The sequence below is a fragment of the Mycoplana sp. 10N416 genome (genome assembly GCF_056394765.1).
Window position 1 is genome coordinate 1 of sequence record NZ_JBFTIM010000021.1, and the last position, 45,215, is coordinate 45,215.

The 45,215-nt window shown below is 57.7% G+C and carries 38 protein-coding genes and 2 pseudogenes; 23 read left to right on the forward strand and 17 right to left on the reverse strand.

Going from position 1 to position 45,215, the window contains the following annotated elements; translation table 11 throughout:
* Positions 1-13: 13 nt before the first annotated feature.
* The 7 genes from AC1DDS_RS23785 to lysA all read right to left on the reverse strand — a co-directional run bounded on the left by AC1DDS_RS23785 (position 14) and on the right by lysA (position 7,524).
* Entirely contained in the window at positions 14-526 is a 513-nt protein-coding gene (locus tag AC1DDS_RS23785; RefSeq protein ID WP_477481114.1) for a L,D-transpeptidase family protein, read from the reverse strand.
* A gap of 34 nt (positions 527-560) precedes the next feature.
* Complete coding sequence (locus tag AC1DDS_RS23790) at positions 561-1,535, reverse strand: ABC transporter ATP-binding protein (RefSeq protein WP_477481115.1); 975 nt, start codon at positions 1,533-1,535, stop codon at positions 561-563.
* Positions 1,532-2,530 carry an ABC transporter ATP-binding protein gene (locus AC1DDS_RS23795; RefSeq protein ID WP_477481116.1) on the reverse strand — a complete coding sequence of 333 codons (999 nt, stop codon included), beginning with the start codon at positions 2,528-2,530 and terminating at the stop codon, positions 1,532-1,534. Before AC1DDS_RS23795 ends, AC1DDS_RS23790 begins: the two co-directional genes overlap by 4 nt.
* An 11-nt stretch (positions 2,531-2,541) precedes the next feature.
* Positions 2,542-3,432 (reverse strand): ABC transporter permease, encoded by an 891-nt coding sequence (locus tag AC1DDS_RS23800; protein WP_477481117.1) that lies wholly within the window; start codon positions 3,430-3,432, stop codon positions 2,542-2,544.
* Positions 3,429-4,367: an ABC transporter permease gene (locus tag AC1DDS_RS23805; RefSeq protein ID WP_477481118.1), complete on the reverse strand. Its 939-nt coding sequence runs from the start codon at positions 4,365-4,367 to the stop codon at positions 3,429-3,431. Before AC1DDS_RS23805 ends, AC1DDS_RS23800 begins: the two co-directional genes overlap by 4 nt.
* Before the next feature lie 114 nt (positions 4,368-4,481).
* Positions 4,482-6,068 carry an ABC transporter substrate-binding protein gene (locus AC1DDS_RS23810; protein WP_477481119.1) on the reverse strand — a complete coding sequence of 529 codons (1,587 nt, stop codon included), beginning with the start codon at positions 6,066-6,068 and terminating at the stop codon, positions 4,482-4,484.
* Between the two features lie 94 nt (positions 6,069-6,162).
* A complete protein-coding gene (gene lysA, locus AC1DDS_RS23815) occupies positions 6,163-7,524 on the reverse strand; it encodes a diaminopimelate decarboxylase (RefSeq protein ID WP_477481120.1) in 1,362 nt (453 codons plus the stop codon).
* A gap of 163 nt (positions 7,525-7,687) precedes the next feature.
* Between lysA and AC1DDS_RS23820 the strand changes: the two genes are divergently transcribed.
* The 3 genes from AC1DDS_RS23820 to AC1DDS_RS23830 are packed head-to-tail and all read left to right on the forward strand — an operon-like array spanning position 7,688 to position 10,099.
* Positions 7,688-8,614 (forward strand): LysR family transcriptional regulator, encoded by a 927-nt coding sequence (locus tag AC1DDS_RS23820; protein WP_477481121.1) that lies wholly within the window; start codon positions 7,688-7,690, stop codon positions 8,612-8,614.
* Positions 8,497-9,792, forward strand: a complete 1,296-nt coding sequence (locus AC1DDS_RS23825) for a molybdopterin-dependent oxidoreductase (RefSeq protein ID WP_477481122.1) — start codon at positions 8,497-8,499, stop codon at positions 9,790-9,792. Before AC1DDS_RS23820 ends, AC1DDS_RS23825 begins: the two co-directional genes overlap by 118 nt.
* A gap of 10 nt (positions 9,793-9,802) precedes the next feature.
* Complete coding sequence (locus tag AC1DDS_RS23830; RefSeq protein WP_477481123.1) at positions 9,803-10,099, forward strand: cytochrome c; 297 nt, start codon at positions 9,803-9,805, stop codon at positions 10,097-10,099.
* A gap of 944 nt (positions 10,100-11,043) precedes the next feature.
* Here the strand turns inward: AC1DDS_RS23830 and zwf are convergent.
* From zwf to AC1DDS_RS23860, 6 genes and pseudogenes are all read right to left on the reverse strand, one after another.
* Entirely contained in the window at positions 11,044-12,450 is a 1,407-nt protein-coding gene (zwf, locus tag AC1DDS_RS23835; RefSeq protein ID WP_477481124.1) for a glucose-6-phosphate dehydrogenase, read from the reverse strand.
* Between the two features lie 18 nt (positions 12,451-12,468).
* Complete coding sequence (gene gnd / locus AC1DDS_RS23840; protein ID WP_477481125.1) at positions 12,469-13,491, reverse strand: phosphogluconate dehydrogenase (NAD(+)-dependent, decarboxylating); 1,023 nt, start codon at positions 13,489-13,491, stop codon at positions 12,469-12,471.
* Positions 13,492-13,716: 225 nt separating this feature from the next.
* Positions 13,717-14,313 carry a histidine phosphatase family protein gene (locus tag AC1DDS_RS23845; RefSeq protein ID WP_477481126.1) on the reverse strand — a complete coding sequence of 199 codons (597 nt, stop codon included), beginning with the start codon at positions 14,311-14,313 and terminating at the stop codon, positions 13,717-13,719.
* A gap of 415 nt (positions 14,314-14,728) precedes the next feature.
* Positions 14,729-15,103 carry an ATP-binding cassette domain-containing protein gene (locus AC1DDS_RS23850; RefSeq protein WP_477481127.1) on the reverse strand — a complete coding sequence of 125 codons (375 nt, stop codon included), beginning with the start codon at positions 15,101-15,103 and terminating at the stop codon, positions 14,729-14,731.
* Between the two features lie 453 nt (positions 15,104-15,556).
* Positions 15,557-16,543, reverse strand: a pseudogene (locus AC1DDS_RS23855) (tetratricopeptide repeat protein); the annotation flags it as partial.
* Positions 16,543-16,728, reverse strand: coding sequence for a sigma factor (locus AC1DDS_RS23860; protein ID WP_477481128.1), 186 nt, complete (start codon positions 16,726-16,728; stop codon positions 16,543-16,545). The pseudogene AC1DDS_RS23855 and the gene AC1DDS_RS23860, both read right to left, overlap by 1 nt.
* Before the next feature lie 352 nt (positions 16,729-17,080).
* On the opposite strand from AC1DDS_RS23860, the gene AC1DDS_RS23865 reads away from it, so the two are divergent.
* The 18 genes and pseudogenes from AC1DDS_RS23865 (at position 17,081) to repC (ending at position 38,633) form a co-directional block, all read left to right on the forward strand.
* Positions 17,081-18,178, forward strand: a complete 1,098-nt coding sequence (locus tag AC1DDS_RS23865; protein ID WP_477481129.1) for an ABC transporter ATP-binding protein — start codon at positions 17,081-17,083, stop codon at positions 18,176-18,178.
* A 34-nt stretch (positions 18,179-18,212) separates the two neighbouring features.
* On the forward strand, positions 18,213-19,274 hold the full coding sequence (locus tag AC1DDS_RS23870; protein ID WP_477481130.1) for an ABC transporter substrate-binding protein: 1,062 nt from the start codon (positions 18,213-18,215) through the stop codon (positions 19,272-19,274).
* Positions 19,275-19,332: 58 nt separating this feature from the next.
* Positions 19,333-20,586 carry an ABC transporter permease gene (locus AC1DDS_RS23875; protein ID WP_477481131.1) on the forward strand — a complete coding sequence of 418 codons (1,254 nt, stop codon included), beginning with the start codon at positions 19,333-19,335 and terminating at the stop codon, positions 20,584-20,586.
* 22 nt (positions 20,587-20,608) lie between these two features.
* Complete coding sequence (locus AC1DDS_RS23880; protein ID WP_477481132.1) at positions 20,609-21,448, forward strand: ABC transporter permease; 840 nt, start codon at positions 20,609-20,611, stop codon at positions 21,446-21,448.
* A 281-nt stretch (positions 21,449-21,729) separates the two neighbouring features.
* Positions 21,730-23,121 carry an amidase gene (locus AC1DDS_RS23885; protein ID WP_477481133.1) on the forward strand — a complete coding sequence of 464 codons (1,392 nt, stop codon included), beginning with the start codon at positions 21,730-21,732 and terminating at the stop codon, positions 23,119-23,121.
* Positions 23,118-24,443 (forward strand): aspartate aminotransferase family protein, encoded by a 1,326-nt coding sequence (locus tag AC1DDS_RS23890; RefSeq protein ID WP_477481134.1) that lies wholly within the window; start codon positions 23,118-23,120, stop codon positions 24,441-24,443. The genes AC1DDS_RS23885 and AC1DDS_RS23890 overlap by 4 nt, the downstream gene beginning before the upstream one ends.
* The gene (locus tag AC1DDS_RS23895) at positions 24,436-24,894 is read left to right on the forward strand and encodes a lipocalin-like domain-containing protein (protein WP_477481135.1); all 459 of its coding nucleotides are present in this window, start codon (positions 24,436-24,438) and stop codon (positions 24,892-24,894) included. The genes AC1DDS_RS23890 and AC1DDS_RS23895 overlap by 8 nt, the downstream gene beginning before the upstream one ends.
* Positions 24,895-25,289: 395 nt before the next feature.
* A complete protein-coding gene (locus tag AC1DDS_RS23900) occupies positions 25,290-26,084 on the forward strand; it encodes an enoyl-CoA hydratase/isomerase family protein (RefSeq protein ID WP_477481136.1) in 795 nt (264 codons plus the stop codon).
* A gap of 34 nt (positions 26,085-26,118) precedes the next feature.
* Positions 26,119-27,282 carry an acyl-CoA dehydrogenase family protein gene (locus AC1DDS_RS23905; RefSeq protein ID WP_477481137.1) on the forward strand — a complete coding sequence of 388 codons (1,164 nt, stop codon included), beginning with the start codon at positions 26,119-26,121 and terminating at the stop codon, positions 27,280-27,282.
* A complete protein-coding gene (locus tag AC1DDS_RS23910; RefSeq protein ID WP_477481138.1) occupies positions 27,279-29,114 on the forward strand; it encodes a class I adenylate-forming enzyme family protein in 1,836 nt (611 codons plus the stop codon). Before AC1DDS_RS23905 ends, AC1DDS_RS23910 begins: the two co-directional genes overlap by 4 nt.
* A gap of 185 nt (positions 29,115-29,299) precedes the next feature.
* Positions 29,300-29,971 carry a TetR/AcrR family transcriptional regulator gene (locus AC1DDS_RS23915; RefSeq protein WP_477481139.1) on the forward strand — a complete coding sequence of 224 codons (672 nt, stop codon included), beginning with the start codon at positions 29,300-29,302 and terminating at the stop codon, positions 29,969-29,971.
* A gap of 150 nt (positions 29,972-30,121) precedes the next feature.
* Positions 30,122-30,868: an electron transfer flavoprotein subunit beta/FixA family protein gene (locus AC1DDS_RS23920; protein ID WP_477481140.1), complete on the forward strand. Its 747-nt coding sequence runs from the start codon at positions 30,122-30,124 to the stop codon at positions 30,866-30,868.
* Positions 30,869-30,891: 23 nt separating this feature from the next.
* Complete coding sequence (locus tag AC1DDS_RS23925; RefSeq protein ID WP_477481141.1) at positions 30,892-31,821, forward strand: electron transfer flavoprotein subunit alpha/FixB family protein; 930 nt, start codon at positions 30,892-30,894, stop codon at positions 31,819-31,821.
* 90 nt (positions 31,822-31,911) lie between these two features.
* Positions 31,912-33,096: a beta-ketothiolase BktB gene (gene bktB, locus AC1DDS_RS23930; RefSeq protein ID WP_477481142.1), complete on the forward strand. Its 1,185-nt coding sequence runs from the start codon at positions 31,912-31,914 to the stop codon at positions 33,094-33,096.
* Positions 33,093-35,354, forward strand: a complete 2,262-nt coding sequence (locus tag AC1DDS_RS23935) for a 3-hydroxyacyl-CoA dehydrogenase/enoyl-CoA hydratase family protein (RefSeq protein ID WP_477481143.1) — start codon at positions 33,093-33,095, stop codon at positions 35,352-35,354. Before bktB ends, AC1DDS_RS23935 begins: the two co-directional genes overlap by 4 nt.
* Positions 35,355-35,370: 16 nt before the next feature.
* Entirely contained in the window at positions 35,371-36,162 is a 792-nt protein-coding gene (locus AC1DDS_RS23940; RefSeq protein WP_477481144.1) for an enoyl-CoA hydratase/isomerase family protein, read from the forward strand.
* Positions 36,163-36,611: 449 nt separating this feature from the next.
* Positions 36,612-37,181, forward strand: a complete 570-nt coding sequence (locus AC1DDS_RS23945) for a ParB/RepB/Spo0J family partition protein (RefSeq protein WP_477481145.1) — start codon at positions 36,612-36,614, stop codon at positions 37,179-37,181.
* Between the two features lie 281 nt (positions 37,182-37,462).
* Positions 37,463-38,633, forward strand: a pseudogene (gene repC, locus AC1DDS_RS23950) (plasmid replication protein RepC).
* A gap of 92 nt (positions 38,634-38,725) precedes the next feature.
* On the opposite strand, the gene AC1DDS_RS23955 reads toward repC, so the two are convergent.
* The 3 genes from AC1DDS_RS23955 to AC1DDS_RS23965 form a co-directional block, all read right to left on the reverse strand.
* Positions 38,726-39,382 carry a nucleotidyl transferase AbiEii/AbiGii toxin family protein gene (locus tag AC1DDS_RS23955; protein ID WP_477481146.1) on the reverse strand — a complete coding sequence of 219 codons (657 nt, stop codon included), beginning with the start codon at positions 39,380-39,382 and terminating at the stop codon, positions 38,726-38,728.
* Between the two features lie 23 nt (positions 39,383-39,405).
* Positions 39,406-39,675 carry a hypothetical protein gene (locus tag AC1DDS_RS23960; RefSeq protein WP_477481147.1) on the reverse strand — a complete coding sequence of 90 codons (270 nt, stop codon included), beginning with the start codon at positions 39,673-39,675 and terminating at the stop codon, positions 39,406-39,408.
* A 492-nt stretch (positions 39,676-40,167) separates the two neighbouring features.
* Positions 40,168-41,103, reverse strand: a complete 936-nt coding sequence (locus AC1DDS_RS23965) for a HEPN domain-containing protein (RefSeq protein WP_477481148.1) — start codon at positions 41,101-41,103, stop codon at positions 40,168-40,170.
* Between the two features lie 432 nt (positions 41,104-41,535).
* Between AC1DDS_RS23965 and AC1DDS_RS23970 the strand changes: the two genes are divergently transcribed.
* Complete coding sequence (locus AC1DDS_RS23970; protein WP_477481149.1) at positions 41,536-42,039, forward strand: hypothetical protein; 504 nt, start codon at positions 41,536-41,538, stop codon at positions 42,037-42,039.
* 488 nt (positions 42,040-42,527) lie between these two features.
* Entirely contained in the window at positions 42,528-43,070 is a 543-nt protein-coding gene (locus tag AC1DDS_RS23975) for a TetR-like C-terminal domain-containing protein (RefSeq protein WP_477481150.1), read from the forward strand.
* On the opposite strand, the gene AC1DDS_RS23980 is transcribed toward AC1DDS_RS23975, so the two are convergent.
* Complete coding sequence (locus tag AC1DDS_RS23980; RefSeq protein ID WP_477481151.1) at positions 43,064-44,812, reverse strand: peptidoglycan D,D-transpeptidase FtsI family protein; 1,749 nt, start codon at positions 44,810-44,812, stop codon at positions 43,064-43,066. The genes AC1DDS_RS23975 and AC1DDS_RS23980 overlap by 7 nt on opposite strands.
* Between the last annotated feature and the right edge of the window lie 403 nt (positions 44,813-45,215).

Genomic DNA, 45,215 nt, shown 5'->3' on the forward strand with positions numbered 1-45,215 from the left:
CGCGCGACTTTCGTCAGGCTGCGTCGGAAAAGACGAGGTGGGTGGAGGGCTCGGCCAGCGCCAGGAAAGCCAAGAGATCCTCGCGCGAGAGCGCAGCGCAGCCCGCCGTGGGCGTGTAGTCGGGCCGGGCGATATGCAGGAAGATCGCACTGCCCGCACCTGCGACCGGCGGATCGTCGTTGTGCCCCAAGACGACGACGACGTCATAGACATCGTCTTCCATCCAGAGTTCTTCGTGGCTCGCGGCGAAGGGCAGCTTTASATGGCGATTGTAGTCCGGATGCGAAGGGTCGTCGCACCAGCCGTCCAGGCGGTCGATGGCACGTGAGGGAAAGGGCGAGGCCGGCCTGGGCAGCCGGTCGGGACGATAGAAAAGCTGACGGATCGGCCAACGCCCGACCGGGCTGACCCCGTCGCCCTCGACCTTCTCGACRTGTATGCCGCCGCGGCCGACGGCGCAGCGCCAGCGCTTGTCTCCATAGGCGGCCTGCCAGCCATCGCCGTTACGAGATACGATTAGATCCAAGCCCAAGCTCCTTCCTTGAAGTGAAACGCCCCGATCATTGATTCAGGGGGAAATGGCATGCGACCGCCCGGCCGCCGCTGTCGGACAGCGCCGGTTCCTCGCTCCGACAGATCGCCTGCGCGAACGGGCAACGCGTGTGAAAGCGGCATCCGGACGGCAGGTTCATCGGGCTCGGTATGTCGCCGACCAGCATCGGCCTTTCGCGGTTCCTCTGATGCGGATCGGGGCGCGGGACGGCCGAAATCAGGAACATCGTATAGGGATGTCGGGGGTTGGAGAAAATATCCTCGGTCGTCCCGACCTCCACCATCCGCCCGAGGAACATCACCCCCACTCGATCGGCGAACTGGCGCACGACGCTCAGATCGTGGGTGATGAACAGGTAGGTCAGCTTCAACTGCTCCTGCAGGTCACGCAGGAGGTTGAGGACCTGTGCCTGGATCGAGACGTCGAGTGCGGAGACGGCCTCGTCGCAGACGACGAATTCCGGGCTGTTGGCAAGCGCGCGGGCAATGCCGATGCGCTGCCGCTGCCCGCCGCTGAACTGGTGGGGATAGCGGCGCAAGAGCTGGCGGCGCAGGCCGACCATGTCGAGCAACTCGCCGCAGCGTTCCTCGATCTCGGCCGCGGTCCCGAAGCCGTGGGCGCGCAGCGGCTCCGCCAGGATGTCCTTGACGCGCATGCGCGGGTTCAGCGAGGCGTACGGATCCTGGAAGACGATCTGCAGCTTCTTACGCAACGCCCGCATCGCCGATTCGTCGAGTTCATGAAGGTCCTGGCCGCGATAGCGCACGGTGCCATCGGTCCGTTCGATGAGACGCAGGATCACGCGGCCCAACGTTGTCTTGCCGCAGCCCGACTCGCCCACCAGCGCGAAGGTCTCCCTCTCGCGGATTTCGAGATCGATGCCGTCCACGGCGCGCACCACCCGGCGCTGCGAGCGGAAGAAACCGGAGCCGACGGGGTAGTGCTTGCTCAGCCCCTCGGTGGAAATGAGGACTTCGCTCACACGCTTGCTCCCTGTTTGTCGTGCAGCCAGCAGCGGGCCTTGTGGCCATTGCCGAGATCGGTCAGTTCGGGCTGTTTCAGCTTGCAGATCGGCATCGCGTCGGCACAGCGTGGATGGAAACGACAGCCCGTAGAGAGCTTCGCAAGGTTGGGCACCACGCCCGGAATGCTGTTCAGGCGCTCTGTCGTGCGCTTCTCCGTCGCCTTCGGGATCGATGCGAGCAGTCCCCTCGTATAGGGATGGGAAGGCCGATCAAATAGGTCGAAGACATTGGCCTGTTCGACGATCTGGCCGGCATACATGACGTTCACCTCGTCGCACATCTCGGCGATGATGCCGAGGTCGTGGGTGATCATGATGATCGCGGTGCCGACCCGGTCGCGCAGCGCCATCATCAGCCGCAGGATCTGTGCCTGGGTCGTCACGTCGAGGGCCGTCGTCGGCTCGTCTGCGATCAGGAGCTTCGGCTCGCAGATCAGCCCCATGGCGATCATCGCCCGCTGTCGCAGCCCGCCCGACAGCTGATGCGGGTAGACGTCGAGGCGCGCCGCCGGCTCCGGAATGCCGACGGTCTCGAACATGCGCAAAACTTTCTCGCGGATGGCGCGCTTGCCAAGATCGGAGTGGATGGCGAGCGGCTCGCCGACCTGCTGGACCATGGTCTTCACCGGGTTCAGCGATGTCATCGGCTCCTGGAACACCATGGCGACCTCGCGGCCGCGCCGGCGCCGCATTTCGTCGCTGTCCAGCCGCGCCAGGTCGGTGCCGTTGAGCACGACGCTGTCGGCGCTCACGGTTCCCGGCGGAGAGGGGACGAGCCCCATCAGTGACAGCGCCGTCATGCTCTTGCCCGAGCCGGACTCGCCGACCAGGCCGACGATCCGGCCGCGGCCGACGTCGAACGAAACGTCGTCGACGATCCGGACAGGCCCGTTCTGCGTCTTGAATTCCGTGCGAAGGTTGCGCACGCTCAGCAGGTTTGTCTGATCTGACATTGCCACGCCCCTCAATCTTTCATGTAGGGGTCGAGCGCGTCGCGCAGCCCGTCGCCGACAAAATTGAAAGCCAGCACCGCGATCAGGATCGCCACGCCCGGCATGATGGCGACCAGCGGGGCCGAGAATATGTATTCCTTGCCCTTCGCCACCAGCAGACCCCAGCTCGCCTCCGGCGGCTGGACGCCGACGCCGAGAAAGCTGAGGCTCGATTCCCACATGATCGCCTCGGGAATGCTGAGCGAAAATAGCACGATCAAGGTCGGGACGACATTGGGGAAGAGGTGGCCGATCATGATCGTGGTCTTCTTCGTGCCGTTCGCGCGCGCGGCCTCGATGAACTCCTTTTCCTTGATGGCGAGCGTCTGGGCGCGAACGACCCGCGCGACACCGGCCCAGCCGACGAGGCTCAAGGCGATGAAAATGTTGAAGAGGTTCGCGCCCAGCGTGTACATCACCACCATTGCCAGCAGCAACGACGGGAAGGCGATCATCACATCGGCGAGCCGCATGATGATGAAGTCGGTCCGACCGCCGAAATAGCCGCTGATGATGCCCATGACGGCCCCGATCATCAGCGAGATGAAGCTCGGGACGATGCCGACAACCAGGGAAATCCGCGCGCCGTAGAGGATGCGGGTCAGAAGGTCCCGGCCAAAGTTATCGGTTCCCAGCCAGAAGGTGGAGGAGGGTGGCAGGAACTGTTCGTCCATGGCCACGCGGTAGGGGTCGTGAGGGCTCAGGAACGGAATGAAAAGCGCCACGAAGACCAGAAGGCCGACCAGGATCAGTCCGGCCATGGCCATGCGGTTCCTGGCAAAGATCCTGATGCCATCGCGCAGGAAGCTGTCGTTGCCGGCATCGTCGATCAGGTTTTCGCTGGTATCGATGAGCTGTGTCATTTCGAGCCTCCCTTCATCTCATTGCGAATGCGGGGGTCGAGGACGGAATAGAGAATATCGGCGACGAGATTGCCCAGGATGACGAGCACGGTGGCGAAGAGTACCGAGCCCTGCAGCAGGGGCATGTCGCGCGCCTGAATGGCGTTGACCGAGATGCGGCCCACTCCGGGGATGCCGAAGATCGCCTCGGTGATGACCGCGCCGGACAGAAGCCCCGCGACCTGGATCGCCATGATGGTGACGACGGGGATGAGCGCGTTCTTGAGCGCGTGCCGGCGGATCACCAGAAGCTCGCGAAGACCCTTGGCGCGCGCGGTGCGGATGTAGTCGTGGCGCATCACTTCCAGAAGGCTGGAACGGGTGAGACGGGCGATGACCCCCGCCGAGCTCCAACCGAGCACGATGGCCGGCATGATCACGTACTGGTAGCCGTAGAAACCCGATACGGGCAGCCATTTCAGCTTCAGGGCGAAGACATACTGCATCAGCAGCGCCGACCAGAAGATCGGCATGGAGACGCCCACGAGCGAGAACCCCATGAAGAGATGGTCAACCAGCGTGTCGCGCCGCACCGCCGACAGCACGCCGACGGGGATGCCGATCACCCAGGAAACGAGTGCGGCGCAGACCGTGAGGATGAGCGTGTTGGGGAAGGCGTTGAGGATCAGCGTCGTCACATCGCGATTGAGCTTGATCGACACACCGAGATCGCCCTGGAGGGCTGCGAACAGGAACCTGAAATACCGGGTGATGAGCGGATCATCGAGATGCATCTGGGCACGGACGCGTTCGATGACGTCGGCGCTGGCATGTTCCTTCATCATCAGCGCGATCGGGTCGCCGGGGATCACGTTGAGCATGACGAAGAGCAGCGCCGTGATGCCGATCAGAACAGGGATCGAGATCACGATGCGCTTTATCACGAAAGTCAGCATCGAAAGGGGTCTTTCATTGGGCCTAGCGGTGATGAGGGCGCAGGGAGGCTGATCCTACCATGGAAGGGACGAATGGCGGGCGTTGAGGAACAACGCCCGCCACGTCAGAACGCCTTATTCGACTTCCATCTTGTAGTAGCTCATGTCGCTCCAGCCGTTCCACGGCACCACGAAGTTCTTCACCCGCGGCTGGACGACATAGGCGTGGTCGAGGCTGAACAGCGGTACCCAGGCTGCGTCCTCCTGCACGATCCGGTCGGTCATCTTCTGGTAGAGCGCGCAACGCTCCTCGGCATTGGTCATCGAGCGCGCCTTGTCGAGCGCGGCGAAGACCTCCTCGTCGTTGTTGTTGTAGCCGCGAACCGCCGTGCCGCTCTTGCTGAAGAACGTATAGAAGAAGTTATCCGGATCGTTGAAGTCCGCAGACCAGTTCTGCGTGTAGTTGTCAACGGTGCCGGCCTTGCGGCTGGCAAAGTAGGCAGACTCGTCCATCGTCTTGATCTGGGCGTTGAAGCCGGCTTCCTTGATCTGCGCCTGGATGATCTGGTTCATGTCGGACCATTTCGACGACCAGCTGCTGACCTGCGTGAGGTTGATATCCACGCCGTTGGGATAGCCCGCCTCGGCCAGAAGCTGCTTTGCCTTTGCCGGGTTGTGTTCGATCGGCGTGGCCGCCGTGTAGCAGCTGATGCCGCGGGGGATGACGCCGTTCTCGATCGCTCCCTTGCCGTAGAAATTCTTCTGGAGAATTTCGTCGCGGTTGATGGCCATCTGGAACGCCTTGCGGACGCGAACATCGTCGAACGGCTTCAGCGCCTGGTTGATGTGGTAATAGTACATGCCGACGCGGGGGCCGGCGCGCACCTGGTCCTTCCACTGGTCGCTGCCGGTGAAGTAGGGCAGCTGCGTCGGGGCGTAGTCGATGTCGAAGACGTCCAGTTCACCCGATTCGAACAGAAGCCGCAGCGTCTCGGGGTCCGCGACGACGCGGATATTGATCCCGTCAAGCTTCGGACGGCCCTTGAAGTACTTTTCGTTGGCCTCGAGGATCTGATTGTCGTTGAGGTTGTATTCCTTCAGGATGAAGGGGCCGGTGCCGTTGGTCGTCTCAGGCGTCAGACCGTACTTGTCGCCGAGCGGTTCCGTGAATTTCCGGTTGTAGATCGAGGCGCCCGGGCTGGCGAGGAGTGCGATGAAGGCTGCGTAGGGTTCCTTCAGGACAACCTTGACGGTGTACTTGTCGACTGCCTGCAGGCCGGGAACCGACGTCGCTGTTCCTTCCAGGCGCTCGGTCGCGCCATCGACGAAGTTGAGGATGTCGGTGCTCAGGGCCTTGGTCTTGGGGTCGAGCATGCGGTCGAAGGTGTAGACCACGTCGTCGGCCGTCAACTCCTCGCCATTGTGGAAGAGCACGCCCTGGCGCAGATGGAACGTGTAGGTCTTGCCGTCGTCGGAGACTTCCCAGCGCTCGGCGAGGCCGGGCACCAGCTGCGTCTGGCCGGGACCGCTCGTTTCGGCTTCCACGAGGCGGTCATAGACGTTCAGCGGCAGGGTATAGAAATCCTGCGTCATCTGCACATCGACGGTCTTCGGATCCTCCTGGTAGGCGATCCGCAAGACGTGGTCGGCCGCAAGGCCGTTGGAGGCCAGGGCAAGCGTCACAAGCCCCGTCGCCATCAGGAATTTCACCTTATTGAGCATTTTTCCTTCCCTTCTTCTTTAGTTCCCCATCCGGGTCGGCGCGAGTATCGCGACGCGCTTTCCCGGCTGTTTCGTTGCCGGACCAGTGTCCGGTTCAGCTTGTGCCGATCGCCATCGGCGTCCCAAGTGCCTCCTCCGGCACCGGTTCGGCCATTGCTCCCCCCACCGGGCCAGGGATCTGCCATGGACCCGCCTGCTCGAGGTCCAGCATCTCGGTGATATCCTGCCTGCGGCGGATCGTTCTGAAGCGGTTGCCCTCCACAAGGACCTCCGCCACGAGATCGCGGGAGTTGTATGTCGACGCCATCGACGCGCCATAGGCGCCAGCGCAGTCAAAGGCGAGCAGGTCGCCCGCGCTGAGTTTGCCAAGCCCTTCGAAGGATCCGAACTTGTCGGAGCTCTCGCAGATCGGGCCGACGAGACTATAGGCGGGGGCCGTCTCGCCGGTGCGCGGCTTGCGGAGGGGGAGAACGGGGTGGTGCGCGTCGTAGAGCGCCGGACGCATCAGGTCGTTCATGCCTGCGTCCAGGATGCCCATGCGGCCATCTTGCATGTCCTTCAGGTAAAGCAGTTCCGTCACCAGCATGCCCGCCCGGCCGACCAGCCACCGGCCCGGCTCCACTGTCAGCTCGCAGCCAAGATGGCCGACAGTGTCGGCGATGATCCCGGCATACTCGGCGATGTCCGGACCAGCGCTGCCGTCGGCGGCGATACCGATGCCGCCACCGAGATCGAGGCGCGGGACGACGAGGCCTCGGTCGCGCATGGACGTCACCAGGTCGGCCATCGCCGTGAATGCACGCCGGAACGGCGCCATGTCCTGGATTTGCGATCCGATGTGGACGGCGACGCCCAGCGCCTCGAGCTCCGGCATCGCTGCGGCCTCGGCGTAGATGTCGGCCACGTCGCCGATCGCGATCCCGAACTTGCTTTCCTTCGTTGCCGTGGTGATCTTCGCGTGCGTCTTCGCGTCGACGTCCGGGTTGACGCGGATTGCGATGGGCGCGCGCTTGTCAAGGGCGCGGGCAACCTCGGCGACGGCCGTAATTTCCGCCGGCGATTCGACGTTGATCTGGTGGATGCCCACCTCGAGGGCGCGGGCGATTTCGGCGCGGGTCTTTCCGACGCCGGAAAAGATGATCCTCGATGCGGGTACGCCTGCGGCGAGCGCGCGCTCCAGTTCTCCGCCGGATACGATATCCATGCCGCAGCCGAGTTCGCCGAGCAGGCGCAGCACGGAGATGTTGCTGTTGGCCTTGACCGCGAAACAGATCGAAACCCCGATGGGGCCGACGGCGGCCGCCAGGTGCCCGTASGCGGCGCGGATGGCGTCGGTGGAATAGCAATAGAACGGCGTCGGCACAGCATGGGCGACCGCGCTCAGACAGACATCCTCGACATGCAGGCTGCCCGCCCGATAGCCGAGCCACGTCCGMTCATTGCTGTGACGTTTCATCGTTTCCGCATGGTTTGTCATTGGCCCATCACGAATATTGGCACTGCACTTCCAGCAGGATTCCAGAGCTTCYAGTGCRWGGGAAATAATTGCTTCGGCGGTCTTATTCGGRTTTGATATGGATGCGACGGTTATCGAGTGAAGAAATGATGGAGGCTGAACCATGCGGCTCAATCAGCGCCAACTGGAAATCTTCAACGCCATCATGRTCAACAAGAGCATGACCGCGGCGGCCGCGGCGTTGGGGACGTCGCAGCCGACGATCAGCCGCGAGTTGCGGGACATGGAGCAGCGGATCGGTTTCGAGCTCTTCGTGCGCTTCGGCAAGCGCCTGACGCCAACCAATCAGGCGCTGCTCYTGCACGAGGTCGTGCGCCGGGCTTTCGTCGGCATGGAGGAAATCGGCCGCGCCGCGTCGGCGATCCGGACGCACAATGCCGCGAACTGCCGGGTCGCCACCATCCCCGCCTATGCCGAGGCCATCATTCCTCGCGTGGCGCAACGGCTGTTGAAACAGCGCCCGGCGATTCATCTTTCCCTGCATTCCCTGGAGGAGCTGTCATTGCAGCACGAAATGGCGACGACCGTGTTCGATGTCGGCGTCACCGAGGGACGGTTCGAATATCAGGGGGTGATCTCCGAACGCATCGAGGTTGGAGACCTGGTTTGCGTCTTGCCGGTTGGCCATTCACTTTCGAACAAGAGAATCGTGGAACCGGCCGATTTTGACGGCGTACCATTCGTCTATTTTTCACAGGACGATCCGTACAGAAGAAAGCTGGATGATATTTTCTTYGCGGCAGGTGTTTCACGCAGTTACGCCGTCGAAACGACGACTGCGGCGAGCGTCTGCTCCATGGTCTCGGCCGGGGTAGGCGTGTCGATTATCAATCCGCTGACCGCCGCGAACTATATGGGCAAGGGTGTGGTTCTTAGAAGGTTCAACGTCGGCGTGCCCTATACGCTTGCCGTGTGGCGTCCGGCCCGAAAGGCTGGTTCAACGGTTGCGGAAAAATTCACAACGGTTCTAAAGGAAGTCGCCAACGAGATGCGGGCAACCAAGTCCTCCAAGGCGGAGCGACCGCCTTGATTCTAGGTGGCGGTTTCGGCCTCCTAACGAAGCTCGGCGTCGCCGCGGAAGCTCTTCCTGAGGGGACCATCGCCACACAGGCGCTCGAGGCGCTACCCGACAAGGTTCCTCTCATCAGGAAGACGATCCGACCGCCCAACTTCGAGACTCCGATCCATTACTTCAACGAAGCGTTTACGCCCAATAGTGCCTTCTTCGTCCGCTATCACCTGTCCGACATTCCGGATGTGGACACGGCGTCGTGGAAGCTCGCGGTCGGTGGTCCGGCAGCCGGACAGCAGGTCGAATTCACGCTTGACGAGCTCAGGAACGCCTTTGAGCGGATCGAGGTCGCCGCCGTTTGCCAATGTTCGGGAAATCGCCGCGGCTTTTCAGAACCGCATGTGCCGGGCGTCCAATGGGGCTCCGGTGCAATGGGCAATGCCAGATGGGCCGGCGTTCGCCTGAAGGACCTGCTCGACAAGGCCGGACTTGCCGAGGGCGCGATCGAGATTGCCTTTAACGGTGCCGACGGCCCGGTTCACGACGAGACGCCGGATTTCCTGAAAAGCCTGCCGGTCTGGAAGGCGACGGAAGAAAACACGTTGATCGCGTACGAGATGAACGGCGAGGCCTTGCCGCATTGGAATGGATTCCCGGCAAGGCTGGTGGTGCCCGGCTGGACTGGCACCTACTGGGTAAAACATGTGACGGAGATTCAGGCGCTGACCGAGCCGCTGAAATCGTTCTGGATAAACCCTGCCTACCGGATCCCGCGATCCCTCTTTCCCATCGTCGAGCGCTTTACCAGTCAGGAGCCGTTAAATTCCCTCAATACGCCGATTACCGAGATGGTGGTGAATTCGATGATCACCAATCTGGAGGAGGGGGCAGAGGTCAAGGCGGGCCAACCGATCGATCTGAAGGGCATCGCGTGGGACGGTGGCTATGGCATCGTTGAAGTGGCGATTTCGATCGATGGTGGCAAGAGCTGGACCCCGACGCAATTGGGCGAAGACCTTGGCCGATTTGCCTGGCGGCAATGGACGCATCGGCTCGCCGCACAGCAGGCGGGCACGGCCACAGTCATGGTTCGCGCCCGCAACAAGATGGGACAAACGCAGGTCGACGCCTTGCTGTTCAATGGGGCCGGATACCACAATAATGTCGTGCAGAGGCTTAAATTAAAGGTTGTTTGAGGAAACCGCCATGTCCGTCTCTCCGAAAGTCCTTCTGATGTCTGGCGCCCTCGCAGTTTTGTCCTTTGAGGCGAAGGCGGACGGACCCGAATTCCAGTTGAAACAGGGCGCCAATCTTGATGTCGTTGAAGAGAATTGCGCGGCCTGCCACAGCCTGGACTATATAGAGATGAATTCTCCCTTCCTGGACGAGAAGGGGTGGCAAGCGTCTGTTGCCAAAATGGTGAAAGCGTTTGGGGCGCCGATTGAAGCCGCCGATCAACAGAAGATTGTGGAATATCTTGTGGCCAATTACGGCAAGAAATGAATGAATAGCTCATCCGCCGCGGCGCAGTTGTTGCCGGCCCTCTTCGCGCGAGCAGCCGGCGCGGATCCAGTCGACAATCTGGCGTGTGTTCATAGCGCCTGAAGTCCGGGCCAGTTCCCGACCGCCTTGGAAAAGGATCCACGTCGGGAATGCCTCGGATGCCCTTTTGCAGCGACCTGCTCCGATAACGGCTTTGCAACACCGGGCGGGGCGGCCGTCTGTCGGAGACGGAGATGAAGCGACTGCGTCAGCTCGAGGAAGATGCGCCAAGCTGCTGTTCAATTGGAGTTGGCCTGTTGATATCCAAAATGGATCCCCAACCTTACTGGGCGCTTGCAACCCCAGCCTCAGCATGCATTGACCGCCATGTCTGGGGTTTCATCGTATGTTTTCACTGAGAAATTTGATTTCTGTCGGCATTGCCGTCTTCACTTTGATGGCCTCCGCCCCCTCCGAGGCCCGTCTCGCCTATTCGGCGCATGTCGCAGAAGGTGGTAGCAGGTTCGTCATAGTCAGCGGCTCTTTCGAGTTCAATGACGAGTCGACCAATTCGAGGTGAAGCCCGGCGATGGTCGGTTCGTACAGGTGAAGAGCTTCAGATCCTTCCCGGAGGCGGAAGCATTCGTAAAGCGGTCGTTGGTGCCGCTGGCGGCGCATCTCGCAGCGAATGGCTGGTTCGCGGTCACCCTGAAGACGTTTACGCGGAGCAGGAGGCGAAGGATGTCGCGAATGCTTTGAAGCGTCAGGGGCTGATCGCTCACGATTCCATGGTCACGCTGGGAAACACTTATGTTCGGGAAGTCTGCTGTGAGTGATGTGTGGCGACAGCAGCAACGAACTGCAGTCGCGAGTGCGGTGCGTACTACATTCATACCGTAGTAGTTAGTTGAACAGCTTCGCGCTCCGCGGCGCGGTGGGCCATTTGGTCAGCGTTCGCGAGAATCTCAGTTTTTACGAGGTATTGATCCGTACGCAACCGCGTCCGCGACAGTGGGATTGTGCCAACCTCCCGGGGGAGACAGGTCGCGGATATCTTCAGGCCCCCAGGTGCCGGCATCGTATTCGAAGAGCGGCGTATTCGCCGCCAGCACGGGGTCGACAATTCGCCAGGCTTCCTCCACGTAGTCCTCGCGCGCAAAGAGGGTCGCATCGCCAAGCATCGCTTCCCCGAGCACCCGCTCGTACGCATCCATCTCACCGGCGCGGGGATGCCGGCTGGCAATCAGTTCGGCCGGCAGGCCGACGAGATCCTGTTCCGGCGACAGCACCATCATGCCGATTGCAATTGTGACATCCGGGCTGATCCGAAACCTTACATGGTTCGGCATCTGGTTGGCCCCAGCGTACACGCTGGGCGGTTGTCGCAGGCGGACGAACACCTCGGTGCATGTCACCGGCAGACATTTTCCAGCGCGGATGTAGACCGGCACCCCCTGCCAGCGCCAGGAATTGATGTTGAGCCGCAACGCGGAAAACGTCTCGACCGTCGACTTCGCCGCGACGCCGGGCTCATTCCGGTATCCACGAAACTGTCCCCGCAGGATGGAGTTCTCATCGAGAGCAGGGATCGCCTTGAGCACCTTCACCTTTTCGTCGCGAACCGATTCGCTGTCGGTCCGCACCGGCGGCTCCATGGTCAAATTGGTCAGCACCTGAAACAGGTGGTTCTGGACCACGTCGCGGGTGGTGCCGATTCCATCGTAGAACGTGCCGCGCCCCTGGACACCAAAGTCCTCCGCCATCGTAATCTGCACGCTCTCGATATGGTTGCGGTTCCAAAATGGCTCAAGGAAGGCGTTTGCAAAACGGAAGTGGAGCATGCTGTGCACCGGCCCTTTGCCAAGATAGTGGTCGATGCGAAATATCCGCGTCTCGTCGAAGGTCTTGAGCAGGATGGCATTCAGCGCGCGGGCTGACTGAAGATCGCGCCCAAAGGGCTTTTCGATGATGACGCGCGCGCCGTTGGTGCATCCCGCCTTTACCAACTGCTCGACGACCATCCCGAACAGGGCGGGTGGGATTGCCAAGTAATGGGCGGGGCGCTCCGCCTCCGCGAGTTCCCCTCTGACCGCAAGGAACGTTTCCGGATCGGCGTAATCCCCGTCGACGTAACGAAGCAGCGCGACCAGTTTCCTGAAGGCCGAGGCATCCAGGCCGCCGTGTTTCTCAAGGCTGTCCCGCGCCCGTTCCCGAAACTGGTCGAGATTCCAGCCGGACTTGGCCACGCCGATCACCGGTACATCGAGGTGGCCTCGCTTCACCATCGCCTGCAGCGCAGGGAAGATCTTCTTGTACGCCAGGTCTCCAGTGGCACCGAAGAAAACCAGCGCGTCGGATTGGGCCCCGCTCATTGTGGCCTCCGCTTGCGATCATCCCTTGCCGGCCGCTTTCTCCAGATGACCGCCAAACTCGTAGCGCATCGCCGACATGAGCTTGTTCTGGAATTCGGCGTCTCCGCGCGAACTGAAGCGCGCGTAAAGAGCGGCTGAAAGGACGGGTGCGGGTACCGCCTCGTCGATCGCCGCCTTGATGGTCCACCGCCCTTCGCCCGAATCCGAAACCCGGCCTGCAAACCTGGCGAGCGCCGGGTCTTCGACGAGCGCCGCCGCCGTCAGGTCGAGAAGCCACGAGGCGATCACGCTGCCGCGCCGCCATAGCTCGGTAATATCGGGCAGATTGAGGCTGTAGCGATATAGCTCGGGGTCCCGCAGCGGCGTCGTCTCGGCATCTGTCTCGCTCTCCTTCGTGCCGACGCCCGCGGCACGCAGGATGCTCAGTCCCTCCGCATACGCCGCCATCAGCCCGTATTCGATGCCGTTGTGGACCATCTTGACGAAGTGACCGGCGCCGCTCGGACCGCAATGCAGGTAGCCCATCTCGGCGGTTCCGGTGAGTGTCTCGCGTCCGGCCGTGCGGACGATCTCGCCTTGGCCCGGTGCCAGTGTCTTAAAGACGGGATCGAGGCGTTCCACTGCAGCTTGCGGCCCGCCAATCATCATGCAGTAGCCACGCTCGAGGCCCCAAATGCCGCCGCTGGTTCCCACGTCGACATAATCAATCCGCATCGCGGCGAGCTCCTTTGCCCGCCTTATATCGTCCACATAGTAGGAATTGCCGCCGTCGATCAGTGTGTCGCCGGGCTCCAGGTGCGGCACGAGATCGGCGATCGTCTTGTCGACCACGGCCGCTGGCACCATGAGCCAAACTGCCCGCGGTTTGGCCAGTGCTTTCACCAGGTCCGCCAGCGAACCGACGCCGTCCGCCTTGTCCTGCGCTAGCCCCTCAACAGCCTGCCGCGACTGGTCGAACACGACGCAGTGATGGCCATTCCTGAGCAACCGCCGCGCCATATTGGCGCCCATGCGGCCGAGTCCGATCATTCCGAGCTGCATGACACTTCCTCGCGCTGTTTAAATCGAGGCTGGCCGACGGTAGCGCCAAAGCGCATTTATCGAACTGTCGTGCTGTAGTGTGGGCTCCTCGATCGATCGCCTGGAGCTCCGACCTTCCACCAAGGTCTCGGCTGGACCAGTTCTTTCTGCGATTGGTGGACGAATCCTACCACGAAACCGCAGGCGATATGATCGTCGAATCCTTCGCACAGGGGCGCAAAACGGTCACTTGCGTACCAGCGCGGTCTCATTCCACAGCCGGATCACCGGATCGGACCGATCATGTTCGAAGCCGAGGATACTGACCGATGCCGTGTTTAACTGAAAATATCTGCCCGCCGCAGGGGCGAGCCCGAGCCAGCGGGCGGTGAGCGCGCGCAGGAAGTGGCCGCTGGAAAACATCAACACATCGCCATCGATGGCGCGGATGAGCGCAAGCAGGCGATCCGCCCTCGCGCCGACAGCCGCAGGCGATTCCCCGCCGGGGCAGCCATCGCGAAAAAGCTGCCAGCCGGGCCTCTCCTTGTGGATGTCGACGGTGCGGCGCCCTTCATAAGCGCCGTAATCCCATTCCAGAAGGTCGCGCTCGACTTCGGCGACTGACCCGAAACCGGCGATGTTGCACGTCTGAACCGCACGCTGCAGCGGGCTGGTGAAGACTTTCACAAACGTAAGCCCGCTCAACCGTTCACGCAGTTGGCAGACGTTTTCGGCGCCCCGCTCCGTGAGCGGCAGATCGGTCAGTCCAGTGTGCTGGCCAGAGAGACTCCAGGCTGTCTCGCCATGCCTGGCCAGGTAGATCGATGAGAGCTGTTCCATCATTGGTTCATCGCAGTGCTGTTCTGGCAGCCACTATGCACCCTGGTTCGGGCCCATGCCAACGATGCGGAAAGTTGAACGCGGGGTATACACCGTTCAGTCGAGGTTGTCAGCACTGCGATGAAGACCAGGAACGCTTCCGAAGCAACGAACATACGTGCCGGTTCATTGGTCTGAAAAAGTAAAAATGCGCATATAATATCTAGGTTGAACTTAATAAGTTCCTGAAAATAAAATGTTTTCGTTACAACCGAATATAAAAACTCGCGCGAAATGTCCTTCGACTTCCGCCCCTACGCGTGCGCGCGCAGGAAGAAACTCCTGGCTGGGGCTTGCAATGGGTTGACCGCCCCCGCGCGGCGTTGTGGCGGCAAGGGCGCCCCTAATAAGCGTGGAGGGTTGGACGCGCTGACGGACACTACAGAGCGTTAGAGGCTGCACCGACACCAAGATAGCGATCTCTGACAGATTCGGCTGCCGCAAACTCGGACCCGGTTCCGTGATAGACGATACGGCCGAGTTCAAGGATATAGTGCCTGTCTGCGAGTGCAGTGCAAACAGCAAGGTTCTGCTCGACCAGGAGAATTGGGACTCCACTCATTCGGATCTGTCTGATTTGTTCAACGATCTCGTCGACAATAATCGGGGCGAGGCCTTCGACCGGCTCGTCCAGCATCAAAAGCTTAGGGCCGCTAAGTAGCGCGCGTGCAATCGCGAGCATCTGTTGCTCGCCACCGGAAAGCTGGGATCCGCCGTTAGGATTGACCCAACGATCCGTAACCTGAATTGGCACTTCGTTCTCAAAATGGACGAACAGCGAGTGGAAAAGCTCCGCCCCAGGTTTGTTTCAAACTGATTGACCTGAATCTCAACAGCCTTCTTACGGTGTAGTTCGCTCCGATGAACATGGCCGCGGGAACGAATTTCTTCCGCGATGCTTTTGATTTCTATAAGCGTCGCTGAGGGCTTTGATTATCGCAACAGCAACCGCATAGGAAAGAGTAGACATAACGCTTTCGGGGTCACTTTCGGAACTGAACTGGATCACCATGGCTTTCGAACTCGGGTCGATCACGATTTGCTGCCCGCCAAGCCAAGGCTTCGGTTCAGGTAGTTATTGGTTACCAGCGTCGAAGATAACGACGTGGAAGCGGCAGTCCTATGTTCGCTTAGCGGGCGCAATTGCCCTGTCGCCTGCGACGTCTGCTTTCGGGCCGCGGGGGCGACTGCCGGCGATGCAATACAATCACTCAGTGAGGCCAGCTTTCCGCAGTCCGTCGACAATGCGCTCGAAATCGGCAGGGTTGCTGTAGGGCAGCACTTTGCGCCTGTGCTCCAGGGAATAGTCGGGATTGATCCGAAACACTTCCTCCCACTCCCCGCGCGCCTCCGCGAAGCGACCCAAGTGACCATAGCTCGCCGCCAGCAACACACGTGAGATGTCGGTGGCTGGATTGCGGACCAGCCGTCGCTTCAGGAAGACAACGGCCTCCTCGTATCTGCCCAACTGGAACATCGCCTGCGCGTGGAAGTGCAGAAAAACGTCCGGATAATATGGATTCAGGGCCATTGCCCGCTCGAAACAGGTGAGGGCTTCCTCGGACCTGCCCGCATAATGCAGCGCGTTGCCGAGGCTCTCGTGGCCCTCGACAAGATTGGGAGCAAGCGCGATCACGCACTCAGCCTCGCGGATGGCCGCGTCAAGCCGCCGCAGGTACAAGTTGACGACGCCCAGCGCCCAATGTGCGTACGGATATCGATGATCGAGCGCCACCGCGCGCGTCGCAGCCTCGGTCGCCTGTTCCAGCGATGTCGACGGCGATTGGCTCCACTGGTTGACGTAGGCCAGCCCGTGCGTGACGGCGAGGAACGCGTGGGCCGGGGCGAATTTCGGGTCCAGATCGATGGCGCGTTGCAGCAATTGCTGGCCCTGAAGGTTCTGCTCTCTCGTCAGCCGCCACATGTGTTCACGGCCCCGCAGGAAGCAGTCATAGGCTTCCAGATTTTGGGTCTGCTCGCTCGCGAGCCGCTGTTTGTCCCCGGACGTTAGCTTGAGTTCCAGAGCGCCGACGATCTGCTGCGTGACGTCATCCTGCACCGCGAAGATATCAGTCAGGTCGCGATCGAAACGCTCCGCCCATTGATGCCCGCCAGTCGTCGCGTCGATGAGCTGCGCGGTGATCCTCACCCTGTTGCCTGATTTGCGGACGCTTCCTTCAAGCACGTAGCGCACTACAGCCACGAGTGTAAACTTGTGCCAGGTTGAACCTCGTGTTCGTGCGCCAGCACCTTCAGAAGCGTCTCCTGCACCAGATCGCTCGCGTCCGCCTCGTTATTGACAAAGCGGAACGCGAAAGCGCGCAGCGCGGGTATCATTGGGATAATGTCGTGCCGAAACGTAGTGCCGTCTTTGCTCATTGTCCTTGCTCCTGCAGAGGATCAATGGCCACAGTTCGCTTCTGTTCCAATCACGGTGCACCCCCGCGGATCAGCTCATGTCGATGAGCCGCGGCAGGTGGTCTCGATGTTGCTGAAGACACAAATGCGAACTTGGCCGACGTTCGGTGAGCCATCATCCCATCACGTAAGCAGGAACCATTGCAAACCGAATTATGAGCCACAATTCATTTTTTAGTTGACACGGTGGTTGATGCGGGCAAAATGTCTAGAAGAGGAATGGCTCCGCGAGCCTGTGCGGAAAGTACATGTATAGATAAATCGGGACTTGCGATCGAGAAAACAAATAAATCGCAAGATTAGGGGAATTTTCGTGGAAAGCGGACAGCTAAGTTTGGTTAGATTTTCTAACGTACGCAAGTCGTACGCATTGAACGACAATGTCGTTCAGAACCTTAACCTGAATATAAAACGTGGAGAATTTCTGTCCCTGTTGGGACCTTCTGGGTCAGGAAAAACTACAACGTTAATGATGCTGGCTGGGTTCGAACATCCAACAGCAGGCGAGATTTTCTTACGTGATGTCTCGCTTCGCAACGTTCCACCGCATAAGCGCGGCATGGGAGTGGTATTTCAAAACTACGCGCTTTTTCCGCATCTCAGTGTCGCACGCAACATAGCCTACCCTCTTCAGCAACGCGGAGTTTCAAGGGTGGACATCGAGCGAAGGGTAGCCCGCGCGCTGGATATGATCGAGCTAAGTGCGGCTGCTGAACGGTTGCCAACGCGACTTTCTGGCGGACAGCAACAACGTGTCGCCCTCGCGCGCGCCCTAGTATTTGAGCCCGAATTGGTACTGATGGACGAGCCATTGGGAGCGCTCGACAAGCAATTGCGTGAGCAAATGCAAATAGAGATTAAGCATATCCACGAACATTTGGGAATTACAGTCGTCTACGTGACGCATGATCAAAGCGAAGCGCTAACCATGTCGAGTCGCATCGCAGTATTTAATGAAGGTTGTGTCCAGCAAATTGGGTCGTCGACTGAAATTTATGAAAGACCGGCAAGTTCATTTGTCGCCAATTTTATTGGCGAAAACAACCGCTTGAATGGAGTTGTCCGCGGCACAGATCGGGGCGGATCAGTAATAATACTAGAACGTGGAGAGAGAATAATCTCGAAAGAGATGTCGAATTGTTGCGATGGAGAAAGAACGTCAGTTTCAATTCGTCCGGAGCGAGTAATTATTTTTCCAGGCGATGAAGTAGAAAATAAATTTGAAGGGATAGTTCAGGAATTAATATATTTTGGTGACCATGCTCGCATTAGAATTTCGGTGTGTGGAAGATCTGATTTTTTTGCGAAACTTCCGATAGGGGCGATTGACGCATCAGTACAGCGTGGAGCCTGCATCACTGTTGGGTGGCGGGCCGAACACTGTCGCGCGTTAGACTACGTAAATCACTAAAAACTTGGAAATATACGAGAGAAAGGGGAACATTATGTGCGATAAAAAGCGAAAGCTTCTCAATTGCGTAGCCGCGATAGCAGCGGTTGCCTTTGCTGCAACCAGCGCCAGTGCCCGTGACTTTACGATTGCGTCATGGGGTGGCGCCTATCAGGATAACTTTCGGAAAGTGTACTTCAAGCCCTTCTCCGAGATGAACAATATACCGTTCCTTGAGGACACCTATCTTGGTGGCTGGGCGCAATTCGACGCGATGCGATCGACCGGAGCCTATAATTGGGATTTGGTCCAAGTGGAGACAACGGAGTTATACCGTGGGTGCGAGGAAGGCGTATTCCTGAAGCTTGACTGGTCAAAGATTGCTGACCCTTCCACAATGGTTCCTGGCGCGGCAAGTAGCTGTGGTCTTGGCGCGGTCATTGCGAGCCACGTAATCGCTTACAATGTAGAAACTATCGGCATAGCGCCCACAAAGTTAGCTGACTTTTGGAATGTCGATGCCTGGCCCGGTAAGCGAGGTATGCGGAAAGGTCCGAAGTACAACTTGGAGCTGGCGCTAATGGCCGACGGCGTAGCGCCTCAAGACGTCTATAGGACCTTGGCTACTTCAGATGGCGTTGACCGTGCTTTTGGCAAGCTTGAGAAGATCAAGTCGCACCTTCAATTCTGGGAAGCTGGCGCGCAACCAATTCAATGGTTGGAGTCCGGCGACGTCGTGATGTCGATTGCCTACAACGGACGCGTACATGCGGCTGTAAAGGGACATCAGCCGATCGCGGCTGTGTGGGATCGCTTCACATATGACATGGATCTGTGGGTGATCCTCGCCAAGGCCGAACACGCAGACGCGGCCTACGAATTCTTAAAGTACTACACAGATCCACAGCGACAGGCTGAAATTGCGAGCTTGGTTGGATACGGAGTGCCTAGCCTTGCGGCTTCTCGCTACATCCCGGAAGCTGATCTGCCCAATTTGCCGGTAGGGGACAAAATGTCGAGAGGGCTTTTTGCCGGCGGGGACGAGGCTATGGCTTTCTGGCTAGACCACGGTGACGAACTATCAGAACGGTGGAATTCATGGGTGAACTCGCAGTAATAAATAGTATTACGGCTTTATAATAGAGAGCAATAGACGTTTACAAAGGTCGCCGCGCATGGACAAGCTAGCAACTCAATGTACAAAGCAGGCATTTACGGCAAAATGCCTGAAGGTAGTTACGAGAGGTGTGCTATATGACCATGCGCGGCTGAGGTCGTGGCGATCTATTGCAATAGTAAGCCCACTTTTGCTTTTTCTCGCGCTCTCATTTTTGTATCCAATGGGAAAGATGCTGTGGCGAGCATTTGACAATCACGAAGCAAGCAGTGGGCTAGTCCGAACAGCCACTGCGTTGGGTGCATGGGATGGTAGCGCCGCCTTGCCTTCCACGGCCATTGAAAGCTTGGCTGCCGACCTTGAGGAGGCGAAAGGCAACAATCGTCTGAACGAACTTGCATCCCGCCTCAATCTCAAGGTGGGCGGGTTTCGCAGCCTCATACTCGTCACGGCTGCGGCGTTGCCGCGGGATTTAGAAAGAATCGGGCCTGCAGAAATGCAGGCGATAGATGAGCGTTGGGCAGATCTAAAGTTTTGGCGCGGTCTCAAGGATGCGAGCTCTCCGGTAACCCTGTCCCGAATGTTGGCCGTTGTCGACCTCGAACGAAAGTCAGATGCCTCTGTGGGCTGGGTACCGCCTGATAGAAGGGTCTACCTTGACTACTTGCTGCGAACTCTCTGGATCAGCCTTTCTGTCACAATTATTTGCGTTTTCACCGGGTATCCGATGGCGCACTTGATGGCTTCATCAAAATCGCGCCGCCAGAAATTCTTGCTCTCCCTAATTCTGCTATCTTTTTGGACCTCGTTGTTAGTGCGGACAGCTGCTTGGGTGATCCTGCTTCAGAAAGAGGGGATCCTTAATTCTGCGATGGTCGCACTCGGTTTAATTGATCAACCCGTCCAGTTAATCTTTAACAGAGTCGGAGTCTATCTAGCTATGACTCACGTTTTGTTGCCTTTTTTCGTTCTGCCGCTGTACAGCGTTATGAAGTCAATAGACCCAAGTTACATGCGCGCCGCGGTCTCTCTTGGCGCCACTCCCACTAGAGCTTTCCTTTCGATTTATCTACCACAAACAGCTCCAGGTGTAACTGCTGGCGCGTTGCTGGTCTTCGTGCTGGCCAATGGATTCTATATCACACCTGCACTTGTCGGTGGCCCAAAAGATCAAATGCTAAGCTCTCTGATCGCCGACTTTGCCATTGGCCGTGCGAATTGGGGAATGGCCAGCGCTTTGGCAATCCTCCTGCTGATTTGCGTGTCGTTAACGCTAGCCTTGCTGGCTCAACTAGCTCGTTCGCGTACGTAGCGCATAGATTGGGATAGAACTGATGCTTAGGTCTTTAATTGGTCGAATTACCTTCCCTGCTGGATTGGCCAAAATCGCTGGTTGGCTCGGATTCACGTTCCTGGTTGCCCCAATTGCTGTCGTCGCACCGTTGGCGTTCAATGCTGGAGATGGGCTGAGCTATCCTCTTCAAGGGGTATCATTAAAATGGTTTTCCGCCATTTTTGTAGCTTATCCTTGGCTGCTGGCGTTGAAGAATAGCTTTATAGTCGCAGTAGCTGTGACAATCTTGGCCACAATCCTCGGAACTTCGGCAGCTTATGGACTTAGCCTTGCAAAGTTCAAAATGAAACCGCTAATCATGGCAGTGATAATGGCGCCAGCGCTTGTCCCTGTCGTCATCGTGGCACTCGCTTGCTATTTTTCGTTTTCCAGTATTGGAATGATTGGTAATTTGTACTCTGTTATAGTTGGTCATACTGTAATTGCAGTTCCGATGGTTTTTATTACAGTAACAGCGACGTTGAAGGGTTTTAATCCAGTACTGATAAGAGCAGCATCAAGCCTCGGTGCTTCGCCTATGCGTGCATTCTGTACCGTAGCATTGCCAATAATTTCGCCTGGTGTACTTGCTGGTTCGGTATTCGCTTTCGTAACGTCGTTTGACGAAGTTGTGATAGCGCTATTTCTTACCGGCCCAGGACAGATAACTGTTCCGCGGCAGTTGTTTAGTGATCTACGAAACCAGCTGACACCCTCAATTGTCGCGCTGTCCCTGCTACTAACCCTGATCTCAGCAATCTTCATAGTTGTTGCCGGATACTTGCAAAAGCGAGCCGGTATCGCGTCGTCACAGAATTCAGGAGGAATTCTGTCGAGCTGAATTCCTAACAGACTCAAATTGACACGACTGTTCCGACCCATCACTGCGAGGACATAAAATTGCGTGGCGCCCTGATAACTCCAGATGTCTTTGATGCAATGCTGATGCGAACAGGGATGAGGCTTGATTGCCAGACTCGGCGGAAATTGCTGCAGGATTGCCGATTTGTAGAATCGCTCAATCAAATCCTATGGCGGACCGACGAAACGGGAACAGAGGCGGCTGCTGTATTCGATCCCTCGGACGTTTTCAACTAAGGCTACATAGTAATGTCTTTCTGTATGACGATTGCGGAAGCCTCGCTACTTTTAGCTCAACGCAAGATATCGTGCCTTGAGCTTGTCGAAGAGAGCCTCTGGCGGATTGTTGCTCACAATCCGACTCTCAGTGCTTTCGTCTCGGTTTTTGGAGAAAGTGCTAGAATGGCGGCAAAGGCCGCGGACATCGAAGTTTCTGCCGGCAATATACGTAGTCCTCTACACGGCATACCGCTGGCGTTAAAGGACAATTTTGACGTCCTAGGAACACCTACAACGGGACATTCCCAAGCATATCGAGACAGATTTCCCTCAGAAGACAGTGTCGTTGCCAGCTGTCTACGAGAGGCTGGAGCAGTGATCCTTGGCAAACTCGCAATGTATGAGTTAGCCCTTGGAGGCCCATCGTTTGATCTCCCATGGCCGCCTGCGCGAAATCCTTGGGATCCTTCAAGGATAACTGGGGGATCCAGTAGCGGCACGGGATCCGCGATAGCCGCCGGCCTTGTTCCTGGAGGGATTGGATCGGATACAGCTGGTTCAATACGGTTTCCTGCAGCCTATTGCGGAGTAGCTGGCCTTAAGCCGACATACGGACTTGTTAGTCGGCGAGGAATGATTCCGCTGGCGAATTCGCTCGATACAGCGGGGCCGATGGCCTGGACGGCTGAAGACTGCGCACTGCTGTTGCAGCCAATGGTGGCGGCTAGCTCCATATGTAGATTGCCGGTCCCGAGCTATGCGGGCGCGCTCACGCGAGGCCTAGCCGGTGTTAAGGTCGGCCTTGTCAGGCACTTTTATGAAGTGGACAATGTTGTATCCCAACATACTTGGGCGGCGCTTGAAGAGGCGCGTCGAGTCTTGGAGGAGTTGGGAGCCAATGTCATCGATGTCCGGTTAAGCCCACTGGAAGAATACTCGGCAGTCGCACTAGTTATCATGCTGATTGAAGGGTTTGCTGAGCATCAAAACCTGTTGGCGGAGCGATCAGGTTCGCTTGGATCATATTTTCGAGAGCGAATTTCACTGGGAGGCCTTTTTACCCCGGCCGATTACCTGCAGGCCCAGCGCCGTAGACGGACCTTGTGCGCAGGCTTGGCTGCTGCGTTTGACACAGTTGATGTCTTGGTTACCGCTATTACACCAGGAGAGGCTCCAACCATTGAAGGTGTAAGCCCTTTTCTTTCTTACGAAAGACCGCTGCTTTCTTCTCCGTTTACCGTTTCCGGCGGTCCAGCAATATCGATTTGCTGTGGCTTCTCTCCTGAAGGGCTACCATTAGCAATGCAAATCGCTGGCAAGCCATTTGACGAACACACGGTACTCCGTGTCGCCCATGCGTATGAAAAGGAAGCTGCGTGGCGGTCGATCCGACCAGCCATGACAACAGCACAGAACAATGAGGGTTCCCAATGAAGCCAGACCTATCGTCCATCGATGAATTGTTGATTAGAGCTGAACGGCGTTACTCCGAAGAGCGCCCCAAGAGCAGAGAATACATAGAACATGCAAGTCAATTTTTACCAGGTGGAAATTCTAGAACAGTATTATTCTTTAAGCCGTTTCCTATTGTTATAGAAAAAAGTTATGGGAGCAGCCTCATTGATATAGACGGCTATAAATATACGGATTTTCTAGGAGAGTATACGGCCGGTATTTTTGGGCATTCGGACCAAATTATTCGGTCCGCCATTGCTGAGGTACTTGAAAATGGTTGGGCACACGGCGGGCACATCCAAAACGAAGCGAATCTGGCAGAGCTTCTTTGTGCCAGATTCAAGTCCTTGGACAGAATTCGCTTCTGCAATTCTGGAACCGAGGCAAATTTGATGGCCGTTACCACGGCCAGAATCTTTACAAAGCGATCTAAGGTGATGGCTTTCAAAGGTGGCTACCACGGCGGCGTTCTGGTTTTCAAAGATGGAAATGCTCCGCAAAACGTGCCGTTTCCTACTATCCTTGGAAAGTACAATGACCTCGACGACGCCCTCGCACTCATCGAAGAACACAAAGACGACCTAGCGTGCATTCTTGTTGAACCACTTCAAGGTGCCGCCGGGTGCATTCCAGGAACTAGAGTATTCTTGGAAGGTCTTAGGCAAGCATGCTCCGAGAATCGAATTCTTCTGATTTTTGACGAAGTGATGACGTCGCGGCTTTCTCCAGGGGGGCTTCAGCAGACATTTGGCATAGTGCCCGATATGACAACGCTAGGAAAATACATTGGTGGAGGTGCGAGCTTTGGTGCTTTCGGAGGCGGCGAAGAAATTATGGAGATCTATAATCCTAACACGCCTCACTCGGTTTCCCATGCTGGCACATTCAATAACAACGCCATTACGATGGCCGCAGGATTTGCGGCCATGTCCCGGGTTTGGACTGCTGATCGGGCTGTTGCGCTGAACGACCGGGGTGACCAGCTTAGGGATCGATTAAACGCGATCGCCACAGCGTCGCAACTTCCCGTGCAAGTTACAGGTACCGGGTCGATCATGAACGTTCATTTCTGCCGCAACGAAATATTTAACATTGACGACATAGAGGAAAATCTTGGTCCAAATGCAAAATCGGTATTGCATTTAGAATTACTTATGAAAGGAAAATATATTGCAAGAAGGGGAATGATTAATCTATCAATACCTATTTCAGATGCGGATATGTTTGATCTTTCTTCAAAATTTGAAGAAATTTTGGATATCCTTTCTAGTCTATCGAAAGGGGTAAGTTTTTATGGGTAACGATGACAGGACTTCGCTTGATAGAAAAGCGCTACTAGTAGGCACATGGAGGCTGATTTCGGTAGTTGCATTTGAGGATGGCGAGCCGACAAATAGTGCACCCTACGGCAGATCCCCAAGCGGTTTCATTCACTACCTCGCAGACGGTAGAATGGCGGTTGTTATTGCTTATGGAGAGCGGCCCTCACTCAATGGTGATCGGCTGTGCGCAAATGTAAGTGAGAGGGCCCAAGCGTATGCGACGTTCATTGCTTATGCTGGCAAGTATGACCTCTACGAAGACCGTATCGTGCATCACGTGGATGTTTCTGCTTTTCCCAACGAGGTCGGTAGTACTCAGACACGCCACTATGAAATTGTCGGCGATCGAATCCATCTGACGACTGTCCCACTTTCGCGCGAGGGACGAATGCAAGTCTATAAGCTTGTGTGGGAAAAGGTACCAAACTGACCGTGGTTAGAATTAGCCACTGCGGCCTTTGCCCATCCTCATAGCAAGGGCACATCAAGCTCCTCGATTGCTACCTGGACAGCAACCCTTGCTTATTGAGTTCGGCAAGCGGAGGGTTTCGCTAGCTGGCAGTCAGATTGTAGCAGTGGCGGGTATGGCAGAGCCTTAGGACACCGCAATACGAGTAGCCGGTATCATCAGTCAAATAGCCGATCGCGCATCCTCGGCTATGTCTTGAGATATCGCCAAGCATCCTCTGTTTAAGTCACCGAAATCATATATCTGAATAATGAGTCGGTATTCAGTTTTCTGTTGACGTTCGCTTCCGAGTGTGGCCTTCTACGGCTAACGGATGTGTGCAGCCGCGCTGATGGGGTGGCCCGAAGGAGAAAAAGATGACTTATGAATCCTACCAGGAGCTCAGGCTGGATATTCGTGATCGTGTGCTGACCATCACATTTGACCGCCCCGACAAGGCAAATGCGGTCAACGAACGAATGCACGAGGAGCTGGCGCGTATTTTTCAAGACGCCGCGTTGGATGAAGCTGTCGACGTGATTGTGTTGACCGGTGCTGGGCCCACATTTTCAGCTGGGGGCGACATTGAGTGGTTTCAGAAAATGATCGACCAGCCCAGCGCATTTGAGAAGACCGCGATGGAGGGGCGTCGAATCGTCTTTTCCATGCTCGACTGTGAGAAGCCAATTATTGCGAAGGTTAACGGCCATGCAGTTGGACTCGGAGCGACTATGGCACTGTTTAGTGACGTAATCTTCGCTTCCAGCAATGCGAAGATTGGCGACCCTCATGTTTCGATTGGTTTTGTGGCAGGTGATGGCGGCGCGGTAATATGGCCGCAATTGATCGGGTATGCCCGCGCCAAGGAGTACTTGATGACCGGGGAGCCAATTCCCGCGGTTCGGGCTGCGGAAATTGGCCTTATCAACTACGCAGTTTCACCAGATGAACTTGACGCTAGGGTCGATAACTTTGTTTCTCGCCTCCAGGCCGGTGCCAAGAAAGCAATTCGGTGGACAAAGGTGTCGGTAAACATCGGCCTTAAGCAACTCGCCCATAGTATCCTTGACGCCTCTCTCAGCCTGGAGGCTCAGTCAAATATCACCGAAGATCACCAAGAAGCCGTTGCGGCGTTTCGCGATAAACGTGCACCGATTTTCACGGGCCGCTGAAAGCCTACGGCTAAACTACTGACAGGAACAACTGATGAACTTCGATGAAGCTGAACATATCACTATGATCCGTGAGACGGTGCGCCGTTTCGTTGAGGCAGAGATGCCGCGCGAGCTCGTCCGCAAGTGGGACAAACAAAACTATTTCCCGCGTGACGTTTACAACAAGTTGGCCAAGCTCGGGATGATGGGTTTAACGGTCGACGAGAAATACGGAGGAAGCGGGCGCGATATTCCTGCGACGATGATCGTCATAGAAGAACTAGCGAGGCGCAGTCTGGCGGTGGCTGTCCCATATATAATGTGTGCCTGCTACGCCGGTATGAATATCGCTGAGTGCGCTTCTGACGCACAAAAAAATCTACTTCTTCCCAAGATCGCCACCGGCGAACTTATGTTCGCGTACGGTTGGACGGAGCCAGATATTGGAGCCGATCTCGCTTCTGTAAGGACCACGGCAGTTAGAGAGGGCGACAGTCTAATTATCAACGGCGAAAAGCGGTTCTGCTCTGGAGCGGGAATTGCCGACTACATCTATGCGCTTGTGCGAACGGGGCCGGCATCGGAGCGATACAAGAATCTCTCTATTGTGCTTATTCCTCCTTCGGCGGCTGGGATTTCGATCGTCGGTCTCGAGTGCATGGGCATGAAAGGTGCGGGAACGACGGATATATCGTTCTCGGATGTGCGGGTTCCTATCGAGAACATTATAGGTGGCGAAGAGGGTTTGAACCGTGGCTGGGATTTCATTGTGGGGTCGGGACTCGACGTGGAGAAGCTCGAAGTCGCGGCGCTCTCGCTCGGTATTGCCAGCGCTGCAGTCGATGACGCTTGGGAGTATGCTCAGGAGCGACGTCAGTTTAACAGGCCGATCTGTGCAAACCAGTCTATCCGACATCAGTTGGCAGATATGAAAACATCGCTCCATGCTTGCCGACTCATGTTGAAGCATGCGGCTTGGCTAGCCCAGGAGGAGCGGTCCTGTCGTGTAGAAACATCAATGACGAAGTTATACGTGTGCGACGTCGGCAAGAAGATCGCTCAGGACGCGCAGACTATTTTTGGTGCTTATGGATACGCCAAAGAATTTGACGTGGAACGCTATGTGCGTGACAGCCTGTTAATGCCGATTATTGGAGGATCTTCGGCAATACAGCGAAACAATATCGTCAACTGGATGGAATTGCCGAAGGGTTGACCGCGAAAGGATATTGGTATGGAGGGGCGTGCAAGAACCATGAAATCTGGCTGGGTTCCGGCCGTAGCACGGTTGGTGGGGAAGAAGGGCATTTCGACATTCGCACCGCCGACTGGGGTAGCGGGATTGGAGTCACTCGACGCTGGGCGAATAAGCGCTTTGATGGAGCGAGTTCAGTGAATGATCATCAAAATGACGCCACGCGTCCATTGCCGGGCGATATTCAATGCCGCACCCCGCTACAGCTTCTGGCTCGTAATGCGAGGCTGTATCCGAACAAACTTGCTATCGTAGCCGAGTCCTGCACAGGAGTGCAGGCGCGTTTGACCTATTCGGCGCTCGCCTGGCACGTGGATAAAGCGGCTGATGCATTGCGAAATGCAGGTCTCTCACGAGGTCAGCATATCGGGATATTGTTGACCAACAACTCGGCCATCGAGTGGTTGTGCATTGCTTTTGGCGCCATGCGGCTCGGTGCGGTGGTTGTGCCCCTCAACACACGATTTGCAGACCGGGAACTTATCTCCGCGATCCAGGACATGGATTGCGTCGCGCTTGCCTATGGGGAAGAGTTCGCTCCTCGGGTTCCAACTTTTCTCCCGGCCTTGGACGCTGCGCCGCAGCTCCTCATTTCCGTGGGAAATGGCGCGACAGGCGATTCCAATTGGCAGACGTTGATGGATGCCGGAGAAGCCAATCGAGGCGGGTTCCCGGAAATTGGCGAACGAGAGTTGGCCGATCTACTTCTTACGTCGGGCACGACCGGTCGGTCCAAAGGCGTGATGTTGTCCCATGGCAACGCCGTCGCCACCGGCGCAGCCGTGGCAGGTGCTCTCTCGCTTGGCCCCGACGACATTTATCAAAGTCCGTTTCCGCTGTTCACCAGTTCGGGTTTCCACTTTAACATCATGGCAACGTGGTGGGCGGGAGCGACGCTGATTGTCGAGCCGAGAGTTGAGGCGGAGGAGACGCTCTCACGTATGACGCGCGAGCGCACAACTGTCTATTGCGCGGTGCCTGCTGTTTACCTCTTTATGCTCGAGCGGTACTCGCCAGCTGTCCACGATCTCTCGTCCATGCGCGTCTTCGACTACGGAGGGGCCCCAATGGCCCGTGAAGTAATTCGGAAACTCGCGGATACATTTCCGCATGTTGAACTGCGACAAACCTATGGTTTGACTGAGGCAGGCCCTAGCGGCACGTTCCTTGCTGGTTGTGACTCAATTCGCAAACTTGGCTCGATAGGTACATCGATGCCACTTTGCGAGACGACGGTCAGGAAGACGGACCTTAGCGAAGTTAGCCCCGGTGAAGCCGGCGAAATAGTCATGCGTGGGCCAACGATAATGAAGGGTTACTACAAAAGCCCAGAGGAGACGGCTAAGGCAATGCGTGACGGCTGGCTGTGGACCGGCGACCTCGCAACGCTCGATGAAGATGGCTTTATCTTCTACCTCGATCGCAGCAAGGACGTGATCATACGCGGCGGATTTAACGTAAGTTCAATGGAAGTCGAGAACGCGATCTTTGAGCATCCGAACGTAAAGGAGGCGGCGGTCGTTTCAATCCCTCACGATAAGCTGGGAGAAGACCTGTTCGCATTTGTGGTAGCGCGTGAGGGGGTCGTGCTCGGTCCGGAAGAGCTGACTGCCTTCTGCAAAGGCCGTATTGCCGATTATAAAGTGCCCCGGAGGTGGAGCTTCGTAAAGGAACTACCGCGAAATCCCACTGGGAAGGTACTCAAGAACAAGTTAAGGGAAGTAGCTTTAGAAGCTCGAACTTTTGGACTTTGGCAGCCAACAGAGAATGGAGTTCATGGCCCCAGAAGTTGATCATGGCATTAATTCTTCTCGCCAGGGCCCGATTCAGAAAGCGCGTAGCTGTGTCGTGGCCTTACATGCTCTGACGGTACTTAATATTAGCATAACGGCGGAAGGAGAAGGAGGTGTATCGAAAAACGATACAAGTGAATTATCATGAAAACGGCAAATATCAGCGCAAATCGAGGGCGAATTGAATGGCCTCAGAAACTCAAAGAAAAAAGAAGAAGACTCGGGCAGAGAAATCCATTGAAAATCGAAACTCGATCTTGGAAGCTGCCGCTGAGATCGTTGGAGAGCTCGGATATGGTGAGGCTTCTATTGCGCGAATAACTCAGCGGGCTGGACTTGCTCAGGGTACATTTTACCTATATTTCGACAGTCGCCAAGCCTTATTTGACGAGCTTCTACCTCACATGGGCCAAGGGTTGCTTGATTTCCTTCACCGCCGGGTTGAAGGGGCAACTGACATGCTCGAGGTTGAAGAGCGCGGCTTTCGTGGGTTTTTTGACTATCTTCAGCAGAACCCTTCATTTTTCCGTGTCCTAAACGAGGCGGAAGTGGCGGCCCCGCAAGCATACGAGACCCACTTTACTAAGCTGAGAGAACGCTATGTGGACTCTCTTGAGCGCAGTTGGAACCGAGGGCAGCTTCCCGGTTATGCACGAGAAGAGCTGGAGGTTCTCGCTTACATTTTGATGGCAGCCCGCAGCTATCTCTATCTGCGATACTCGAAGGATGAGAGCGGGCCAAAGCCGATTCCCGATTGGGTAGTTAACGCATTTAGGAAGTTTATTGCTGGTGGGCTCCTATGGCGCGGGCAGGAAGCTGGCGAAGTCGACGAGAGAAAAGACGCTCTTTCACCCTGAGCCAAGCCATTTCTGCTCAGGACCTGGCCCGTCGCTGTAGCAACAATGGCGTCCTCAGGGCGTGCCAGGAAAGTTGAATTGAACGTTCTAACATACGAGCGTGCGACGGCCGCGCGATTACTTCATCTATGCCATCTCTTAGGAGCACCCATGAAGATCTTGGTCCCCGTGAAGCGGGTCGTTGACTACAACGTCAAGATTCGCGTCAAGCCTGATGGCACCGGCGTCGAGCTTGCGAACGTGAAGATGTCGATGAACCCGTTCGACGAAATCTCCGTCGAAGAGGCGCTACGGCTGAAGGAAGCCGGCAAGGCTGAGGAGATCGTCGTCGTCTCGATCGGACCGGCGAAGGCCGAAGAAACGCTGCGCACCGCCCTTGCGATGGGTGCGGACCGGGCGATCCTGGTCGAGACCGACGATGCGGTCGAGCCGCTGGCGGTGGCGAAGATCCTGAAAGGCGTGGCCGAGGCCGAACAGCCGGGCCTTGTTATCGTCGGCAAGCAGGCGATCGACGACGATTCAAACCAGACCGGCCAGATGCTGTCGGCGCTCTTGGGCTGGGCCCAGGGAACGTTCGCCTCCAAGGTCGAGCTCGGCGACGGCAAGGCAAAAGTCACCCGCGAGGTCGACGGCGGCCTGCAGACGATCGAGATCAAGCTTCCGGCGGTGGTCACCACCGACCTGCGCCTGAACGAGCCGCGCTACGCCTCGCTGCCGAACATCATGAAGGCAAAGAAGAAGCCGCTCGGCAAGAAGGCCCCGGCCGACTTCGGCGTCTCCACCGCAGCCCGCCTGAAGGTGTTGAAGACCGAGGAGCCCGGCGGCCGCAAGGCCGGCGTCAAGGTGAAGTCCGTCGAGGAACTGGTATCCAGCCTCAAGACCGCCGGCGTTCTGTAAGCGATAGGAAAGGGAGATTACACATGGCCATTCTTCTTCTGGCTGACCACGACAAGAACCACCTTTCCGACCAGACCGCCAAGGCGCTGACGGCGGCTCAGAAAATCGGCGGCGATGTGCACGTGCTCGTCGCAGGCTCCGGCGCCAAGGCCGTGGCCGAGCAGGCTGCGAAGCTTTCGGGCGTCGCCAAGGTGCTCGTCGCCGACGACGCAAGCCTCGCCAACAACCTGGCCGAGCCGCTGGCTGCGACCATCGTTTCGCTCGCCGGCAACTACGACACGATCATCGCTGCCGCCACCTCGGTCGGCAAGAACGTGATGCCGCGCGTCGCAGCCCTGCTCGACGTCGCCCAGGTCTCCGAGATCATCGAGGTCGTCTCGGCCGACACCTTCAAGCGTCCGATCTATGCCGGCAACGCCATCCAGACGGTGCAGGCGACAGACGCCAAGAAGGTGATCACCGTGCGCACTGCCTCATTCGCTTTTGCCTCCCAGGGCAACTCGGCTGCTGTCGAACAGGTCCCGACAGCAGCCGCTTTTTCTTTGTCTGCATTTGTGAGAGATGAATTGTCCTCGTCCGACCGCCCGGAACTGACCTCGGCCAAGATCATCATCTCCGGCGGCCGTGCGCTCGGCTCTGCCGAGCAGTTCAAGGAAGTGATCCTGCCCGTCGCCGACAAGCTCGGTGCCGCCGTCGGCGCATCGCGTGCCGCCGTCGATGCCGGCTACGCACCGAACGACTGGCAGGTCGGCCAGACCGGCAAGGTCGTTGCCCCGCAGCTCTACATCGCCTGCGGCATTTCCGGTGCGATCCAGCACCTCGCCGGCATGAAGGACTCCAAGGTGATCGTCGCGATCAACAAGGACGAAGAAGCGCCGATCTTCCAGGTCGCCGACTACGGCCTCATCGCCGACCTCTTCGAGGTCCTGCCGGAATTGGAAAAGGCACTTTGACCCATTGAAAGTGGCCGATCCGGCGATGGCTCGGACAATGCGCGGCATCTGGAAAGGGTGCCGCGAACAACATTGAAGAAGGACAGGAACATGAACCGGAAAGTTGTCATTGCTTCGGGTGTGCGGACTGCGATCGGCGATTTCGGGGGCACGCTCGCGGAAGTCTCCCCTTGCGAGTTGGCGGCTGAAGTCGCTCGTGAAGCGATTGCCCGTGCCGGAATTTCGCCGGCGGAAATCGGGCAGACGGTGTTTGGCAATGTGATCCACACCGCGCCCGAAGACATGTATCTGTCTCGCGTTGCGGCGATCCGGGCAGGCGTGCCGGTCACGGCTCCGGCGCTGACTTTGAACAGGCTTTGCGGTTCGGGCCTGCAGGCCGTGGTCACGGCCGCAGAGGCAATCCTTTTGGGTAACGCGGAGATCGCTCTTGCCGGCGGAGCCGAGAACATGAGCCGCGCCGGTCACCTCCTGACACAAGCTCGTAACGGCCAGAAGATGGGTGATGTGGTCGCTACCGACATGATGGTTGGGGCGCTGACCGATCCCTTCGGCAATGGTCACATGGGAATAACGGCTGAAAACCTGGCAGAACGTGGAGGCATTGATCGCAATGCGCAGGATGCATTCGCTCTCGAGTCTCATCGTCGTGCGGCCCAAGCGATTGCGGAAGGTCGTTTCGCCAATCAGATTATACCACTGACGATAACCAAGGGGCGCAAGGAGATCGTCTTCGATAGGGATGAGCACGTTCGCGCCGGCGTTTCCCTTGAGGATCTCGCCAAGTTGCGGCCGGCCTTTCGCAAGGAGGGTACGGTTACTGCCGGCAATGCGAGCGGTCTCAACGACGCTGCTGCGGCGCTCGTCCTGATGGAGGAAGGTGCCGCGGCTGCCCGTGGCGTGAAGCCATTGGCCAGCATCGTCGCATATGGTTTGGGTGGCGTCGCGCCAGATGTGATGGGTCTTGGCCCGGTTCCGGCAGTGAGGCAGGCTCTGGAACGGGCAGGGCTCACCGTTTCCGACGTTGACGTCATTGAATCGAATGAGGCCTTCGCCGCGCAGGCCTGCGCAGTTGCGAACGAACTCGACCTTCCGGCCGACAAGACCAACCCAAATGGCGGCGCTGTGGCGCTGGGCCATCCGATTGGGGCTTCAGGTGCGATTATCCTGATCAAGTTGATCTACGAGCTTCGCCGTACGGGCGGCCGCTATGGGCTTGCGACCATGTGCATCGGCGGCGGGCAGGGGATAGCTGCGGTCGTGGAGGCCGCGCAATGACGACAATCAGAAAAGCTGCCGTGATCGGCGCCGGTGTCATGGGTGCCGGCATCGCCGCGCACTTCGCCAACGCAGGCGTCGATGTGGTTCTGCTGGACGTGGAGCGCCGCTTCGCAGTCGACGGAGTCTCCAAGCAGCTGAAGGCGGGCGGTTTCATGAATCCCGCGTTTGCGGCGCGGATCACGCCGGGATCGATCATCGAGGATATCAACCTACTCGCGGACGCGGACTGGATTGTCGAGGCGGTGGCTGAACGGCTGGACGTGAAGCAAAAGCTTTACAAGGCGATCGATGCCGTGCGGAAAGCGGGTTCGGTGGTCTCGTCCAACACTTCCACCATACCTCTTTCCACTCTGGTGAGTGGTCTGCCCGAGGCTTTTGCACGCGACTTTCTCATCGCTCACTTCTTTAACCCGCCACGTCAGATGCGACTGCTGGAGCTCGTACCCGGAACGTCCACACGACCGGGGGCGGCCGCTGCTGTGCGCGACGTCGCCGACCGGCTGCTTGGCAAGGCGGTGATCGACTGCAAGGACACTCCCGGCTTTATTGGCAACCGTATCGGCACCTACTGGATGGCGGTGGCGATGAACGAGGCGATCGCGCTCGGGCTCGACGTGGAGGAGGCCGATGCTGTCATCTCAAGCCCCTTCGGCATTCCCTCGACAGGCATCTTTGGGCTGCTTGATCTCGTCGGTGTCGACCTGATGGCGACGATCCTGCAGTCGCTACAGCGCGCCTTGCCACCTACCGACGCCTTCCAAAGGTATCCCGCAGAGCCGCCACTTCTGACGCGCATGATTGCTGAAAATCGCATTGGTCGGAAGAGCGGTGCAGGCTTCGTCAAGCTCTCTGCGGATCGCAAAAGCCGCGAAATTGTTGACCTTGCCACCGGAGAGTATCGCATACAGCGCATCCTTGCCTCCGAGAGCCTTGACGCGTCCAAAGGCGATGCCAAGGCCCTCATAGAGCACGACGGCATCGGTGGTCGCTACGCCGCCGTCGTCATGGAAAAGACGCTCGCATATGCTGCCTCGCTTGTGCCCGAGATTGCCGATACGCCAGATGCCATCGATGAAGCGATGCGCGCCGGCTATAGCTGGAAGCAGGGGCCTTTTGAACTGATCGATCGCCTTGGAGCAGATTGGCTGACAACACGCCTCAGGGTTCGCGGGCTGCCGGTTCCCGCTTGTCTCGCTTTGGCCGCCCAGAAGGGTGGGTTCTATTCGATCCAAGTTGGCAGGCGCATGGTGCTTGGACCTGACGGCGAACAGCGTCCGGTCGCAATCCCCGACGACATTATCACCATCGCGGCGCTGTCATTGTCCGCCAAGCCGGTGCATTCCAGCCCCGCTGCCAATCTCTGGGACCTTGGCGATGGCGTAGCTTGCCTCGAGTTTCGGACCAAAATGAACACGTTCTCGCCGGCTTTGCTGGACGAGGTGGATCGTGCGATCACGTGCACGCAAAGCAACTTCTCCGCGCTGGTTATCGGCAGCGATGCCCCAGTGTTCAGTGCAGGCGCGGATTTGCGGACTTTCCTGGAAACAGTCGAGACTGGCGGGCGCGAGGCGCTTGGCCGCTTCCTTGATCGCGGGCATGCTACATTCAAACGTATCAAGTATGCGCCATTCCCAGTCGTCGGAGCCGCAGCCGGACTCGCCTTGGGCGGCGGGTGTGAAATCCTGCTGCATTGCGACGCAATCCAGGCGCATGCTGAACTCTCGATCGGGCTTGTCGAAACACGCATCGGCGTCATACCCGGTTGGGGCGGCTGCAAGGAAATGCTGCTACGCCTGAATGCTGAGCCACCGCTTGCAGCCTTCGGATTGATTGCGCCTGCGAAGGTCTCAACGAGCGCCTACGATGCCAGGGACCTTGGGTTCCTGCGTGCGGGTGATGGCATTACCATGAACCGTGACCGGCTACTGGGGGATGCCAAGCGCAAAGCACTGGAACTCGCAGAGAACTATGCACCGCCCAAGCCAAGTCTGATTGTTCTCTCTGGACTGTCGGGAGCGTCCGCGATCCGCGACATGCTCGACGGAGAAGCGGCGGGTGGGCGTCTGACGGCACACGATCGAGTGGTGGGTGAAACCCTCTGCTCCGTTCTGACGGGCGGTCAGAGCGCGGGGCCGGTGCAAGAAGATGCAATCCTGGCACTGGAACGTGAGGCTTTTATTGATCTCCTCGCCACGCCGGCCTCAGTCGCACGCGTCCGGCACATGCTCGAAACCGGCAAGCCATTGCGAAATTAGAGGGAAGCTAAAGCTCATGAAGCCGGCAGTAAAATACTCGTTCGATCTAGAAAGCGGCGTTGCCCGAATTACATTCAATCGGCCGGAGGTTCTGAACGCTATCAATCTGGAACTTGCCCTGAGCCTGCTCTCGGCCGTTAAAGATCTCTCCCTCCAAGAAAATTTGCGGTGTATCGTTATGACAGGCGCCGGACGAGCCTTTATGGCTGGCGGCGATGTTTCTACCTTCGCAGGAGGGGCTGACAAAGCTGCGGCGAGCGTCAATGAACTGTTGGACGCATTGCACGCGGCCATTTTGGGCCTTCGGAATCTCGATGCGCCGATTCTTGCGGGAGTGCAGGGGGTTGCTGCGGGGGCGGGGCTAAGCTTGGCGTTGGTTGCGGATGTCGTATTGGCCGCGGAAGACACTCAATTTCGTATGGGATATGACCGACTGGCAACTGTGCCGGATTGTGGCGGAACTTGGAGCCTAATGCAAAGAATTGGATACGGACGTGCGACCGATTTGATGACCCTTGGTCGTATTCTTAGCGGGAACGAAGCGAAAGATTGGGGACTTGTCAATCGAACGGTGCCGTCATCAGATTTCGCTTCAGAGCTCGACACACTCGCCCGTAAACTTGCCCGTGGCCCGAGCAAAGCATATGCGGCGTTTCGTCGCTTGGCAGAGGCTGCGATCGGAAGAAGTCTGGGCGATCAACTTGAAGCAGAACGAAAGGCATTCGTTGCTCTAACGCGCTCATCGGATTTTGCCGAGGGTGTGACTGCATTTCTCACGAAGCGGCTTCCTGTCTTTGGCGGGTACTAATGGGACTCCTTTCTCTCCAATCCAAATGCCACCAGAAGGCAAGCAAGGCCGGTGATTTTACGGGCGGCAACGGCCAATCGGTGGTGGGTTCAAGGATAAAGTGCGACTTGCGAATGATATGGGTTATCATGCGCAAGGAAGATGCAATGAGACGCACCTACTCCCAAACATTCTGCGCCGGCCAGATATCGTGGCCGATCGCAAGCAGTTCGAGATCATCGAAGCATTCTCGCGCTTGCCATCCTCCGCGTTCGACAGATTCAGGAGCGTAGCGAGCTCGCCGAACGCCTTCTGAAGGATGGCGGCCAGATCATCGAGATCGACCCGGACGATGTGCTCGCTTCTGCGATCCCGGATCGCTTCTCCTCGGCCTATGAGGCCGCCAACCTTACCGAACTTATGCAGTCGATGGGCGAAACGGTCAGAGCACGCCAGGCCTCGTACGCTCGGTGCTGGGCGCATCGAAGCCGTTTCAGATCGTGTTCGGTCGCCGTCGCCCCGCGGCCGCGAAACACCTTGGAATCAAGTTCAAGGCGATTGCTCGTGATCTGAGTGATGAGGACGCTGTTGTCCTTCAGGGCGAGGAGAACAGCAACCGCAATGACCTATCCTTCATCGAGCGCTGCTTGTTTGCGCATTCACAGGAGATGGCAGGTTTCACTCGCCAGGTGATTTGCAAGTCGCTGAACACTGGCAAGTCCCATGTTTCGGAGATGATCCGGCTCGCTAATGCTTTGCCGCGCGAGATTCTGCAGGAGATCGGCGCAGCGCCCGACGTCGGGCGTCGGCGATGGATCGATTTTGAGGCAAGGTGGTCCGCGCAACAGACACCGCTCGAGACCGCCAGGAAAGCGCTCGGCCGGGATGAGGCCCGCAAAGGTGACAGCAATGCGCGCTTCGCAGTCGTGTTCGAAGCGCTTTCCGATGAGCGACAGTTACCAGTGTCAGTTGACGCAGTCGAGCTTGTTTCGCACGGTCTGGTGCTCGGGCAGATGCGCCATGGAAAATCCGGGGTCTAAACTCGCTTTCAACAAGTCGGTTCCAAGCGGATTCGTTGACTTCGTTGCTGAGCAGATTGAAAGCCTGCACGACCAGTTCATGCGGAAAATGCCCGATAGGGCGTCAAGAATTTGAATCAGGAGGAAAACAGCAAAAGAAAAAGGCCCCCAAACGTTTCCGTCGTGGAAGCCCTTCTCTAATCTTAGCAAATCAAGAATCGCATTTCCACGAGTCGTCGTCAAGCGTCTTTGGCACCGTTTTGGTGAGCGGATTTCTTTTGCCTATTGAAAGGTGAAGGAAAATGCAGAGTGGGAATGTGACGACGCCCTTCGGGCGGCGGCCGATGACGCTTGCCCTGGTGAAGGGACAGTTTGAAACGGCCAGCATTAGGTCGAGGAAAGCGGCCGACAAGTGGAAGATCTACCGCGACGCCTGTGATGCGCGTTCACTGCTTGGGCTGCGCGACCGGGCATTGGCGGTTCTGAATGCGCTGCTGTCGTTTTATCCGGAGACTGAACTGTTTGAGGAAGGCAATCTCATCGTCTTCCCGTCGAATGCGCAACTCTCGGCGCGAGCAAACGGGATTGCAGGGTCGACGCTGCGCGAAAACCTAGCGCTGCTGGTCGACGCTGGATTGATGAAACGACAGTCCGAATGGCAAGCGCTATGCACGCAAGGGCAGGGACGGCGCGATCGCGTTCGGAAGAGCTCGCCCAGCTGGCCCAGCAGGTGGCCGAAGAGCGTCGACAGCTGAAGATCGTCAAGGAGCGCATTTCGATCTGCCGCAGGGATATCCGCAAGCTGATCCCCGCCGCGATGGAGGAGGGGGCTTCCGGCGATTGGGGCCCGGTCGAGGCCCACTACGTGGCGGCAGTCGGACGGCTCGCGAAAGCAAAGACCGAGCCGGAGCTCGTAGAATGCCTGGAAGAAATGACGCTGCTGCATGCCGAAGTGGTCAACCTTTTGGAACTTCAGCTGATTTCGCAAAAAAGCGACACCAATGGTGCCGAATGCCGTCAGCACATACAGAATTCAAATACCGAATCCAGCGATGAACTTGAACCTAGCTCTGGAAAAGAGCAGGGGGAGCCGGCGGTGCAGACCAGCGAGCCTTTGCGGGAGGCGATCAAGGCATTTCCGTTGGGCATGGTGCTACGGGCCTCCCGGAGATTACGATGTACGGCCCCGACGGGGAGATTTCCAGCTGGCGAGAACTGATGACCGCCGCCGTCGTGGTCCGCTCGATGCTCGGGGTCAGCCCGTCCGCCTACCAGGAGGTCTGCGAGGCGATGGGGCCGGAAAACGCTGCCGTTGCGGTCGCCTGTATCCTCGAAAGGGCAGGCCACATCAATTCGGCCGGGGGCTATTTGCGCGACCTAACGCGAAAAGCGGCACGCGCCGAGTTTTCGCTTGGGCCGATGCTGATGGGATTGCTGCGCTTGAACGGCAAGCCGGTGCAGAGTACGGGCTGATGGGCGGCATGTACTGGAGAGTATCTCGGCCCACAGAGGCCGCGCTTAAGTGTCATCCCGGCATCAGCCGGAACCGATCCCCCGGGAACGCGCTAGGTTGGTGCGTCAGTGCAGACGGTTTCCAACAACTGGATGGTCATTGCCTGTGCCAGGCGCGGAATGTCGGAGAATTTATCTCGGTGCAAAAGCCTTGCCATGATGGTTTCCGCGAACTGCGGGTTCATCTGATGAGCGACCTTCAGCGCGGCCTCGCATTTGCCCCGGAAGGGCGTCAGCGCTTGGTTGAGATACTCCTGGCCGTGCGTTCTCACGACACAGGCGATGTCGAACATGTCGCGCGGCTGCATCGTGGCGCCGCGGTAGTAGATTTTCTTTGCGATGATCTCCGCAGCGGTCTCGAGCATAACGTCTTTGCCGCGCACTCGCGCGTTCACCGTCGGGCTGTTGCTCAGGCAGGGGGCGCAGATGAAATCGATTTCGCCGACGTTCTCGAAGACAATCTTCAGCGTCCTCGATCCGTCGGTCTCGTAGCCATCAGGGTTGAAGTCGAGCGTATAGCCCTGTGTCGTCGGGTTCAGGTAAGGCAGCAGCTGCGGATCATCGAGAAAGATGTCGACGTCAAAGCTCTCACGGTGGTTGATCTGAAGCATCAGGGCCGTACCGCCCCCAAAGGTCCAGCTGTCTATCAGCGTGCGTTCGGCGTTTGCTTGTTCGATGATGCGCCCGGCCTGATCAAACAGGTCGCCCATCTGCTGGCCGGGTGATTCGCCAACTAAGCGGCTCGCGCCAAAGGAAGAGGGTAGCCGGCAAGGGCCGAGAAATTCCGAGCCAAATCGGCGGCGACCGTCGGATCAACGTGCATCTCGTCCAGGAACAAGACCTGAAGCTTCTCGTCTACTTCGGAAAAGAAGGAAAAAGCCGACGGATCGAAAGAATGTGCGCTTGTCGGGTCCGATAACTTGGACGCCAGTTGCTCAGCCGAAAGGGTCGCCCCATAAGGGGCGTTGACGGTCGACAGAACCTTTACTGCAACAATCGACATCTATTTGAACCGCATAGCACTTGCGTCCTATATACCGTGACAGCGTCGCCGAAACAAGGATCAGGCACAGGACGGGCCGGAACGGTGCGTTAGAACGCTCTCTTGCCAGCCGAACGCCGCTAGCAACGTTGGTCAGCAGACAAAGGGCGTAAAGACCGGCGGGGAAAGTATGACATGTCGAAAATAATCGCTGCTGTTGGCGTCGTGGTCTCCGCATGCGCTAGCATTGCCGAAGCGAAGGGGCTTGCAGTGATTTCCCGCCGACGTCGAAGGTAACTGCCGCTTTTATGCAGTTGGCGATTTTATGCCACGGAATCCTAACCTTATGGTTGCAATATCGGCGGAGTGCATTCACGATAGGTTCGACATCGGCAAGCGGATGACGTGCAGCCGCCGCCGAATCTTACTCTAAGTAATAAAATCAGAGATTTGGTAAATTGCTTCAAGGCGCCGCGCGTTCGAATCCGCTCAAGAGCACCGTGTCCGAGGCAACTACAGGGAGAGGCGTTCCCGGCAGATCGTTTCCACCAAGCTCTGCAAAATCTTCGCCCTTTCAACAAGCCAGGTGAGTTCCTCGTCGCTGATCGCATATTTCGGCGAATAACGCGCTTCCACATAGGCGCGTGAAAGCAGTTCAAAACAGCGGCGCGAGAAGCGGCTGTCGCGCGGCCAACCGGTGACGAGACGATTGTCGACGCTCTCCGCCTGCGATCGAAGGACCTTCAAACGATGAGACTTGGGGCTGTAGAGCGTCAGTGTGAGCAGAACGCAATGATAAAACCGTTCAGTCGCTTGGTGGAGATCAAACGCGGCATGGTTCGGCATGTCGTCGGAGATTGCAGTCTCCGCCTGAGTGACACAGTAGGATGCATCGCGGAACCAGCGGGCGAAATGTTGCCGCGCCTCTCGCTGCTCCTCATCAGCTGTCAGCGGCTTCGGTTGCGCGAGCGGATGGCCTGGTTCCTCGTAGAGGACGATGCCGTCCTTGGCGATGTCGACGAAGAAGGGGCGGCCGCGGGATAGTTGGTCGTTGACGTCCTGCAAGGTGTGCACGATAGGGACGACCGGTGTCTCGATGCGGTGGGCGATCTGCTCCTTTAGCAGCTGCTCTTCGATGCCCTCCCAGAGATCGCTCTCATCGGCAAACGACTTGGTACTGACCACGATCAGAAGGTCATAATCTGAACGATAGCCGCTCAAGCGGTCTTCAACCCAGTCGCCGCGGGCGTAGGACCCGTAGAGGATCACCTTGAGGATCTTGCCGCTGCTTCGTTTGCCGGACAGCTTGGTCGCCTGGAACTGCTCGACCTCGGCAAACAGGATTTCCACAATGCGGGCGAGTTCGCGGCGCTTTCTGTCCGGCAGATGCTCAATATGATCGGTCAGGGTCAAAGCAGCGTCGAAACCTTCGGTGTGAATCGCATCCATCGTAGCGGTTCCAGTGTGATTGCGCACCTGAAGCTTTTAGGCGAGAAGAATGACGTCCACAATTAGAGGATTATGCAGTAGAACCCGGTCTGCCAGCGAGATTCCGCTAGGACATTGGCGGAGCGGATGTCGATGGGATTAGTTTTCATTATGAGTCCAGCCCATGACAGGGCGCGGGCAAATCCAGAAGCCGTCTAACCCCCAGTCCATCCTTATATGGGTGACAGAGACATAGAACCGCACATTGCTCCTGGCTACCGCCGACTAATACACTCACATTTCCGGGGATATGTGGAACGTCCTATGCGCGTCAAGCCTGCCTACAACCTGTCCACCGCGGCCGAGCTGCTTAGTAAGACCTCCACGAGATTGAGATAATGTACTTGACGACGCGATGTGTTAGGGACCGGCCTTCGAACCAGGTGAGGCTCTATGATAGCGCTATACGCTGACTATATCGCGAGTTTGAGGGCGTTGTTTTCCGAGTTGGATCGCCGTCCTGAAAACTTCCAAACCTTCAATGTTCGGCTGGAGTTGGCAGCAGCCGGTGGCCTTATCATCTACGAGACGAAAAGGCGCAAAAATCAGACAGACAGCCTCTATTATGGACGTTCCGCTGCAGGGGCGAATCAGCAGATTTCACAGGCGTCGGCCTTCGCAGCGATCGATCGGTTTTTTGCCCTCGGCCAGTTCCTTGCCCCAACGATCGAGACAAACGGCCGTAAAGGGTCGAGTGCAATCGACCCGCAGTACCCTCACTGCGCAGTGAATTTCTCGTATCGCAAAAAAGGCCAGCCGGTGGCCCGCTCGATGCTGATGGTTTTCATTGGATTTAATGACGAAGCAGATGCGCTGCAGCTTGCGGCAGCGACAATGGGCTCTGCCTTTGTCGCTGAACGACCGCACTACACGGAGCGATGCTACGAGTGGAAGTGAATGCTATTGAGCAATAGATGAATTGCTCTAGCCCTTGTTGATAGCGTCCGGCTGTGGCCATCGGACTAACGCTTCGCGACCGGCATCCGTCACGCCGTAGACGCCCCAAGCGCGGATAGCCGCTGATCGCAAGGTGCCGCATGGCAATCGGAAGCCACCGACCTTTATCGCCGGTCCGCGTCGTGACAGCATTGTCGCGCCCTTTTGTGCGCGATGGCCTGATCAATGTCCGGCTACGCTGCAATCGCAGACCTAAGGCTTTCATGGAATGTAAGCTGGTCGGCACTGTTCGACGCCGGTGTTTGCCAGTGGTGGTTAGATTGCATGAAAAGGTGCGAGTTGAATTTTCTTCTTTGGCGAGCTTTAGAAGGTGTTCAGTCGAATGTGAACTCGCGAATCACAGAGGAGGAAACGTGGCTCGAACGCTTGTCCGACCTGGAGGCAGAAGTGAGCGCATTCAGCTTGCCGTCTATCAAGCGGTGAGAGAATTGCTCGGCGAGCGTCCCGGTGGAGAACTGACCGTGGCCATGATTGCGTCTCGCGCCGACGTCCCGCCATCGACAATATACCGCCGTTGGCAAACGCTTCAGCAACTTCTGACCGATGTCATGAGAGAGCGTTTCCTTCCCGTCAGCGTGCCGGTGGAGACGGGAAGTCTCAAGCACGACCTGGAAGTCTGGTTTGCGCAATTGGTCGACGCCATATCGTCTGGCCCTGGAAATGCCCTGCTGCGGGAGAGGCTGACCGATGTCCGCATCGCGCGGATCGCCGCGGGATATGCGCGTCAGAACCTGGTCTGCCTCTGCAACCGATGTGCGACACGCGGCGAGCCGGTGCCGGTTCCGGATCGTCTCGTGGACCTGCTCGTCGCGCCGGCCATTTACCGGATCTTCTTCGCCGGCCAGACCATGTCCAAAGCCTACCAGGTCGAATTGATCGAGAACGCGCTGAAGTCTCCGATGCTAATGGAACCGTTCGAGAGCCAATCCTCCATATGCGGTCGTGGTCTCCACGAAGACGCTGGTCAGTAGCCGACGAGCAGCCAAGGTTCGTCGGTCCCGAAAAAGGGTTGAACGCCGAGAAGCGGAGCCGCGCGGCTGACGATCTCCTTAACCATCGGGGCTGCTGTATGCGCCGCCAGTCGGCGCCCCGCTTCGTCGCCTCGTGGCGCATCGATAATCGACAGCACGATGTAGCGCGGGTCGTGCATCGGAAAACCGCCCAGAAATGCGTTGAAATTCAGATCGGTGGCGTATTTTCCATTCACCACCTTGTCGGCGGTCCCGGTCTTTCCGCCGACATGAAATCCGGGCACCTGAGCGTTGCGACCGGAGCCGTTGGTGCCATTCCAATTAAAGAGGTAGCGCATGTCGGCGCTCGTCTCCGGGCGAAGCACCTGGGTCGCCTGAGCCGTCACGCGATCGGGACGTTGCGCCAGGAACGTCGGTTGAACGAGTTTGCCGCCATTCAGAAGCGCCGCGGCAGCAACGGCGGTCTGCAACGGGGTCGTCGCCATGCCATGGCCATAGGAGATTGTCGCGGAATTGATCTTCTTCCAGGCGCGCGGCTGTGTCGGCGTCGCCACCTCGGGGAGTTCCATCTCCATCCGCGACAGAAGACCAAGCCGGGTGAGGAATTCCTGGTGCCCGTCAATGCCGACCATGTCCGCTATTTTCACCGTCGCAATGTTCGACGAGTAGCGAAAGACTTCCGGGATGGTGAGCGGGCGGTTGCGGCCATGGAAGTCCTTGATCCTGAAACCGCCGATCCGGATCGGCCGCGAGGCGTCGACGATCGAGTCCATGCTGATCTTGCCTGCATCCAGCCCCATCGCCAGGGTGAAGCTCTTGAAGGTCGAGCCCATCTCGAACGTGGCATTGCTCATGCGGTTGAACCAGCCCTTCTCGTATTCCTTGTCGATGCTGCCGTCCGGCAAGGTTTTCGCCGGCACGTTCGGGTCGTAGTCGGGTACCGAAGCCATGGCGAGAACTTCCCCGGTCTCGACATCCAGCACGACAGCTCCGGCAGCCTCGGCTTGATAGGCAACCATCGCCTTCTTGATGACATCGTGCACGATGCTTTGAACGCGAAGGTCGATCGACAGCCGGACGCGTTCGAGCGGCACATCGTTCGTCATGCCCGCCGCCCTCAGATCAGCAAGGCCCTGCCGGTCGATGTAACGTTCCATGCCGGCGAGGCCGCGATTGTCTACATCGACGTGACCCAGAATGTGCGAGGCGGTGGCGCCGCCCGGATAGAACCGTCTTTTTTCGGGTCGAAAGCCAATGCCGGGTATGCCCTGCGCCAGGATATCCGCCTGCTGTCGAGGCGTCAGCTGGCGCTTCAGCCACCTAAATGCGGATTTCGATCGAAGCTTTCTGTGCGTGTCGGCCCAGTCCAGGTCGGGGATGACGGCCGCCAGCTTTTCGACGACTTCGTCGGGGTCTGTGACCCTCCTTGGTTCAGCATAGAGCGACACCATGTTGATGTCGATTGCCAGAAGTCTTCCGTTGCGGTCGACGATATCGGGACGCGACGCCGCGGACGCGACGCTGCCGATCGCTCTAGTCGTAGCAGGCACCGAAAGGCCGTACTGGACGAGTCGCGCACCAATGACCAGATAGACTGTGGCAACGCAAGCCATTAGCAGGCCGAGCCGCCGTTTTCCCATCCGGGCGCGGCCGATGATGGTTCGATCATCAGCGGCGCGCCGTCTCGTCACCAGAAAATGAGACCGGCTCCTCAGCCTCACGACGCGAGCAATGATTGTCATTCCGGATTTACCCCAGACTATGGTTCTGCCTGCGCGGCGCAGCGCCCAACTCGGCATCGCGAGCATGCGCCGCGAAGGCGCTGCCGAACCTGATAACGAAAGGTGCCGGCCAGTTATTGCGATTGAAATCGCATTAAGAGCGTTACTGAAGGGTTAAGGTCCTGGAAGACGCATATGTGCAAGCCGCTAACGCTCGCCGAGGTGTTATCGTTTTAGATGGCGCCCTGCGCTTCATTCCCTGGTCTTTTCGGGGGTGACGTGCTCCCGCCAATTTAGGCCGATCGGAACTGGAATTTTCCACTTATGATCCCGCTGGGGACAGGAGAAGAGTTCCATGAAGGCATCGAAGTTTTCGGAGGCGCAGATCGCCTTTGTTCTGAAGCAGGCGGAGGACGGATCGTCG

What these genes read in the sequence shown, in the direction of transcription:
- AC1DDS_RS23795 (WP_477481116.1), bottom strand. Translation starts at nt 2,530, where the DNA reads ATGTCAGATCAGACAAACCTGCTGAGCGTGCGCAACCTTCGCACGGAA.
- AC1DDS_RS23800 (WP_477481117.1), bottom strand. Translation starts at nt 3,432, where the DNA reads ATGACACAGCTCATCGATACCAGCGAAAACCTGATCGACGATGCCGGC.
- AC1DDS_RS23805 (WP_477481118.1), bottom strand. Translation starts at nt 4,367, where the DNA reads ATGCTGACTTTCGTGATAAAGCGCATCGTGATCTCGATCCCTGTTCTG.
- AC1DDS_RS23810 (WP_477481119.1), bottom strand. Translation starts at nt 6,068, where the DNA reads ATGCTCAATAAGGTGAAATTCCTGATGGCGACGGGGCTTGTGACGCTT.
- AC1DDS_RS23830 (WP_477481123.1), top strand. Translation starts at nt 9,803, where the DNA reads ATGTCCGTCTCTCCGAAAGTCCTTCTGATGTCTGGCGCCCTCGCAGTT.
- zwf (WP_477481124.1), bottom strand. Translation starts at nt 12,450, where the DNA reads ATGAGCGGGGCCCAATCCGACGCGCTGGTTTTCTTCGGTGCCACTGGA.
- gnd (WP_477481125.1), bottom strand. Translation starts at nt 13,491, where the DNA reads ATGCAGCTCGGAATGATCGGACTCGGCCGCATGGGCGCCAATATGGCG.
- AC1DDS_RS23845 (WP_477481126.1), bottom strand. Translation starts at nt 14,313, where the DNA reads ATGATGGAACAGCTCTCATCGATCTACCTGGCCAGGCATGGCGAGACA.
- AC1DDS_RS23860 (WP_477481128.1), bottom strand. Translation starts at nt 16,728, where the DNA reads ATGAGCAAAGACGGCACTACGTTTCGGCACGACATTATCCCAATGATA.
- AC1DDS_RS23870 (WP_477481130.1), top strand. Translation starts at nt 18,213, where the DNA reads ATGTGCGATAAAAAGCGAAAGCTTCTCAATTGCGTAGCCGCGATAGCA.
- AC1DDS_RS23875 (WP_477481131.1), top strand. Translation starts at nt 19,333, where the DNA reads ATGGACAAGCTAGCAACTCAATGTACAAAGCAGGCATTTACGGCAAAA.
- AC1DDS_RS23880 (WP_477481132.1), top strand. Translation starts at nt 20,609, where the DNA reads ATGCTTAGGTCTTTAATTGGTCGAATTACCTTCCCTGCTGGATTGGCC.
- AC1DDS_RS23885 (WP_477481133.1), top strand. Translation starts at nt 21,730, where the DNA reads ATGACGATTGCGGAAGCCTCGCTACTTTTAGCTCAACGCAAGATATCG.
- AC1DDS_RS23890 (WP_477481134.1), top strand. Translation starts at nt 23,118, where the DNA reads ATGAAGCCAGACCTATCGTCCATCGATGAATTGTTGATTAGAGCTGAA.
- AC1DDS_RS23895 (WP_477481135.1), top strand. Translation starts at nt 24,436, where the DNA reads ATGGGTAACGATGACAGGACTTCGCTTGATAGAAAAGCGCTACTAGTA.
- AC1DDS_RS23900 (WP_477481136.1), top strand. Translation starts at nt 25,290, where the DNA reads ATGACTTATGAATCCTACCAGGAGCTCAGGCTGGATATTCGTGATCGT.
- AC1DDS_RS23905 (WP_477481137.1), top strand. Translation starts at nt 26,119, where the DNA reads ATGAACTTCGATGAAGCTGAACATATCACTATGATCCGTGAGACGGTG.
- AC1DDS_RS23915 (WP_477481139.1), top strand. Translation starts at nt 29,300, where the DNA reads ATGGCCTCAGAAACTCAAAGAAAAAAGAAGAAGACTCGGGCAGAGAAA.
- AC1DDS_RS23920 (WP_477481140.1), top strand. Translation starts at nt 30,122, where the DNA reads ATGAAGATCTTGGTCCCCGTGAAGCGGGTCGTTGACTACAACGTCAAG.
- AC1DDS_RS23925 (WP_477481141.1), top strand. Translation starts at nt 30,892, where the DNA reads ATGGCCATTCTTCTTCTGGCTGACCACGACAAGAACCACCTTTCCGAC.
- bktB (WP_477481142.1), top strand. Translation starts at nt 31,912, where the DNA reads ATGAACCGGAAAGTTGTCATTGCTTCGGGTGTGCGGACTGCGATCGGC.
- AC1DDS_RS23935 (WP_477481143.1), top strand. Translation starts at nt 33,093, where the DNA reads ATGACGACAATCAGAAAAGCTGCCGTGATCGGCGCCGGTGTCATGGGT.
- AC1DDS_RS23940 (WP_477481144.1), top strand. Translation starts at nt 35,371, where the DNA reads ATGAAGCCGGCAGTAAAATACTCGTTCGATCTAGAAAGCGGCGTTGCC.
- AC1DDS_RS23955 (WP_477481146.1), bottom strand. Translation starts at nt 39,382, where the DNA reads ATGGGCGACCTGTTTGATCAGGCCGGGCGCATCATCGAACAAGCAAAC.
- AC1DDS_RS23960 (WP_477481147.1), bottom strand. Translation starts at nt 39,675, where the DNA reads ATGTCGATTGTTGCAGTAAAGGTTCTGTCGACCGTCAACGCCCCTTAT.
- AC1DDS_RS23965 (WP_477481148.1), bottom strand. Translation starts at nt 41,103, where the DNA reads ATGGATGCGATTCACACCGAAGGTTTCGACGCTGCTTTGACCCTGACC.
- AC1DDS_RS23970 (WP_477481149.1), top strand. Translation starts at nt 41,536, where the DNA reads ATGATAGCGCTATACGCTGACTATATCGCGAGTTTGAGGGCGTTGTTT.
- AC1DDS_RS23980 (WP_477481151.1), bottom strand. Translation starts at nt 44,812, where the DNA reads ATGACAATCATTGCTCGCGTCGTGAGGCTGAGGAGCCGGTCTCATTTT.